Raw genomic sequence first — 57671 nt, forward strand, 5'->3', positions numbered from 1 at the left:
TCGGGCTGGCGGTCGTCTTCATCTGAGGCCGCTCCCGGCCCGCCACGCCCGCAGCCACGCCGGGACCTCGCCAGCGACCCCCGGACCGGGTTGCGCTATCGCCGTCGTGGGGGTCTGCCCGGTGCTACCAGGGTGATTCTCGAATAATGGTGTAAAATGGCCCGAATCTATCAGATAGTTCCCTTTGATGTTGCATTTCGGTTCTATTTCGAAAATAGCCGTGGTAACGATATTCTCCTCCCGGGTGCCGAGGTGGGTCGGTCGGCCCGCTGGACCCGAACCGGTGTCCCGGTACGGACCGTCTCCCGGGAATCGCCGAAACCGTCTTCCCTCCGACCGGAGGAGGCTTCGTGACAGGACAATGAGCCGAGGAACCGTCACCGTCTCGCAGGTCATCGACCGGATTCCGGTCGGCCGGTTCCACCACCGGCTACTGGCCATCTGCGGCAGCGCCTGGGCCTTCGACGGGATGGAGGTCATCATCATCAGCTTCACCCTGCCGGTGCTCATCGGGGCGTGGGGGCTGTCGGGGCTGTCCGCCGGCTTGCTCGGCAGCGCCAGCCTCATGGGGATGATTATCGGCAACTGGGGGTGGGGCTGGTACGCCGACCGGCACGGGCGCAAGCCCGCCTTCCAGTGGACCGTGCTGACGTACTCGGTGTTCGCCGGACTCACCGCCCTCGCCGTCGGCTTCTACTCGGGGTTCGCCCTGCGGTTCCTGACCGGTGTCGGCCTCGGTGGCGCGCTCGCGGTGGACACCTCGTACCTCTCGGAGCACCTCCCGACCGAGCGCCGGGGGCGGTATCTCGTCTACCTCGACGCGTTCTGGCCCATCGGCAACATCATCGCGGTGGTGCTGGCCTGGGTCTGGCTCTCGGCGCTCGCCGGGCCGGGCGGCACCATCGCCCTCCCGGTCGTCGGGGCGGTCGCCGGCTGGCGGCTGCTGTTCCTCTCGGCGGCCTTCCCCGCGCTGCTGGTGTTCGTCATCCGCTCGCAGTTGAGCGAGACGCCGTACTACCTCGCCAGGGAGGGACGCATCGACGAGGCCAACGCCCTCATTCGGGCCATCGCGGCGGAGAACGACGAGGACGCGGAGCTGCTCGACATCGACGATGTCGAGACGACACCGACGCCGCCCGTCTCGCGGCTGTTCGACGACGACATCCGCTCGCAGACGCTGATGATCGGCGCCGCGTGGTTCGCCATCAACTTCGGCTACTACGGCGTGTTCATCTGGCTCCCACAGACCGTCGGGGCAGCCGGCGTGGTCGGGAACATCTACCTGTACTTCCTCCTCATCGGTGTCGTCCAGATTCCGGGCTACCTGAGTGCGGCCTATCTGGTCGAGCGGGTCGGTCGGCGGCCGACGCTCGGCTCGTACCTGCTTCTCTCGGGCGTCTTCACGTTCGTCTTCGCCGCGACGATGCCGGGCGTCGCGCTGTTCGGCGCCGGGCTGTCGGGCTTCTGGCCGTTCCTGCTGGGCCTGCTGGCGGCGAGTTTCTTCGCGCTCGGCGCGTGGGGAGCCATCTACGCGTACACGCCCGAGCTCTTCCCCACCGAGGCACGGGGGACCGGGATGGGATACGCCGGCGGCGTCGGCAAGGTCGCCGCCGTCATCGGGCCCATCCTCGCCGGGACGCTTCTGGAGACCGACCTGGCGGGCGGACTCGTGGCGTCGGGGTACCTCCTCGCACTGACGCCGCTCGCGGTCGCCTTCGCGCTCGGTGGGCTGGTCGTCCTCGCCTTCGGTCGCGAGACGCGAGGTGAACCGCTCTTCTGACCGTTCTCGGCGACGAGGCGTTTGTCGGAAGTGTCCGGTGCGCCGCAGGCAGACACGCCGTCCCTGGTCGGGTCCCGGTTGTCCGGCTCGAATACGCCTACCGGGTTCTCGATGGCCGCCGCCACGTCGTCGCGCAGTTCCTCTCCTGCGCTGTGAGAACACGGGGGGCCTACCCGGGGTCCGCCATCCGAAGTGTGTCGGCTGCCCGACTACACCCGTTCCCTGTCGGATTCGGGCGATGTGCAGCATCTTACCCACAGAGGGCGATTGTCGTCCGTGTGACGCGCCCGTGCTGGCCGCTCCGCCCTGAGTCAGCGGTTTCGTCCCGCTCGCTAGCCCCGGCTTTATAGTCACCAGCGCGCGCCCGGCCTGCATGGGCACGACCCCGGAGCCGGGGACAGGGGCGACGAACAGGGCCGGCGAGGCGCCAGAGCAGGTCGGGCTCTCGACCGAGGCAGAGGGCGAGACGACCGTCACCGAGGAGGGGACGGAGCTCGAACGCTCCATCGGGCTGGTCGGCGGTATCGCCATCGGCGTCGGGACGATGATCGGCGCGGGCATCTTCGTGTTCCCGGGGCTGGCAGCGGGGCGTGCCGGGCCGGCCGCGGCCGGGTCGTTCGCCATCGGGGCCGTCATCGCGCTGCTGGTGGCACTGCCGGCCTCGGAACTCGCCACCGCGATGCCGAAATCCGGCGGCGGCTACTACTTCATCTCTCGCGCGCTCGGGGCGCTCCCGGGCGCGGTCGTCGGTATCAGCATCTGGCTGGGGCTGGTGTTCGCGACGGCGTTCTACCTCGTCGGCTTCGGGAACTACGCTGCCGCGCTGCTCGCGGAGGCGGGGGTGAATCTCGGTGGGGTCCCCATCGTCATCCCGATGGCGCTGGTGTTCGGCGTCCTCCTCACCGCGCTCAACCTGTTCGGGACGGAGAACGCCGCGAAGCTCCAGAACTACGTGGTCGGGCTGCTCCTGACCATCCTCGTGCTGTTTCTGAGCTACGGGGGGCTCGACGCGCTGGGCGTCTTCGGCACCCAGTCGACGCCGGAGACGTTCTTCCGGTTCGGCCCGTTCCCGATGTTCACGACGGCGGCGCTGGTGTTCACGTCGTATCTGGGATTCGCACAGGTCGCGACGGTCGCGGGCGACATCAAGGACCCCGGCCGGAACCTCCCGCTGGCGATGGTCGGGTCGGTCCTCATCGTCGCCGTCCTCTACGTCGCGACCATCTTCGTCGCGACGAGTGCCTTCGGCAGTGCACGACTCGAGACGTTCGGGGAGACGGCCATCGTCGAGGTGGCGCGCAACTTCGTCGGCGGCACCGGCGCGCTGGCGATACTCCTCGCCGGGCTGTTGGCCACCGTCTCGAGTGCGAACGCCTCCATCCTCTCGACCTCGCGGGCGGTGTTCGCGGTGAGCAAGGACGCCATCATCCCGAAGGCCGCCGCGCGGATGAACCTCAAGTACGGCACGCCCCACGTCGCGCTGGCGATGGCGGGCGGGCCGGTCCTGGTGCTGGTCGCACTGGGCGAGGTCGAGGTGCTGGCCGAGGTCGCCTCCTTCCTCCACCTCGTCATGTACGGGCTGATGTGCGTCGCGCTCATCTCGATGCGCCGGGACGAACCGGAGTGGTACGACCCGGATTTCCGGGTGCCGGCACACCGGCTCGTCGCCGGTATCGGCGCCATCGCGAGTTTCGGCCTCATCCTGTTCATGCAGACCACCTCGCAGGTCATCGGGCTCGCCATCATGCTCGCAGCCGCCGGGTGGTACAAGTACTACGCTGCCGACGTGGAACTGAAGGGGGTGCTGTAGATGTCCGACGACGACCCCGCGCCGACTGCCGAATCCATCATGTCCGACAACGACCTCGATATCCGTGAACCGCCGCGCATCCTCGTCCCGGTCGAGGTACTGGAGGGCGAGTCCATCTCCGAGTCGCTCGTCGAGTTCCTCGCACCCGCACGAATCATCCTGCTGGGCTACCACGTCCTCCCCGAGCAGACACCGACCGAGCAGGCCAGCATGCAGTTCGAGGACCGCGCCAGGACCGCCGTCGAGGACATCGCGGACACGTTCCGCGGGGTGGGCCGGGGCGTTGAGACCCGTGTCGCCTTCACCCACGACCGGGACCAGACCGTCGAGCGCGTCGCCGAGGAGGTCGGCGCGACTGCCATCCTCCTCCCGAACCCATCGAGCGACATCGAGGACGTGCTCGTCCCCATCCGTGGCGCGGTCGACGTCGGCCGCCTCGCGGACCTCGTCTCGACGCTGCTGGGTGGCCACGCCGGCACGGTGACGCTCTGGGGACTGGACACCGGTGGCGAGTACGACACGGACGCGGCCGTCGAGCGGGCCCGGGAGACGCTGCTCGACCGGGGCCTCCCGGCGGAGCAGATAACTGCGGAGCACGCCGAGTCGGAGTCGCCGGTCTGGGATATCGTCGACCGCTCCGGCGAGTTCGACATCATCGTGATGGGCGCGGGCGGCCCCTCGCTGCTGTCGTCCCTGTTCGGCGACCCGACCGAACGCGTCGCGGAGGGGGCGGTGGCGCCGGTCATCGTCGTCCGGACCCGCGAGGACTGACGCGCCCCTCGAAATCGGCACACTCCCCGTGCGCCGGACTCTCGCCCGGTCCATCGACCACTGTGACACTCGCTCCCAAACACCTTTGTACGATAACCGGGACCCTGAAACAGGTGAACAGCGATGCGAATCAGCATCCCCTTCCTCCTCCTCGGAGCGCTGGTCGCCCTCGGTGGGGTCGCAGGGGGCACGACGACGCCACCGACGCCGGTGAGCGAGTGCACGACCATCGACACGCCCGGGAGCTACGAACTGGCGGGCGATATCAGTAACAGCGCCACGAGCCCATGCATCGAGGTAACGGCCAGCGACGTGGTCTTCGACGGGGCGGGCCACGAGATCGACGGCGTGGGCAACGGGACCGGCGTTCAGGTCGCCGGCACGGGGACACTCTCGAACGTGACCGTCCGGAACCTGCGGGTGACGGACTGGGAGACCGGCGTCAGATACGCCACCGTGAGCGACGGCGTGGTCGATTCGGTGAACGCCTCGGGGAACGGCGCGACGGGAATCGTCTTCAGCAAGACCACCGCTTCGACCGTTCGCGACGCCACCGTGACCGGTAACGAGGACGGAATCAGACTCGTCGGGAGCGCGGACAACGTCGTCCGTGCCCTCGACAGCGCGGCTAACGCGAACCGTGGGGTCGTCGTCCGGTCGCGGAGTCCCAACAACACCCTGGCCGGAAGCGCCGTCTCGGACAACCGGGTCGGCATCGCTATCGAGACGGCGAGTCCGGACACGACCGTCGTGGACTCGACGGTGACCGGCTCGACGACCGACGGCGTCGCTATCGAGGACGCCGACGGGACGCATCTGGAGAACGTGACCGTGCTCGGCAGCGGCGACTGGGCACTGACACAGGCCGGCGTCGGCACGACCACGACCATCGACCTCGAACTCTCCTCGGCGGTCGTCGAGACGCGCTCGCGGCGGGCATCGCTGCGTGCTGTCCCCACGCCGACACCCCCACCGAGCGGTATGACTGCCGTCGGCGGGGCGGTCGAGGCGACCGACACCGGGAGCGGCGCGTACCTCTCCCTCAACGTGAGCTACGCGAGCGCGTCGGGCGCCGCGGAATCGACGCTTCGCATGTGGCGCCACGACGGCAGCTGGTCGACGGTCCCCGGCACGAACGGGGTCGACACTGCCGCGAACTACGTCTACGCCAACGCCACGGCGTTCCCGGGGTCGGTCACCGAGTTCGCGCCGCTGGGGAACGGCTCCAGCACGCCCACAGCCACGGCAACGCCGACGCCTTCCCCGACGCCGAACGGGACCGCGACCCCGACACCGAACGGGACGGCCACGCCCTCGCCGACGCCGGTCCCGACACCGACGGCGACCGCCGCGCCGACGATGACGCCGATAACGGCGACCCCGACCTCGACGCCGACACCCCCGCCGACGATGACGCCGATAACGGCGACCCCGACGCCAGCACCGACCGCGGTCCCGGTTTCGGACTGTCGCATCATCGACGAGCCCGGGCTGTACGTCCTGACCCAGGACCTCACCGACCGACCCGAGGACGTCTGCATCGACATCCGGGCGAGCAGCGTGACGTTCGACGGGAACAAGCACGCCATCGACAGCGCCGGGCTGCCCTCGACCGCGGGCGTGCTGGCACGGGACCCCAGTGGCGGGCAGTTGGCCGATGTGACCGTCCGGGACCTGGAGGCTACGAACTGGGATGCCGGCGTCCGGTTCCGGAACCTCACGGCCAGCGCGGTGACCGATGTCGAGGTACGGAACAACAGCGTCGGCGTTTCGATCCTGTCCGCGACCGATATCGCGGTCACGGGCATGGACGGCGCCCTGAACGGCGGCCCCGGCTGGGAGGGCGGGACCATCGTCGTCAGGGACACGACCGACAGTACGGTGATGAACGCCACCAGTGCGCCGATCGATGGCGCCCTCATCGGCTACCTGGTCGAGGATAGCACCAACGTCACGGTCGCGGAGGTCAGCTTCGACAGCGAAGCCGGGGCCGGAATCCACGTCCTCGGCGGCTCGGACAACACCGTCAGGGACGCCCGCATCCGGGCGGGAACCTTCACCTGGTACGGGCTGGGGGCGACCGGCTCCCATCGAGTCGAGGTCCGTGATGTTGCCATCAACGGAAGCGCGAACGATGGGGTCCTCGTGACCGACACCGACGACGGGCGCGTCGTGAACGTCACGGCGTGGGACAACGGGGGGGACTCGCTGAGTGCCCAGGGGACGACGACCAACCTGACGGTACGGGAGCTCCAGCTCGGCGCGAGCGACCCGACCGTCGTCGGGGCTACCGGTCGCAACTTCGCTCTCAACCCGACGGGGGCGCCGGCTGGTGACCCGTCCGGCATGCGGAACCTCTCGCAGTACGTCCGGGTGTCTGGGAGCAACCCGGATGTCGTGGTCAACGTGAGCTACGCACCGACCGACCTCGTGGCGGCCAACGTCAGCGAGTCGACGGTCGAGCCGTGGCGCTACGACGGCAGCTGGAGCCAGGCGAGCGGCGCTGCCGGGACCGTCCCGGGGAGCAACTACGTCTACGCCACCGTCGACGTCTCGGGCAGTCCCTCCATCGTGGTCGCGCCGCTCGGTGAGGCCGACAGCGGGCCGCCGACCGTCAGCGGCGGCCCCGGGTTCGGACTGCTCGTCGCGCTGGCTGCCCTGCTGGCGTGGGCGTTCGGCCTCCGCCGAGTGGCGTGACCGGTCGCCCGGAGACGGTCCGCCATCGTCCCGTCCGTCCGTGCCGACCGTTTCCACGGTTCCATCGTGTCTCCCCATCGGCAGCTCCATCGCGACTCGCGCGTGTCTGTCGACCGAGGAGGTCGGTCATCTGGGTCCGACAGCCACTGGCCGCTGTTTCGACGCCGGAGACACGCCGTGTTCACTTTTCACCGTCCCGGACCATCCGACAGGATGTCTTCCAACAATGGATTACCGTGCAGCCTCCAGGAGCGCCGCTCTCACCAGACGCCGAATCCTCGCAGCCGGTGGCGCGGCGATACTGACATCGGTCGCCGGCTGTTCGGCCATCGTGGACGCCATCGGGGACCAGGTGCTCGAGGAGGTCAATATCCTGAACCAACTGAACCGGGCGGTCAGCGGGTCGATCGAGGTCACCAGCCCGGCCGGCGACACTGCTCTCGACGAGACGTTCGCGGTCCCCTCGGAGGACGCCGACGGCGAGAGCAACATCGTGGCGTACGACGACGTCTGGACGGAGACGGGGCAGTATCGGATTCGCATCGAACTCCCGGACACGGAGATCGACGGTGTCTCCCGGGCGAACGAGACAGTACGCATCGACAACACTGACGAGGAGATGGTCGCCGTCGCGCTCGGCTCCACCAGCGACGACGAACCCATCGCGGTCCGCGTCGGCGAGTCGCTCTCCGACTTCGGCCAGACGACCGAGAGCGGGTAGGCACCGTTCCGGGGACGCCGATACTTCTCGACGAGCGACTGCGAGGTGGTCGCGGGCGACGGCATCCAGGACGAGATGCTGGGGCTGGACGTGTTCTGAGCGACGGACTCTCTCTCGAAGTACTCAGCAACTGACCGGAGGCGTATCCACCGAAGCCCGGAGCCAGTCCGTACCGCGGTGGTTCGAGTCGGGCGTCCGTCTCGCGTGCTCGTGATCGAGATATCCTGTCGAGGGTGCTATCGACGAGGCCGTCGAACGTCGGTCAGGCAGGCGAGGCTCACTCCGGCTCCGCGACGGTCATGACGGGGACCGGGGCGGAGCGGACGGTCTTCTCCGCCACACTGCCGAGCAGGATACGGTCTGTTCCACGTCTTCCCGTGGTCCCCATCCCGACGGCGTGTATGTCGTTCGCCTCGATACAGCCGAGGATTCCTTCCGCGGGTCGCCCGTGTTCGATGTGCCGGACGACATCCGTGACCCCGTACCTCTCGGCGGCCGAGACGACGGTCTCGACGGCCTTCTCCGCGGCCTGCTCGCTCTCCTCCCCGGCGATCGTCGACCGGATATCCGGCCCCAGTGCGGAGTCGTCCACGACCGAGAGCACGTGGACGGTCGCGTCGAGTGCCGCCGCGAACGCGAGAAGGTGGTCGGCGGCGTGTGCTGCGGCGTCACTGCCGTCGGTCGGGACGAGGACGGTCTCGTACGGGAACGTGAGCAGTTCGTCGGCCTGCATCCGGACGGAGAGGACGGGCACCGAGGAGAGCCGGACGACCTTCTCGGCGACGCTCCCGACGACGTACCGGGAGAGTCCCTCGCGCCCGTGGGTCGGCATCACGACCAGGTCCTGGTCGTACTCCTCGGCGTACTCGGCGATTGTGGGGGCAGGGTTCCCCTGCACGACATCGGTTCGGCACGAGACACCGAGCGTCTCCAGCGTCTTCTCGGCTTCTTCGACGATATCCCGTCCCTCGCGTTCGAGGACGTCGACGGTGTGTCCCTCGACGACGGTGACGCTGTCACGGTTCGTGTCCGCCACGTACAGGACGCGGATGGTCGCGTCGGCCCAGTTCGCGATCTCGGCGGCGTGATGGAGCACCTCGGTGGCGCCATCACTGCCGTCGAACGGGAGGAGGATGGTCTCGTACATGAGCTAATGCGCCGGGATACGTCTCCCGGCCGTCTAACGTTTTCCCCAGGCGGTCGCTCGGTCACCGACGGCTGCCCGGTCACCGGCGGTCACTCGGGGTCGCCCTCCTCGACCGACGTGCGCTCGTCGACGGCTCGGTCGACCGGCCGGTCGACGGTCACCCGCACCTTCTGGATGCGGGTGTCCTCCACCTGTTCGGCCCGTAGCGTCACGTTCTGGTACTCGAACGTCTCGCCCTGCTCGACGAGCCGACCGGCACGGTTGAAGATGAAGCCGGCGATGGTCTCGAACTCCTCGCCCTCGGGCAGGTCGATGCCCAGCGCCTCGTTGACCTCGTCGATGTTGACTCCTCCACGGACCAGCACCTCCGTCTCGTCGATGAACTCGATCGGGTGTTCCTCGTCGCCGACCAGTATCTCGCCGACGATCTCCTCGAGGACGTCCTCCATCGTGATGAGGCCCCCGGTCGCGCCGAACTCGTCGATGACGATGACCATGTGGAGTCGCTTCTCGCGCATCTCCGTGAGCAGTTCGTCGACGTTCTTCGACTCGGGAACCTGGAGTGTCGGCGTGACGACATCGCTCACCTCGAGGTCGGTCGCGTCGTCGTAGTCGATGTCCTCCAGATTGCGGATATCGAAGATACCGACGATGTTGTCCAGCGATCCCTCGTAGGCCGGCAGGCGGGCGTGGCCCGACTGGATACACTGCTCGACCGCCTCCCGGACGGTCGCGTCCCCGGAGATGCCTTCCATGTCGAGCCGCGGGGTCATCACTTCCTTGGCAGACGCATCCGTGAACCGGAGGGCGCGCTGGAGGAGCTGGCGTTCCTCCTCGTCGAGCACGCCCTCGCGCTCACCCGTCTTGATGATGTTCCGGATCTCGTCACGGGTGACGTACGTCGACTCGATCGACGGGTTGCCGCCGGTGATCCTGTTGACGAGGCCGGTCAGGTAGTAGAACAGGGTGATGAGGGGCCACAGTACCTTCTCGACGACCTTCAGCCCCCGGGCGACGCGCCGGGCGTGGACCTCGGTGTTCTCGACGGCGTAGGACTTCGGCGCACTCTCGCCGAATATCAGCACCATCGAGGTGATACCGAGCGACGAGACGACGACTGCCGTGCCGGCGTCGAAGTAGAAGCCGACGATGGTCGTCGAGACCGAGGACATCGTGATGTTGACCATGTTGTTCCCGACGAGGATGGTCACGAGCAGGCGATGGGGGTCCTCCTTGAGTGCCTTGACCGCCCGTGCGCCGGGCAGGCCCTGGTCGACCATCGCGTCGATCTGGTGGGCCGGCAGGGAGAACATCGCGATCTCCGACGAGGAGAAGAACCCCGACCCCAGGAGGAGTAGCAATATCAGACCGACGCCGATCGCGGTGACTGTCGTCTGCCCCAGTTCGACCCCGGCGACCGGCACAGTGTACTGGAGGAGACCGGCCGCAGATGCTGCTGTGGGCAGGAATGACCACATACCACCACCGAACACCCGAACGGAAAAGTAACTCCTGATACGCCCCCTGTATCCAGCAGCGTCGTCGAACCCGCTCTCCGGCTGGGGATTCGACGAGGACGGGAGCGCCGGGGCCAGAATCCGAATCTCCTGCACCCCGGATATTAAACCCCCGCTCATCTGCCGAACAATGCCCTTGTCGGGTGGGCGTCACGGGTGGTACCGCATGACGGACGACCAGGAGTTCGACACCATCCGCCTCGAATCGCCCGCCGACTACCTCGCCGAGATACGGCTCGACCGGCCGGACAGCCTCAACACGGTCAACGAGCAGATGCTCGAGGACCTCGACGAGGCCATCGACCTGCTGGAGGCCAACGAGGGCGTCGACACGGACGTACGGGCCATCCTCATCCGGGGTGAGGGCGAGAAGGCGTTCTCCGCGGGCGCGGACGTGCAGTCCTCGGGCGCGATGAGCAACCGCGAGGGGGTCGAGCACTCCCGGAAGGGCCAGCGGGTCTTCGGCAAACTCCGCGAGAGCGACCTCCCGGTCGTGGCGGCCATCCAGGGGTACGCACTCGGAGGCGGCCTCGAACTGTCGATGTGTGCGGACCTCCGGGTCGCCAGCGCGGACTCGGAGTACGGCCTCCCGGAGCACAATCTCGGCCTCCTCCCCGGGTGGGGCGGCACCCAGCGGCTCCAGCGGCTCATCGGCGAGAGCGCCGCGAAGCAGGTCGTCTTCACCGCCGACCGGTTCGACCCCGAACGGATGCACGAACTCGGCTTCCTCTGTGAGGTGTACGACGACGAGGAGTTCGACGAGCGGGCCGTCGAGTTCGCCGCCAGCATCGCTGGCGGGCCGCCCATCGCCCAGCGCTACACGAAGCGCGCGATGCGCGAGGGCTGGGACAGCATGGACGCCGGCCTCGAGATCGAGGCGACGGCGTTCGGCCACCTGCTCGATACCGACGACCTCGCCGCCGGCGTGACGGCGTTCGTGACCGATCAGGAGCCGGAGTTCGAGGGCGAGTAACCGGCCGCCAGCGACGGTCGGTCGCCGCCTCCGTGCCGCCCGGTGACCGGCTTACCGTCGGTCGGCCAGCGCCACGGCCGTCGTCAGGACGAGCGCCCAGAGCCACTCGAACGTGCCGAGGAGCGACGTCCAGCCGGCCGCTGCGAAGCTGTTCGAACCGCCGCTCGTCGAGGTGGCTGTCGTGGTCGCCGTCGAGGTCGGTGTCGTCGTCGAAGTGGGCGTCGCCGTCGGGGTTGGCGTCGGGGTGGTGGTCCCCGTCGCTGTCGCCGTCCGGGTGGGCGTCGGCGTGCCGGTGGTCTGTGTGGCCGTCGCCGTGGGGGTGGGTGAAGGTGTCGGAGTCGGTGTCGAGTCGTCCCCGCCGAAGTCGAAGATACCATCGTCGTCATCGCCACCATCGGTCGTCTGGGTGGGTGTCGGCGTGGGCGTCGTGGTCGAGGTGTTCCCGCCGCCGGTGTTGTTCCCGGCTGTCGAGGTCCGGTTCGGCGTCGCGGTGGCGTTGTTCCCGCCGCTCCAGCTGAAGTTGCCACCGCCGCCGGATGTCGTCGTGGCCGTCCCGGTCGGCGCGGGGGTCGACCCGCCGTTACCGCCACCACCGGCGGTGGGCGTTCCGGCGCCCTGCTGTGCGGATTCGGTGGTGCTCGTCGCGCCACCTCCCGTCCCTGCCGAGGTGGGTGTCTCGTCCCCGCCCACCGACGGCGCGTCCGGCGCGACCGAGCCGCCACCCCCCATCCCGATGACGACGGCGACCCCGGCGACGAACAGGAGCGTCCCAGCGAGGAACAGCAGGAGCTGTCCCGGCGCACTGGCCGAGGCACTGCCGCTCGGGTCGGTGTCGGCTGTCGAACCCTGCTCCCTCCCGCTGGGGGTGCCGCTCTGGTGCCCCCCCCTGTGTCCTGCAGTCGCGTCCATCCTTCCCGGCTGTAGGATGTCCCCTCCAATTGTTACCGGGCCAGTAATCTTGCTTCTCGCGTCCTCGACCCGGTCCTCGGCTGCCGTTCCGCGGGTTGGGTGGTGCGTAACTAAGCCTGTCGCTGCCCACCCGCGAGCTAGACACCTGCCTATGACCGTCTCCTCTCCAGCAGCGTCGCCAGATGACGAGTCAGACGCGCCCCGGCTGTTCGTCGGGGGCGATTTCGTGCTTCCGGAACCGGGCGGCCGGGAGGTACTTGCCCCGGGACTCCACGAGCGCGTCGAGGGGGCCGACCTCGCCATGGTGAACCTCGAGGCACCCATCGACCCGGACTGTGACCCCATCGAGAAGTCCGGGCCGGCCAAGGCGTCCGCGGCGGGGACGGCGGACGTCCTCGCCGACTTCGGCGTGGATGCCGTCACGCTCGCGAACAACCACGCCATGGACTACGGAGCGGCGGGGCTTCGGCGGACGCAGCGTCGGTGTCGTCGCCGGGGCGTCGCGACCTGTGGCGCCGGCGAGGACCGCGATGCGGCCATGGAGCCACACCGGGCCGACCTCGACGGCACCTCCGTCGCCGTCTTCAGTTTCTGCGAGCAGGAGTTCGGCATCGCCGACGCGGGCTCGGCCGGGACGGCGTGGGTTTCACACCCCGACGCCCGACGACGGGTCGCCGCCGAGGCCGAGCGCTCGGATATGACCATCGTCGTGGCCCACGGGGGCGTGGAGTACGTCCCCTTCCCACCGCTGTCACGGCAGACCCAGCTCCGCGGGTTCGTCGAGGCCGGCGCCGACATCGTGGTCGGCCACCATCCGCACGTCCCGCAGGGATGGGAGGTCCACCAGGGGACACCCATCTTCTACAGCCTCGGGAACTTCCGCTTCGAGCAGCCCAGCCGGGAGAAGACGGACTGGGGGCTCGCGCTCGACCTCACTATCGAGGACGGCGAGCCGACCAGCGTCGACCTCGTCCCGACCGAGCAGCGTGACGGCACCGTCCACGAGATCGACCGTGACCGTGCGCTCGACGAGCAGCTCCAGTACCTCTACCGGGTGACCGAGCGGACCGCGCAGCGCGAGCAGCTCCGGGCCCACTGGCAGGAGACCGCCGCCCGGCTGTTCGAGCAGCGCTACACCGGCTGGCTCCGCCAGGGGACTGGTGCCCGCCTCCGGGACCAGATTCGCGACCCCGGCCAGCACGTCAGCCGGGACGCCGCGTGGGACGGCGACCGGCAGGACGAGATGCTCGTCCTCCTGAACGTCCTCCGCAACGAGTCCCACCGGGCGGTCATCGAGACGGCGCTCGGCCTCAAGACCGGTGAGTGCGAGGACGTGCGCACCGAGGAGGTCCGTGGGACCGTCCGCGAACTCGTCCAGTGGACCGAGGACCGACAGCTCTACGACCGCCCCTCGCCCGCCCGGGCGAACCTCGGGATGCTCGCGACACGCGTCTCGGAGTGGCTCCCCACGCTCTCCGACGACACCGGCTCCCGGGCCAGCGGCGACAGCGAGAGCGTCTGAGTGTCCGCATGCCCCTCTCGACCCCGGTCGTGTTCGGTCTCGCGCTCGTCGGATACTGGGTCGTTCTGTACTGTATCGCCAAACTATCCATTCTGTTCTATTCGTATGTTCAAAATGGCCCCGGTTGACCAGCGACGCTCGGAAAATCACGGGTTTCGATACCTGCTGACGTTGGTTCCGGGGATGCCTCCCGTGTCGAACGGGCGCGGCGTCGGTCGGTGTCCGAATCGCGTGCGCGGGAGACCGACTGTCTAGCGCCGCCACACGAGCAGTGCGCCCGCCACGGTCGTCAGCACGCCCGTCAGCTCCCGCAGGAGGCCGACGAGCCACCAGAGTCCCGGAGTCGGTGTCGGCGACGAGGCCGAGGTCGGCGTCGCAGTGGCGGTCGGCGTCGCGGTCGCCGTAGCCGTGGTGGTCGGGGTGGGTGTCGCGGTGGCTGTCGGCGACGAGGCCGAGGTCGGGGTGGCGGTCGACGTAGCCGTAGTGGTCGGGGTGGCGGTCGGCGTCGCGGTCGACGTAGCCGTGGTGGTCGGGGTGGCGGTCGGGGTGGCTGTGGGCGTCTGCGTGGCCGTCGGCGTTGAGCCACCCCCATCGCCGCTGGTTGGTGTGGTCGTCGGCGTCGACCCGCCGCCGTTCGTGGGCGTTTGTGTTGCTGTGGGCGTCTGCGTGGCCGTGGGTGTCGAGCTGCCGCCGCCGCTGGTCGGCGTCGATGGGGGTGTCGGACCGCTGCCACTGGTCGGCGTGGGCGTCGGTGTCGCACCGCTGTCGCTTGTGTGGGTCGGGTCGTCCCCGTCCGTCGGCGAGCCGGTGGCTGTCGGTGAGTCCGTCGGGCCGCCGGTCGGCTCACCACCGTCGGTCGGTGACGGCGACGACTGGCCGCCGCGGGCGGTGTCCGTGGGAGTCGGAGTCGCGGTCGGGTCGCCACCGCTGCCGCTACCGCCGCCCCCCGGTGCCGGCTCCGGGGGCTCGGTCGGCGTCGAGCGGACGGTCGGCTCCGAGCCGAGGTTCGGGTCGTGGATGCCGGCGGCGACCGCGATGCCGGCGACGAACGCCACGAGCCCCACGAGGAGGAGGAACCGGGTGAACAGCCATCGGCCGCGGCTCCGCGTGAACGGTGACACCGAGCCCGACGGACGCTCCAGCCGGGTGCGGAGCGACCGGGCTCTCGGCCCGATGGGGGCCGGCAGCGCCACCAGGACCGAGAGGACCTCCTCCGTGTCGATGGCGCCGGTCAGGAGCGCGACGGTCGCGTACAGCAGGAAGCCGACGGGCGGGACGACCAGCAGGGCGAGCCACCCGCGCTCGAAGGTGAGTGCGAGCGCGACCGTCGGGACGCCCGCGACGAGGCCCGTGAGCGCGATACGCGAGAGCCGCGCGTCGGCGAACGGCTCGTAGCCGATCTGCCGGGCGCCCCAGTAGTGGAAGACCGGGAGCGACCCGTAGCCGACACTGGTCGCGATGGCGGCGCCGATCATCCCGTACTGCGGGATGAGCAGCGCGTTCAGCGCGAGGTTGATGACCGCCGCCGCACCCGTCGCGGCGATGACGACCTTCAGTTCACCCTTCGCGTGGCTGATGGCGAAGATGGGCCGTGCGACGGCGAAGCCGAGCGTCCCCGGGAGCAACAGCAGCACCGGGAGGGCGGCGGACGCGTAGTCCTCGCCCAGGTAGATGGGGACGAAGTCAGCGGCGAGCGCGCCCAGTCCGATAGCCAGCAGGAGCGTGAACAGCAGGGTGTAGCGGGTCGCCTTCGAGGCCATCTCGTTGACCCGCTCGATGTCGTTGTCGGCCCACAGCCCGGACGTCGACTGGATAAGCACCGACTGGACGGAGCGGGGCACCAGCCAGAGGAACTGGACGATGACGAGCGCGCCCTTGTAGACGCCGGCGGTCTGGCTGTTCACGAATTCGTTGACCATCAGCACGTCGACGTGGTACATCGACGTCAGCAGGAAGATGTAGACGACCGTGAGGTAGTTGAAGTTGAACAGCTCGCGCCGCGGGAAGGCGGGTGTGGTCCCGGTGAGTGCCTCCCTGATGGAGATCTTCTGGACGATGAAGTAGAACGCGACCACGAACGCGAGCGAACTCGCGATTATCTCGCCGGCGAGGACGCCCTTGACGCCGAAGCCGAGCGCCGCCAGCGCCACCGCCGCGACCCCGAACGCCACCTTGTGGAGGACCTTGATGGGCTCGGAGATGTGCTCGAGTTCGAGCCCCATCAGCGCCCGGCGGACGTACTCGCGAAACTGCGCGGCGAGTGTGAGCACCGCCAGCAGGTAGAAGTACGGCTCGAACTTCGGGCCCATGAACCGGCCGATGATGCCGGTGTAGGCAGCGAGGGCCAGCAGCACTGCCGGGATGACCGCCAGCGCCAGCGCCACGCGGAAGTAGAAGCCGAACACCTCGCTGGCCCAGTCCTCGTGCCCGTCGCGCTCCTCCGCGAGGAACTTCCGGACACCGCTGTTGATGCCGGAGCTGACGAGGATCATCAGCATCCCGAACACCGCCATCACGACCCCGTAGGCCCCGTACTCCGCCTGACTCAGGAAGTAGACGAGGGCGGGCGTGATGAGGAAGGAGACCATGATGACCGCGATACGGCCCCCCGCGATGGAGAAGAACGCGGTGACGGTGTTGCGTTTCATGGAGGATGCGTGCAGTCGGGAGCCGGGCGCACTGTCACCGGTCGCGTGCGACCGTCTCGCCGGCCCCGGTCGTCGCCCCGACCGAGAGGGTGACGCCCGGTTCGAGGCTGGCGTTGATGCCGGTCTTGCTCTCGTGGCCGCAGACGACGCCGAACTTCCGGCGGCCGGTCGAGACGCGCTCGCCCTTCACCGTCAGCTCGACGTCGGCCCCGTCGTGGCGCAGGTTCGCCACCTGGGTCCCGGCCCCGAAGTTCACGTCACGGCCGAGGATGCTGTCGCCGACGTACGAGAGGTGTGCGACCGTCGCCCCGCGCATGAGGAGGCTGTTCTTCACCTCGACCGAGTGGCCGACCGTCGCGTCGGGGCCGACGACGGTCGACCCGCGGATGTACGCGTTCGGACCGACCGAGGCCCCCGACTGGACGAGCGCTGGCCCCTCGACGACGACGCCCGCATCGACCGTGGCGCCGTCCTCGACGACGACCGGGCCGCGAAGCTCGGCGTCCTCGTGGACCTCGCCCGCGACGGCGCCCTCGGCGTCCGCCAGGTAGCGCTCGTTGGCCTCCAGTAGCTCCCACGGCCGCCCGACGTCCATCCACCGCTCCATCTCGACCGGCCTGACGGTGTGGGTGTCCGTGACATCGGCCAGTACGTCCGTGAGTTCGCGCTCGCCGCGCTCGCTCGTGGACACCTCGAGCCGCTCCTTCGCCTCGGCCGGGAACCGGTAGGCGCCCGTGTTGACGAGGTCCGACGGCGGGTCGTCGGGCTTCTCCTCGATGCCCGTCACGACGCCGTCGTCGAGCGTGAGCACCCCGTAGTTCGTGGGGTCGTCGACGTGCTGTGCGCCGACGGCCGGGCCGCCCTCGAAGAACGCCGAGAGCGGTTCGGGGTCGTAGCAGTTGTCGCCGTTCAGGACGACGAACGGGCCGTCGATGTGTTCGCGCGCGGCGTGGACGGCGTCGGCAGTGCCGCGCTGTTCGTCCTGTTCGGCGTAGTGGACCGGGACGCCCCCGTGACTGTCGCCGAAGTGCTCGCGGACGGCCTCGCCGCGGTAGCCCACGACGAAGACCAGTTCGTCCGCGCCCGCCGCGACCGCGGCGTCGGCGACGTGGGCCGCCAGCGGCTGGCCGGCGACCGGAAGCATCGGTTTCGGGACCCCCCGCGAGAGCGGCCGGATCCGTGTGCCCTCGCCGGCCGCAAGGATGACTGCCAACATGGAGTTATCACCCCTTGCAGGGTCAGGGGGTTTATTATCGCGCGGCTAAGCGACACGACGGATTCCCCCGTGGCTATTGCGTGGTCCCGGCCGCCCCAGCTGCCGGTAGCGAGCGTCCTTCTCCGGCCCGTTCCCCGGAACTTCGGGTTACGGTGCCGATAATAATGCCCGATTCCCCGCGTGTGAGAGACGAGTGACTGTAGTCTCGCGACGCTCGACGGAGGTGCACCGCGATGAACCGGGATAGCTACCTCGCCCTGCTGCTCGCCGTCTGCTGTATCGGCGCGGCGGGGGTCTCGGCGACGACACTGAGCTCCACGCTCGAGCAGGAGCCCGACGACGTCGTCGACATCGACTTCTCGAAGCTCCCCATCGGCGAGGAAGGGGGCGAGGCCGCCAAGGGCGCGCTCGACGAGGAGAGCACGGAGAAGGCGAAGGTGGCGAAAGAGGGCTCGGAGGACGACTCGGACCTGCAGACACGCGGGTCCTCGAACGAGGAGGGCCAGAACGCCCCGAGTTCCGAGTCCGACGACGAGGGGAAGGAAGGTCCCGCCAAGAACTCCGGGCAGGAGGGCGAGTCCCAGGCCGCCCAGTCGGGAGACAGCGGTCGGCAGTTCGGGGCGGGCGACGGCAAGGGGATGGGCACCGGCGGGGAGCCGAGCCTCCTCCAGCGGCTGCTGAACCTGCTGATGGATCTCCTGCCGCTGCTCCTCCTCGTCCTCGCGCTCGCGCTGGCGTACCGGTACCGCTACCACCTGCTCGCACTGGCGCTCGCGATGAAGGGCGTCCTCGTCGGTGACGAGGTGGCATCGTCCTCGAGCGCGACGGCGTGGCCGAAGGGGACCCCATCCAACGAGGTCCATCGGGCGTGGCTGTCGATGGTCTCCGAGACGGGTATCGACGAACCCCAGCGGCGGACACCCTCGGAGTGCGCGACGGCCGCCATCGAGGAGGGCCACGACCCGGGTGCCGTCCGGACGCTGACCGAGACGTTCGAGGAGGTCCGCTACGGCGGGAAACCCGTGACCGACGAGCGGCGTGAACGGGCCCGGCAGGGGCTCGACCGCATCGGCGGAGGTGGGACCGTATGAGCCGGGCCCGGACGCTGCTCGGCACGCTGGGCCTCGTGGCCTTCGTGGTGGGTGTGTTCACCGTGTTCACCCCGGCGTTCGCGGCCGCTATCCCCGTCCAGGGTGTCGCCGAGTCCATCGGCGGGCCGTGGGTGTTCGTGGCCGCGTTCGGCGTCCTCGCGGTCGCCGTCGTGGTCGCGGTACTGCTCGCACGCGGTGTCGAGGGCATCGACGAGTCCCGGCCTCCGGACCCGGAGGACGTCTACCGCGTTCCACACCCGGGCCAGGAGTTCGACGACTTCGTCGAGGACGGCGTGGGCGTCCGCGAGCGACTGTTCGGCGACCGCCACCAGCAGACTCGCGAGCGGGTCGCAGCGGCGGCGCTCACGACGCTCGAGCGCACGCGGGGGCTGAGCCGTGACGAGGCGCGCGACGCCATCGCCCGGGGGACCTGGACCGAGGATGCCGCCGCGGCGTCGTTCCTCTCCAGCCGCCGGACGCCCGGCCTGAGCGAGCGCCTCGTCGCCGTCTTCCGTGGCGAGTCGACCTTCCAGCACGGCGCCCGACGCGCCGCCCGGGAGGTCTCGCGACTCCAGGGGGGAGACCGATGACGACCACTCGCAAGACGCGCCGCTGGCGTGGTGTCATCGCGGTCGCGCTGTTCGCCGGCGCCGCCGGCCTGCTGTTCAAGCGCCCCTCGGTCCTGCTGCTGTCGGTGGTCGGCGTCGCCTACGCCGCCTACCCGCAGCTCCCGACCGAACCGACCGTCTCGCTCGACCTCGAGCGGCGGCTCTCCGACGAGGACCCGAGCGACGGCGACGAGGTGACCGTCCGGGTCACGGTCCGCAACACCGGGACCGGCATCCTCCCCGACCTGCGCCTCGTCGACGGCGTGCCGCCGATGCTGTCGGTGACCGGCGGCACGCCGCGCCACGCCGCGACGCTCCGCCCGGGCGAGTCGACCAGCTTCTCGTACACGGTGACGGCGACGCAGGGGACCCACCGGTTCGAGCCCGCGACGGTCATCGCCCGCGATATCGCCGGCGCCGCCGAGGTGGAGACGGAGGTCGCCGCCGAGACCACCATCGAGTGCGTCGCGGAGGTGCCGGAGGTGCCGCTGCGCGACCAGACGAGCCAGCTCGTCGGTCGCATCGTCACCGACCAGGGTGGCAGCGGTGTCGAGTTCCACCGCACGCGCGAGTACGAGCGCGGCGACGACATGAGCCGTATCGACTGGCGCCGGTTCGCCCGGACCGGCGACCTCACGACGACGGAGTACCGAGAGGAGCGGGCGGCCTCGGTCGTCCTCTGTCTGGACGTCCGGGCGTCGGCCTACCGCTCACCCGGCGAGGAGGAGCCACACGCCGTCGCGCACTCGCTCGCGGCGGCCGAACAGCTCCTCTCGTCGCTGGCCGAGACGACCGACTCCGTCGGGCTGGCGTCGCTGGGCGGTTCCGAGGCGTGCTGGCTCCCGCCGGGGACCGGTCGCGACCAGGTGACGCGGGCCCGGAAGCTACTCGCGACGCATCCGTCGCTCTCGCCGTACCCGCCGGACGAACCCGCGGCGGCCGACCATAGCAGCGCGCTGACGGACCTCCGGCGGCGCCTCAGCAACGAGACGCAGGTCGTCCTGTTCTCGCCGCTCCTCGACGCGTTCGCCGTCGAGGCGGCGATGCAACTGGAGGCGACCGACCACGCCACGACGGTCGTCAGTCCGGACGTGACCAGCCCGGAGACGCCGGGTGGCCGGCTGGCCACGACCGAGCGGGCCAATCGCATCACCACGCTGCGCGAGTCGGGCATCCGGACCGTGGACTGGGACCCGTCGGAGCCGCTGGGAACCGCACTCATCCACGCACAGGAGCGGTGGTCGCGATGACCGACCGCAACCCCCTCGCGCTCAGTGGCGTGGCCTCGGTGCTGGCGGGGCTGCTGGCCATCTGGTTCGTCGCCACGTCGAGCCTCCAGCGGAACGCGCTGCTGGTCGCCGCGCTGGGGCTCGCCGGCGTCGGCATCGGCATCCGGCTCGCCCGCTACGACCACCGCCTTGTCGGTGCCATCCTCGGCGCCGGGGGGCTGGGTGGGCTCGCGGTCGCGTTCTCGCGACTCGGGCGTGGCTCGCTGGCCCAGCAACTGGAGTTCTATCCCGGGGTCATCGGGCTGCTCGTGCTGACGGCCGGGCTCGCGCCCGTCTACCGCAAGTACGAGCGCCCGTACGTCACCGTCGGCACCGCGCTGGTCTTCGTGAGCGTCGTCACCGCCGGGGTCGTCCAGAGCGCGACCATCTGGAACCTCCTCGCCGGGGGCGTCGCCACGGTCGTCGCGTGGGACCTCGGCGAGCAGGCCATCAACCTGCGCAACCACGTCGGCGGCGACGCCCGGACGTGGCCCGTCGAACTCACGCACGCCAGCGCGGCGGCCGCGGTCGGCGGCGGGGCGATGTTCCTCGCCATCTTCGTCGAGAACGCGAACGTGACGGGCGTGCCGCTGGCCGGCCTCGGCGTCATGCTCGGCGCCGCGGTCGTACTGACGACGGCGCTGTACAACTGACTGGCCTCCCCCCGTCGGTCGGGGCCGCCCGACACGGCTCGGGCCGCCCTGCTCGCCTGCCCGGGCGTCGGCCGGGCGTGTCGGCCGGAGACGACCGGCGTACGGGGCCCCTCGGAATCGCGCCGGCAGCTATCCGCTCCCGACGCTCGGAACGGTGTTTCTGTGCTATCGAATGCTTCTGGTCATTGTAGCTCGGTATCGGAAAATATGGGGGTGGTTATCGTTCTGTGTGGGTGTTTCTCCCATTCCGGGGCCACTGTGACGGCCGGCCCCCCGTCCACTCAGAACTCGTAGTTCTCGAACTGCGTCGGCTCCTCGCCCTGGTCCTCGGTCGTGAGGTTACCGTCCTCCAGATCGGCGAGGATGACCTGCCCGCCGTAGCCGAACTCCGTGTCGTGGCCACGGACGACGACCTTCGAGCTGTCCGGGTCCACGGTCCGGGCGGTCATGAAGCGGTCGGTGGTCCGGGGCTCGTCGAACGATTCGCGGACGATGCGTTCGCCGTCGAGCGTCTCCAGTTGCCACCAGTCCGCGCCGCCGGCATCGGCCGGTGGGCTCAGGGTGACCGACAACTCGTAGCCGCCCCCGGTCTCGTCGAGGGACAGTCCGACCACGTCCGTCTCGGGCGTCGGCGTCCTGGTGGCAGTCCCGGACGGGGTCGCCTCCTCGCCCGTCCCCCCCTCCGAACCCCCGGAGCCCCCGAAGCTGCCGTCCCCGAACTCACTGCCGCCGAGGCTCTTGACCTGCTCCGGGACGAGGCCGGAACAGCCCGCGAGGAGGGTCGCGGCGACGCCGCCACTCGCGGTCAGGAGGCGTCTGCGGGTGGCCGACCGCGGCGCTGTGCGGTCGGATTCGGCGTCGGCGTTCACGTGCGAGTCGGCGCCGGTACCGGTGGAATCAGGCATCGTCGAGGATGAGATGGACAGCCGGTTTGTTATGCGGAAGATAACGGCGCTCCGGTCGCGAGGCCGCCTCAGGCGGATGCGCGGGCGGTCTCGTAGTCGACCGTCGGAACCGGGAGGTCGTTCAGCAGGTCGCGGACGACCTCGTCCTTCCCGACGTTGTTGACGCGGGCGTCGGCCGTGAGGACCAGCCGGTGCGAGAGGACGGACGGGGCGATGGTCGTCACGTCGTCGGGCGTCGCGTAGCCGCGACCACGGATGGCCGCCAGGGACCGGGCCGCCTCGAACAGCCGCTGGGTGCCACGCGGGGAGACGCCGGCCTTCACGCGCTCGTCCTCGCGGGTCGCTCGCGAGAGGTCCGCGACGTACCGCCGGAGGTCACGCTCCATGTGGACCTGTTCGGGGCTCTGCTGGAGCTTCTCGGGCGCGCCCTCCGAGCAGACCCGCGACACCGTCGGGGACTGGTTCGTCCGGTCGGCCCGGCGGTCCAGCAGCTCGAGCTCGCCATCGTCGTCGGGGTAGCCCAGGCTCGTCTTGATGACGAAGCGGTCCTTCTGTGCTTCGGGCAGCGGGAAGGTCCCCTCCTGCTCGACGGGGTTCTGGGTGGCGATGACGAAGAACGGGTCCGGGAGGTCGTGAGTCTCCCCGTCGATGGTGACCTGTCCCTCCTCCATCGCTTCGAGCAGGGCCGCCTGTGTCTTCGGCGAGGCGCGGTTGATCTCGTCGGCCAGCACGATGTTCGCGAAGATGGGGCCGGGATTGAACTCGAACTCGCGGGTCTGCTCGTTGAACACGTGCGTCCCGGTGACGTCGTTCGGGAGCAGGTCGGGTGTGAACTGGATGCGCGAGAACGAGAGACCGAGTGCTTTCGCGAAGCTCCGCGCCGTCAGGGTCTTGCCCGTCCCCGGGACATCCTCGAGCAGCACGTGCCCCCGCGAGACGAACCCCGTGAGGACGGTCTCGAGGACCTGCTCGTCCACGATGACCGCGTTGGATATCTCGTCGAGAATCCGGTCGCACTCCTGCTGGACCTTGTCCATGGCTGGACGAGGCCGTCAGTCTAGGTTATTATCGGTCACGTAACCGGAACTCCTCCGTTCCACCTCGAACCTGCCCCCGACGACCGATACTCCGGGTGACTGTATCGGGACGGCGAATATCCCTCTGCGCCGGCGCTGTGGATACCGGGGTGAAAGGGACGGGGATACTGACGGCGGCGGGGATACTGACGGCGGCGGCGGGGATACTGACGACGGGTCCCGAGTCCGACCGAACGGTGACGACGAGCTAACCAACTGCGGGTCGGGCGGCCCTCGGCGGCGGTACGCCAGCGGGCTATAACCGGTCTCCCGGTCACCCCCGGGGATTTATGCCAACTACTCCGGCTGCCCGGAATGCTTTATACAGGGCGTTAGACGCCCGTTTTCGGCATTACCTTGCCCATAACTACCCCTGTGTCTCTTCCACGTACGGGACGCGATTACACACAAATGACACGAACGATAAACAGCATCGCGATGGCGACCGCCCTGGTCCTCTCGGCAGCCCTCGTGGGTGTCTTCGCGACGGCACCCCCGGCAGTCGGGACCGCCGACGCGACGACCAGTAGCACGTCGCCGCACGGTGCGGATGCGAACTTCACGACCCGTCTGGACAACAACGCCCCCGGAGTCACGACGGCGAACGAGTACTACGCCTCGGGGCTCCGCAAGGACATGCAGGCGATGCACACCATCGTGCTCACGTCCGAAGCGTTCCAGTTCGACAGCTGTAGTTCCTCCCAGGTTCGGGCCTTCGGTATCGACCGGGGCAACGACGACCCCGGCACACAGACCGACGAGAGTCTGCTCTCGGCGTACAAGAGCATCTCCTTCGAGAAACACCAGATAACGGTGAAGTTCTACAAGGAGGACCAGCTCGCCGGCGGGCCGGTCGGCGTGAAGTCCGCCGACCAGATCGTCGCCCGCGGGGACAACTGTATCCAGAACCCCAGCGAGCCCGGCTGGTACCAGATCAACGGCAAGATCAACGGCAGCACGAACGGCGACACCACGACGGACTTCTCGCAGGACACCACCAGTCACTACATCCCTGTCTGCGACTGTGAGAACCGACAGGAGGCCGAGGAGAAACTCGGCCCGCCGCCGAGCAGTGACGGCGGCGGTGAGTCGACGGCGACTCCGACCGAGAGCGGTGACGGCGGTGAATCGACGGCGACTCCGACCGAGAGCGGCGGCGGCGAGTCGACGGCGACTCCGACCGAGAGCGGTGACGGCGGCGAGTCGACGGCGACTCCGACCGAGAGCGGTGACGGCGGCGAGTCGACGGCGACTCCGACCGAGAGCGGTGACGGCGGTGAATCGACGGCGACTCCGACCGACAGCAACAGGCAAGGTCAGGGAACGACCACCGGCACGAGTACGTCCACGGGCAACACCACCGGGACGGCGAACGCGACCTCGACCGGGAACACCACCGGGACGGCGAACGCGACCTCGACCGGGAACACCACCGGGACGGCGAACGCGACCTCGACCGGAAACGGCGGTGGCTTCACAGATGGCGGCTCGCAGAACGACACGCCATCACCCACCAACTCCGGCGGTCAGCCCGGCTTCGGCCTCGCGGCGGCGTTCGGTGCGCTCGCCCTCGCCGGTCTGCTCGCTCGCCGGCAGCGTAACTGACTCCTGACCCACACGCTGAGCGACGCTCCCTTCTTTTCGCGTCACGTCGCTGAGCCACGCGGTCGGTGGTCGGATCCTCACACGGGCCGGTCTCGTCCTGCCCGGCGACGTCATGTCGACACCCACCGCGATATCGTCCCGCTGGGGTGGTTTACCCTCCGAATAACTACACACGTGGCCGGTGTACCGACGGATGGCGCTCGGCAGCGAGCGTCACTGGCTGTCTGCGCCCGACGCGACCGCGTCTCCGCGTTCGCCCGGGTGCACCGACCCCCCCCACCCCACACCACCACACCGCCACCACCACCACCACAGCACGGTGTGGTTCCCCCGGCAGTGCCCCCCCGCTGCCGGGTTCTACTTCGACGCCCGACGGGCCTACCCACCGACCGGGTGTCGCGTGTCCTGCGACGCCACAGAACGCTCGTTCTGCCGGTTACGACGGCCATAACTACCAGTCCCGACCGGATAGTCCGGTCCAGATACAGATGACCCGAGGCCACGCCGTCGGCATCGACTTCGGGACGACCAACAGCGTCGTCGCACACGGGACCGTCGCCACGGCCGGAGTGCTCTCCGGTCCGTCCGGGGACCCGCTCCTGCCGTCGGTCGTCTCGCTCACCGACGACGGGGCGCTGGTCGGCCGCGAGGCGACAGAACGGGCGGCAGAGCGCCCGGCCGAGACGGTGGCGGGCATCAAGCGCCACCTCGGCGAGGAACACACCGGCGTGACCGCCCCGGACGGGACCGAGTACACGCCCGAACAGATCGCCGCACTCGTCTTCTCGCGGCTCCGGGGGCGCGCGGAGGCCGCCCTCGAGGGACCGGTCACCGACGCCGTCGTGACGGTGCCGGCGTACTTCGGCCACCGCCAGCGCACGGCCGTCCGCCGGGCCGCCGAGATTGCCGGGCTGGACGTCCGTCGTCTCCTCAGCGAGCCGACCGCCGCCTGTCTCGCCTACGGGGTCGGCGCCGCCGACGGGAGCGAGGCCGAACTGGTCCTCGTCTACGACCTCGGCGGCGGGACGTTCGACGTCTCGCTGGTCGACGTCAGCGGCGGCGTCTACGACGTGCTCGCCTCGAAGGGCGACACGCGGCTCGGGGGCAACGACTGGGACGACCGCATCATCGAGTGGTATCGCTCGCAGCTCGATTCGTCGGCGACCGAGACGCCCCGGACCAGCGCGCGCCTGCGCAAACTCGCGAAGCGGGCCCGCCACGACCTGACTCACCACGAGTCGACGACGGTCGAACTCCCGGCGCTCGGGATGAACGACCCGGCCGAGGCGACGCTCACGCGCGAGACCCTCGACGACCTGACCGGCGACCTCGTCGAGCGGACGCTCGACATCTGCGACGACGTGCTGGCCTCGGCCGGCCGGAACCCGTGGTCCATCGACCGACTCCTCCTGGTCGGCGGCGCGACCCGGATGCCACAGATTCGCGAGGCCGTCTACGACTTCTTCGGCGACGTCCCCTCCGAGGACGTCGACCCCGACCAGGTGGTCGCGACCGGCGCCGCCATCCAGGCCAGCATCATCCACGACGGGCCCGAGACGAACGACGAGCAGGACGCCGTGATGGTCGACGTGGCGCCGCGGCCGCTCGGGGTCGAGACGATGGTCGACGACGAGGCGGGCTACTTCTCGCCAGTCATCGAGGCCCAGACCTCCATCCCGGCCTCGCGGACACGCCACTACCGGACCGTGCGTGACGACCAGCGCTCGGTCTCCGTCCGCGTCTACAGCGGCGAGGCCGAGCGCGTCGCGGACAACGAGTACCTCGGCTCGTTCGTGCTCCGGGGGCTGCCGAAGGCCCCGGCGGGCGAGGTCGGTGTCGACGTGACGTTCACGGTCACCGAGAACGGCCTGCTGGAGGTGGAAGCCGCCGAGAACGAGACGGGCCGGGCCGTCGACGTGACCATCGAGTCGCCGTTCGACGGGCCCGACGGCGAGGTCCGAAAGGCCCGCGAACAGCTGCCGGCCCTCGAGCACGCCGATGCGTGAGGATGCGACGTTCTACGAGGTTCTGGGCGTCGACGCCGACGCCAGTACCGGGACCATCGAGGACGCCTACCGCGAGAAGGCCAGGGAGTACCATCCGGACGTGAGCGACCGGCCGAACGCCCGCGAGGAGTTCCAGCGTATCAACCGGGCTCGCGAGGTCCTCACCGACTCGACCGAGCGCGCGCGTTACGACCGCCTCGGGCACGAGACGTACCTCGACCGCCAGCGCCGCGGACAGCCCACGGCCGACGACACGGACGCCGGTGACCCCCCGCCCCAGCGGCGCGAGTCGGCCGCGAGCGGGGCAACCGAGGCCAGCCACCGGACCCGCCGGACCAGAACGGGGGGTGGGGCGGCCGACGGCCGCTCGGAACGACCGGGCGCAGCCGGGTCTGCCCGGTCGGGGGCGGACACGGTGGACGAGCGCCGCGCGCGCGGCGCCTCGGGCGGGACGACACCGGGGTGGTTCGCGCTCCACGAGGTGCTCTCGGCGGCGGCACTGCTGGCGGCCGCTGGCGGTGTCGTGGTGGGTGCGGCCCTCCTCGGCGGGACGCTGTCCGGACCGACGAACGTGCGACTGTTCCTCGTCGGGTGCTGGACGGTGGTCGCGGTCCTCGCGGGAACGCTCGCCGCGCGGAGCGGCCCGGCGCTCCCGGACGACGTCGTTCGGGTCCACGCGCTCCCGCTCGCGCTGTTCGTGAGTGCCTGGTACCTCCGCCGGGTCGACGGGGGGGACCTGCTCGTCGGTGGGCTCCTCGCGTACGGGGCGTTCGCCGCGCTGTTCCGGACCTCGGCGCTGGTTGGGCGGGACAGGGGGTCGACGCTCCGCCCGGCGCTCGTCTGGTTCCTCGGGACGGCGCCGGCCGTGCTGGTACTCTCCGCGTCGCGGGTCCCGGTTCCTGGACGGGTCGCCCCCGTCCCCACCAGGGAACTCGGCAGCGGAGTGGGTGGCCTCGCCCCCACGGTGGCAGTGGCGCTCGCGCTCGGGGCGCCCGTCGCCGTCGCGCTCGGCTACGCGTTCGTGCGACTGGGTCGGGCGCTGGTCTGAGTCTCGGGCGGACCGCGACCCGCCCAGAACGGTACGCTGCAGTCTCGTTCGGGTGCGCAACCATCCACGGCGAGCGGTGAGGTTCCGCCGTGGGACTGTTCGCACGGGTGTGCCCACGGCGGGCGGAGACCGTGTGGACCTGAGGGGCGCCCGGTGGACGGAGTGCGGCGTGCGGGACACCGTCGGTCAGGTCGCAGGCGGGTGGCCGGGAGAATGTGAGTCAGCGTCGGGCCGCGTCTTCAGGCGCGGGAGGAGGTCGATCGACCGCCTCCTAGAGCCCGATGGGGTTCAGGATGGGGTCGAGCGGTGACGTCGGCGCCGGTGTCGGTGTCGAGGTACTCGGTGGTGTCGGCGTCCCGCCGTCGTCCGGCAGGAGCGGCAGCCCACCGTCATCCGGCGGGGTCGGCGTTCCCTCCGGCAGGGTCGGTTCCGGCGTCGGTGTGGGCGTCGGTGTGGGCGTCGGTGTGGGTGTCGGGTTGGGCGTCGGTGTGGGGCTCGAGGTGGGCGTCGGGGTAGATGCCGGGGTCGGGGTTGGAGTCGGCGTCGGTGAGTCGGTCGCCGTCGCAGTCGGCGAGGCCGTCCCCGTCGGGGATGGTGTTCCCGTCGGTGTGGCTGTCGCCGTCCCCGTCGCCGTGGGTGTGTTCGTCGCGGTCGGCGAGGCCGTGCCGGTCGCCGTGCCGTTGGCCGTCGCGTTGGCCGTGCCGTTCGGGGTGGGTGTCGGGGTCGCGGTGGCGTTCGGTGCGGCCGCGCCACCGCCGCTGCCGCCGGTGCCACTACCTGTGCCCGCGCCGTCCGAGAGGGTGAACAGGTTGAACGGGCCGACCCACGGGCCGGCGAGCGCGAGCAGGGCGAAGAACACGACGGCCGCGAGGACGGCGAGGACGGGGAGCAGCGGCCCGTCCCCGTCGAAGAGCCGCTCCTCGACCGCCGCGAGCCCCGCGATGCCGGTCGCTGTGCCGGCTGCACTGCCGGCCGCCCCACCGCCCCCCGAACTGGCTGGTTCGGCCGGCGCCTCCTCCATCAGGTCCGGCTCGGTGGTGTCGCCGCTGGCGAGCCAGCCCTCGAAGTCGAAGCCGTCGACCTCGAACGGCTCCTCGTTGGCGGCGGGCTCCTCGTCCCCGCCGGGAAGCCAGTCCGCCACGGTTACCCCCTCCATCTCCGGCGGGCCGGCTGCCCCGCTGACGGTCGACGAGTGGTTCCCCCGGTGAGGTGTATCAGGTCTCCAATATTTTGCACGCGTACAACCAGTCGCCGGAACCGTTTGCTTATGCTCCGGGTATGGCCTCGAAACGGTTCGGGTAATCGTTCATACCCTTTTTGTACCGGGGGTGTGCCACCGGTCGCCGGTCCCGCCGGCCGACCAGCCTGTCATCCGACTCCGACAGGCCACTTTCTACGGGGTAACTCGACCCGCTTACCTATATGTAAGATAGAGTATATGTCTGGCGACGGTGTTGGTTCGGATACGAGATGCGCGACACACCCACCACCACGGACCCAACCGGCACCGCGGACGCGAGCAGCGAGAACTCCGGCCTCTCCCGCCGGAGCTTCGTGAAGGCGGCCGGCATCGTCGGCCTCGGCACCGCCGCCCTCTCCAGCAGCGCTTCGCCGGCCCGTGCCGCCCCGAGCTCCGACTACACCATCTTCGAGAACACCGTCCACGAGCAGCCCGTTCACGTCTACGAGGCCGCGCGCGACGGCCCGACCACGCTGGTCGTCGGTGGCATCCACGGCGACGAACAGGCCGGCTATCGTGCGGCCGACCAGATCGCCGACTGGACCGTCGACCGCGGGAAGCTCGTGGTCGTCCCCCGGGCGAACCCGCAGGCCATCGCCGCCGACCACCGCCCGTGGAGCAACGACCTCAACCGGCAGTTCCCGCCGACGGACGAGGAGTGTTACTCCCGCCTGGCGCGAGGGCTCTGGGCTACCATCGAGTGGCACGACCCCGACTGGGTGTTCGACCTCCACTCCTCGCGTGGCATCTACAAGTCCGGCGACGGCGGCGTCGGGCAGGCGCTGTTCCCGACGTGGACGGACCCGTCGCGCTCCAGCGGGGAGCAGACGGTCGCGTCGCTCAACGCGGAGTTCGACCTCTCGGGCGACATGGCCTACCGGATGGGCAACACGCTCGACGCCGACCGCGACCTGTTGATGCACCGGGTCGCGGGCGTCCTCGACCGACCGGGGTTCCTCTGTGAGTCGACCGAGAAGGCGTCGCTCGACGAGCAGGTCGCATGGCACCTGTTCACCGTCGAGCACGTGATGGCCCAGTACGGCCAGCACCGCGGTGTCGCCGGGCGCAGCGCCGACGGCCCGGTCGCGGAGCGGCGGACCATCTCCCTCGACGACCCGTGGGACTCGTACTCGCTCTCCGGGAACTACGAGCACCCGGTCGTGCTGGCACCGGCGCTCTCCTACGCCGGCCCGCAGCCGGCCCACAGCCGCGTCCGCAACGTCTCCCCCGACGGCTTCGAGGCGAGGGTCGAGGAGTGGCTCTACCAGAACGACGTTCATTACCCCGAGAGTGCCGGGATGCTGGCCCTCGAGGCGGGCTCGTACACCCTCTCCGACGGCCGCTGTGTCGAGGTCGGCACCACGACGGTCGGCCATCAGTTCGAGAGCGTCTCGTTCGGGTCCGACTTCGGGACGACGCCCGTGGTGCTGACCCAGAGCCAGACCGTCGACAGCGACGGCGACCCCATCGTGACCCGGACCCACGACGTCTCGACGGCCGGGTTCGATGTCTGTGTCCAGGAGGAGGACGGCGAGGAGCACGGCGGCTACCACTCCCCCGAGACGGTCGCCTACGTCGCCATCGAACCGGGGCTCGGCGCCGTCAGTAACTGCGCCTCCGAGGCCGGGCGGACGACGGCCGACGAGAACTGGACCCGCATCGAGTTCGACCAGTCCTACGCGGACCCGGTGTTCCTCGCGTCGGTCGAGTCGTACGCGGGCTGGAACTCGGTCAGCGTCCGCTACCGCAACCTGACCGGCTCCAGCGTGGAGGTCATGCTCGGTGAGGAGCAGAGCGCCGACGAGGAGCAGGGCCACGTCGACGAGTCCGTCGCCTACCTCGTCCTCGAGGGCTGAGCCGCAGCGTCACGACCGTGGTGGGTCGAGGCCGCCTGGGGGCGGCCGCCAGTGCGTTTCGCTGTCGAACTGTTCTCGCTGCCCGTTTCCGTCGCTCTCGCGCCGTGCGAGTACCCGCTACTTCCCTTCAGCCGCCGGCTCGGGACGAGGCGGCGACGCGACGGTACGTGGTGGCCACGCTGACCGCCCCGGCGACCAGCAGGAGTGCAACGGCCAGCAGCGCGGCGGTGTCGGCCATCGACTCGACCCACGCCCGGAAGCCCCGCCAGTAGCCCGTCTCGAACGCGAGCCAGCCGCCGAGGACGACGCCCGCGGCGAGGCCGCTGACCGTGACGACGAGGTGACTCGCGAGCAGGACGGCGCCGTTCGTTACTGTTGAATTGTTCTCTTTCATGGGTTGTCGGTTGGATTGTGTGTTAAATGGCCGTGTTGTTCGGTTATCGGGCGCTACGGCAGCCACCAGCGGAGGTCGTTCGCCCGGAGCTTCTGCCGGGCCGGGAGGGCCCGGACCGCCCGGTCGTCCGGGAAGAACTGCTCGTCGAGGTCGTGTTCCTCGTACAGCGTCTCCCGGTCCGGCCACGCCGGTTCGATAGGCCCCACGAGCGGGAGCTTGCGCCGGGCGAACCGCTCGATCTGGTTGAGCAGCTCGATGCGGTGGGGTCGCCCGGGCGGGCGATGTTCGAGGAGCCGGTCGTCCATCATCGCCAGTGCGTCGGCGACCGTCCCGTAGTGGCGGTGTTCGGGTGGGGTCTCGAGGTGCCACTGGAGCAGTTCGCGGTCGATGGCCACGAACGACTCCAGGTAGTTGTCCGCCAGCTGGGTCCGGAAGTGCATCACCGGCTGGTTCCGCAGCACCAGCAGGTCCATCGCGTTGTGGACGGAGTCGACCCGCGACTGGCCGGCCGCGAGCTCCGCCCGCAGCCGGTCGGCAATGAACGCCCGGGGGTCCTCGAGGTCGAGGTCGAGGTCGGGGAACAGGCCCGCGACGCGGTCGGCCAGCCGGTCGCTCCCCTCGGGCATGAACCCGAGCGTGTCGATGAGCTCGGCCACGGGCTGTGGGTCGTCGACGAGCTGGCGCTGGGGCACCTCCACCCCCAGCACGGACTTCGAGTCCCACTCGAGGAAGTACCCCTTCAGCAGCGTGTCGTACAGGAGGCCGTGGTACATCGTGTCCGCCTCCAGTTCGTCGTCGTAGCCGCCGTGGTGGACGTGGAGCGACTCCCGTAGCCCCTGCGTGTACGGGACCTTGCAGTCGACGTCGCCGAGGTAGCGGGCCGCGGGCGCCAGCACGGTGTGTTCGGCATCGAACTGGTCGGCGATGCGCCGGGCGACCTCGACCTCCTGTGAGTCCGGCGCGCCGACGGTGTAGCACTCGGTGATATCCGGCTCGCCGGCGAGGATGGTCCGGGAGTCCTGCCCGGCCGACAGCAACAGCCCCTTGCGGCCGGGGTAGCCGGCCCGCCGGTCGATGGCGCGGCCGAGGCGGTCGGCGAGTACCGCCGCGTGGTCGCCCGGCTGCGGGTCGTAGACGAAGCGGTCGAACTCGCCGACCGACGCGGCGCGGAGGTAGCCGTCGAACGGGACGCGCTCGAGCGACTCGAACAGCGTCCGCTCGCCCAGCACCGTCCCGAGGTGGAGGAACTCGAGCACCGCGGTGCGGTCCGGGGCGGGGTCGCCCAGCAGCCCCCGGAAGATGGATGCGTCCGTCCCGAAGGCGCGGATACCGGGTGCGTCCGTGTAGAAGCACTCCCACGAGCGCAGGGGGTCGGTCGCGACCAGCGCGTCGCCGTCGACCTCGACCACCGCGAGGTAGGACCCGTTGAGCCGGTCGAGTGCCTCGTCGTTGCCGACGACGTGGTTCTCGAGCAGCCACGCCGCGGGGTCCGCCTCGGCCGTGGTCGGCGTGAACGCCTCGCCCCAGACGACACAGACCCCGCGGTCGGACTCGGCGACGGCCGTCCGGTCGGCCACGCCCAGCGCGGGGTCACGGACGCCGACAGTCACGGACTCGCCCTCGACGACGCTGTGGAACTCCGCCTCGTCACGGAAGTCGGTGAAGGCGTCGCGGTCGCCGAAGACGCCGAACAGTTCCTTGTTCATCCGTCCCCGCTCGGTCTCGGGCGCCGCGCGCCGCGTGGCCTGGCCCCGCATCATCACTGTTTGACCACCGTTCGTCGCTCGCTCGCCTCGTCGTCCGATTCCGTCATCCGGTCGAGGAGCGGGGTCTCGAGGAACGTGAGCAGCGAGTACAGGACCGGCGACTCGTCGTCGCCGGCCATGTGCGCCCGGTAGCTGTCGAGAGCTCCCTCGTAGTCGATGAACGGCAACGCGCGGATGGCCTCCTGATTCTCGACGATGGTCTCGACCGGGAAGTTCCGGGCTCGCACCAGCGCCGCCCGGTCGGGCCACGGGCTGTGGTCGAGGTGGTCCTCCGGTGGCGTCTCGTCGCCGACGTGCTTGCGCCAGAGTCCCTTCAGGTTCCCGCCGACCCAGTCGACGGGGAAGCGGTGCTTGAGGGGCATTCCCGTCCGGGCGTGGGGGAGCTCGGCCAGCTCGGGCGAGAGCTGCTCGACCGCCCGGTCGATGAAGTCACGCCGAAGGAAGTACCGCATCGGAACCTGCTGCTGGAGGTCCAGCAGGCGGTTGTCGAGGAACGGTGTCCGGTAGGGGCGCATGTGCATCAGGCTGCGCGAGAAGGTCGCGTCCGTATCCGCCCCCATCGGGTAGAAGTCGCCGTACAGCACGAGGTCCTGGAGCGAGCCGTACTCGACGCCGTGGCTCACGACGCCGTCGCGGGTCTCCCGGATGTTGTCGGCGATGACCGAGTCGATGGGCGGTCGCTCCGGCAGGTACGACACCGGGTCGACCACTTCCGTCGTCGTGAGCGAGACGTAGTCCTCGACGGACTCGACCGGATTCCGGAACGGGAGCTTCAGGGTCCCGACCGGCCCCAGCGAGAGCGAGCGCGCGTCGAGCTTGCTGCCCTTGAACAGCGAGTCCGCGTACAGTCCGGAGACGAGGACGTCGACCTCCTCGCTGATCTCGTCGTCGAACCCCGTGAAGTACGCCTGGTCGAACCAGCCGCTGAAGTTCGAGATGGCGGGGTTGCGCTCGAGCGCGGCGGCCTCGTGGTCCGGGTCGCGCTGGAGCAGGTGGAACTCGTCGCCGGCGGTGTCGGCGGCCTCGCTGGCGACGTTCGCCTCCCGGCTCATCCAGTCGGCGATGTGGAACGCGGTGACCGGCTGGTCCATCGCGGCCTGCACGAGCCGGGAGTCGCTCCCCCCGCTCAGGAGGATGCCGTAGTCGAGGTCGTCGCGCGTCCACTCCTGCACCACGGTCTGGAACGTGTCGGTGAACCGGTCGAGGTACGTCTCGAAGTCCTCGTCGACCGGCTCGTAGCTGGGTCGCCAGTACGTGTCCACCGAGAGCGAGCCGTCCGCCAGGTCGACCGTCGCGATGGAACCGGGCGGTACCTCGCGCACGCCCGAGAGCGGCGTCTCCACGCCGAGCACCCGGCGGAGCTGGAAGTACTCCTGGAGATGCGGCGCCTCGAACTCCGGATTCACGTCCGGGTGGAGCGGCAGTGCCTGCAGCTGCGAGGAGAAGACCAGCCGCCCACCATCGGGCCGCGCGAGGAAGAACGGGCGCGTCGCCACGCGGTCGGTGACGAGCGACACCGTGCCCGCGGTGCGGTCGTAGACGACGAGCCCGAAGTCCCCGTTCAACTCGCGGACGAAGTCCATCCCGTACTGGTCGTACAGGTCCGCACAGTAGCGGGCGCTCCCGTCCGGCGGGCCGTCCCGGGGGACGTAGCTCTCGTCGGCCCCGAAGCCGTAGACGTCCCCCCAGACCCAGATGAGCGCCTCCCCGTTGCGGGCCCGGACCGGCTGCTCCCCCGACAGCAGCGGGTGGAAGGAGCCGAACACCGACAGCCCGTCGTCGACGAACCGGTGGGCCACCTCGTCGTCGCGCCAGGCGATGGCGTCGACGAACGCGTCGGGCGGCGTTCGGTCGTCGACTGCACCACAGAGTCCTACCATCAGTTGTCCACTCCTGACACGCCAGGGGCTTTGTTATCCGAGCCGTAATCCCGATTCAGGGCTGTCTCGGGGCATGGAGCGGTCGTTTCGGGCCTGCCTGGAGGTGGCCCAGCGTCTGGAGGCGCTCCTCGACCTCGTCGTCGAACGCCATGCCCTGTGTCTCGTCGCCTGTCCCGAGCAGGCCGAACGTCTCGGCGGCGGCGTGCTCGACGCCGTGCCGGTGCGGGAGTTCGCCCGTGAAGATGCTCGTGTGGCTCGGGACGCTCCAGGAACTCGCCGTGCGACAGCCCTCGAACAGGCAGTCCGAGGCCTCGCGCAGCCGGGGGCGTACTCGTCGAAGTAGTCCTTCCAGACGGTGTCGAGGACGACGTTCCGGGTCATGCAGCCGCTCCGGGCTGTGGGTGGCCCGTCGTCGGTGTCGGTCCCGTCCGCCAGAGCCGGTGTCGCTGGACGCGACGGTGCGGAGACATACCCGTATCCAGAACCACTCGTCTCGTTGTTATCGGCGGCGGAAGGGTGTGGAGGCCGAACAGCCGCTCTACCCCGTAGAGCGGACTGCCGGGGTCGTAGATGGCCCCCGTCGGGTCTCTCGGCGGGCGAGTGTCCAGTCCTCCGCCGTCCCCGGTATGCCGTACTCGACTCTGTGGGGGTATTGTTAGTGTCGGCGTTATCCTGATATCCCTGCCCCCTGGCGCGGCCTTCTCCTGCCATCTCCGCCTCCGGACGCGGCGATGGCCCATGGGTCACGCACTCGTTCTGGGGTCCCCCGTGCGCTCTCTCGAGCCGCCTCGCTGGCCCTCCAACTTAACAGCCCGGCTATATCGGGCTAGATGGCGCTAATCGCAAGACGGCGGTGGGGTGTAACGGTGTGAAACAGTCGATTTACGCGGTGGGTAACGGATTGAAACGGTTCGAAATGGGGTCTGATGCCATGCAGAGGCTGTGATAGTGGGGGGTGTATGGCAACCGCTATCATCGATTCACGGAACGGAGCACAACCCACTCCGTAACGGTTCGATTCCACTCCACAACGGTCTGAAAGTCCTAGAACCGAGATTTCCCTTTATCCTCCCGAATCGCATTGGGTTGGGCGACGACAATGAGTGTCCAGACAGAGCGGCCGGCCGACGACGGCGATTCGAGTTCGAGTACAGAGGCGGACGCGAACACGAGTATCGAGAAGGACGACGCGTTCCACATCCTGCAGAACTCCCGGCGCCGCGCGGTCCTGCGGTATCTCGCTGCCCACGACGAGGAGGAGCGGTTCGTGATGCGGGACCTGGCCGAGGAGGTCGCGGCGTGGGAACACGACACGACGGTCCAGCAGCTGGTCTCGGACGAGCGCCAGCGGGTCTACATCGCGCTCTACCAGTCCCATCTCCCGAAGCTCGACGACCACGATATCATCGAGTACAACCAGTCCCGCGGGGTCGTCGAGCCGACCGAACTCGTCGACGCGCTCGCGCCCTATCTCGACGAGGGGCTCCACTCCGACGCCGACCTCACCGTCGAGGAGGAGTCCGAGTCGACCGAGGCACAGGGCGAGAGCATCACCGAGACGGTCTCTGCGTTCTTCTCCCGGTAACTGCTTGACGCCGCGCTCACGGTGTGACCGAGCCCAGGGGTACTGCCGACTTGCTCAGTATATTCTGGAAGATGCCCTGTAGATTGTTTCTGCCGGATATCGTTCCTGAAATCTGCAATTGAAATGGAGATGTGTGGGGTGTATCTATTGGTGCTGATTTCCGCTAGAACGCTCGGGCGGTCGGTGGGGCGCTCGGCGGGCGTGTGGTGTGGGTGTCCTGCACGGCGCACGAGCGGGTCGTCACTCCCTGATTTCGATGCGTCCGGTGTTGAATATCTCCACGTCGTACTCCTCGATGGACAACTGGAACGGCCCCCCCTTGCGCAGGTCCCCGTTCGGTTGCGGCCGGAACATCCGATCGAGCGCGTCCGGGTCGACGTACTCCTGGAACCGCGGAAGGAACTCCGTCGGGGAACTGTCGGCTGCGGCGGCGAGCGCGAGTGAGAGGGTCACCGTCAGCCCGTCCTCCTCGACGTCGTGGTGGGCGATGTACAGCGTGCGCCCGTCCTCTACCTGCGCTACGTCCTCTATCACGTCGCCCGGGTCCGCCCGGTCCAGGCCCGACGCGCCCCCCGGGGTCCTGCTACTTTCGGATGCCATCGTGGATGAGGTCTGGACCTACGTTGCCACCTCGAACGTAAAAAACCTCCAGCTATTATCTGGTTCTGATAACTGTCCTGAACAGCCGATAACCGCCCTCTCACTGCTACTCGCTCTTCGAGACGATACCCCGGCCCGTGTCGAACGACACGATGCCTGCTCTGTCGAGCACGGGCAGGTCGACGAGGTACAGTTCCTCGTGGATGTCGAACCAGGTTCGGCCGCTCGCCGACTCCGTGTGCTCGTGTTCCCACTCGTGTACGGCGTCGGTTACCCGGTCGATGGTCACCTGTCCCTCGAGCCGTCCGAGAAGCGCGATGAGGTAGCTGTAGCGCGTTCCCGGCGGCTGGTCGACAGTGGACTCCTTGCCTCCAGTGACTGCTATCTCCTCCACGGACTCGGTCTCGGGTCGGGTGCAGTTTGACGCGATCATCGGTGAGAGCGGACGGTAGGTGATACAGCGGTATCGGCACGGCCGCCGAGTACGGACCCCTGCGGACATCGTCCTCACCTGCACTCTCGGCGACCGGTTGCTTTGTAATCGGCCGGATAACCCCCCACTCTGGTTTATACCGGGTCGTGATATTGTCTCTCAGTCACAACCATAGAATATCTGATATCAATTGCTACGGCATACTGACGGACCCTCGCTCTGGGGCAGCTTCCGACCGAATTCCAGGGCCGGTGTGGCACTTCCAACTGGACAGAGTGGCTCTGTGGGTGCGCTCTAACCAGTTATCGGCGCTTCGTCGCCCTGACTCGACGGTTGCCGAGAACTGGTTGGTCGCGATGACTGGTACTCCGCTCCGGACTGTTTCATTATGCCGGTTTCTTGTCATTCTTCTACGGAATACATAATCTGCCGTCGCTCCTAGGGAACACTCTTATCCGAGCGTCCCGCCAGCGTTCGTACGACCAATCGTTTCCGCCTCCGATGACTCCCACTCCCCCCGCGCTCCCGCGTTCCCGGCACGCGATTCCTCGCCCACGACGGACGGGGTCGCTCGGTCGTGGGTGTACCACGACTCCGTTACGAGGTCACCAGCGGTCACGCTGTGGCCAGGTGAACCGATAGGATGTCGGCCGACGGCCTCTCGACGCGGACCATCTCCTCGCTCGCGTTCCTCGCACTCTGTGTGGTCCTTTCGGCCGTGGTCTCGCCCCTCGCTCTGGGCGTTGCTGCGGGGGATGGGGCGACCACGCAGCCGAGTGCTGCTACGATGACTGCTCCCGCTACCGCCCCAGCCGCCACGGCCACCGCCGCGTCACGAACCACGCCAACCGCCACCCCGACGTTGAGTTCGACCAGCGGCCAGGAGACCGCCACCGCCGAGGACGACGGCGGCATCACCAGGGTCGAGTACGGCGGTCCCGGCGTGGCCACGCGGGCCCGCGGCCGGACGTACGTCTGGACGGGCGGCGCGACCCTGATGAACGTGAGCGTCCAGCCTGTCGGCGGCCCCGGGCAGCACGAACTCTGCCTGGCGCTGCGTGCCGACAACCGGACGGTCACCGACCACGGCTGCCAGAGCGTCGAGGTCCGGTCCTACGGCGGCGCCGCCACGTTCGACATCCGGAGTCTGGGGGCCAACGGCACCGGCAACCGGACGTTCCTGCTCTGGTTCAAGCGCTCGGGCGAGAGCGGGCGCGTCGACACGGCGACGGTCCCCATCGTCGCCATCGAGCGCGACGGCGACGCCGACGGTGACTCCCTCTCGAACGAGGAGGAGGCCAGCCGCGGGACCAGTCTTACCGACGCCGACACGGACTCCGACGGCCTGCTGGACGGGCCCGAGGTGATGCAGTACAACAGCTCCGCGACGGTCGCGGACACGGACGGCGACGGCGCACGCGATGGTGCGGAGGTCGAGGCCGGAAGCGACCCCGGCGACCCGGATACGGACGGTGACGGGCTTCTCGACGGCGAGGAGATGAACCACTACGGTACCGACCCGACGGCCGCTGACACGGACGGTGACGGCCTCTCGGACTGGGAGGAGGTGAAGCGGTACGGCACCGACCCGACAGAGAAGGACTCGGATAGTGACGGCCTCACCGACCAGCAGGAGGTGGCCCAGTACGGCACCGACCCGACGGTTGCGGACACGGACGGCGACGGCATCGACGACGGGAAGGAGGTCGAACAGGGTACCGACCCGCTCGAGAAGACGACCGACACGTCCGGCGGCGGGCCCCTCGTCGACCGGAACGCGACGATATTCATCGGGCTGGGTATCCTCCTCGCGGTCGGCGGTATCGTCGTGTACGGTCGGCTCGAAGGTGGCTGGCTGGGGACCGGCGGCTTCGACGGTACCGACGCGCCGTCTGCCGGTGGCGGTACCGGTGGCTCGGACGATTCGAGTCACGCCGCCCACGTCGATGCGGACGCCGCCGCGTCGTCGCCAGCCGGCGCCGACACGACAGAGGGCGCAGCGGCCGCTGGCGCCGAGATGCCCGACCCCGACCTCCTCTCGCCGGAGCAGTACATCTGCCGGCTCGTCGAGGTCAACGGCGGCTACATGAAACAGAGCGACATCGTCGACGAGGTCGACTGGTCGAAGGCGACGGTGAGCCGACGGCTCTCCTCGATGGAGGAGGGCGGCGATATCGAGCGGACCCGCATGGGTCGCGGGAAGATCGTCACGCTCCCCGGCGTGGAACTCGACGAGTAGCTCCGGGTCACACCCCGTCTGCACCCGCCGGAGGCTGGCCGTTCAGCCCCGAATCGACGAGAAGAAGCCCGCGATGCGCTCGCGTGCCCCTCCGCTCTCGGCCCCCGACGCCCCCTGTTCGGGGGCGTCGGATGCTGCCTCGCCGCTGCTCGACACCGACGTTCCACCGCTCTCGGGAGTCGCCCCGGTGTCGGAAGCGACCGCCGCTCTCTCGTTTTCGCTCTCGTTCCCGTCCTCGCCGGTCGAGTCGTCTCCTGCGACATCCCGGAGCAGGACCACGCGTTCGTCGGCGTCCTCGGTTTCGTCCTCCTCCGAGGGACTCGAGCGTGCCCGGCAGCTCCGGCACTCCGAGATGTTCCCCTCGTTGTCCCCGAATACGCGCACGTAGTCGTCGGTCACGAACCCGCCACAGCTTGTACATTCGGCCATACGTATCGAACCCTCGTACCAGTTCCATCGGACAGGTACGGATTTACTATGTAGCCGCTAAGACGGCGTGTCGCCGCCTGAAGACACCGTGGTGGATGGGCGGATGGTGCCGGCACGCCGCTCGTCGGGTGGTGCGTCGGGTTCGGGCCGCATGTCAGGTGCAGGCGACGTGTCGGGCTCGGACGGCGTGACCCGGGCGACGATGGCCCCCTCGTTCTCGTAGACGAGCTCGTACCGGTCGGAGGCGGCCAGCGAGTCCCGCATCCCGGGGGCCTGCTGGTGGGTCATCCCGCGGACGGTGTAGTGGCCCTTCGGGACGTAGACGTAGTCGGGCTGGGCGCCGCTCGCCGCGAGCGAGGCGGTGATGCAGGCGGCCCGGTCGCACAGTGACACCCGCCTGAACTGCTCTATCTGCTGGCGGTACCGGGCCGGCTCGGTCCACTCGACCCCCCACTGCCCCACGAGGATGGTCCGGTCGGTGAACAGCGGGAACCACTCCGCCCCGTCGCCCAGTACCACGAAGTCGGCACCGGGCTCGGTCTCGGCGGCGGCCCACGCCATGGCCTCGCGGTCCGCGCCATCGATGAAGGCGGGCTGTGAGCGGTCGCCGTCGTGCGTGTCGAGCGCGCCGGCGGCGAACGCCGAGCCGGTCGCACCGGCCGAGAGGACCAGCAGCGCGACCGCCCCGATTTCGACGGCGCGGCGGTGGTCCCGGCCGAGCTGCGAACTCGCGGCCAGTCGCCGAATGGCCGGGAGGCCGACCTCGAAGAACAGCAGCGCCGTCAGCATCGCGCCGGCGACGAAGATGAACCGGGGTTTGCCCATGAAGTAGCCGCCGGCGAACAGCCACGCCGGGAGCAGGTACCGGTCCGTGGCGAGCGCGTAGGCGGCGCCGAGATAGGCCGCGCCGAAGACGACCACCTCCATCCCGAGGTCGATGGGGTAGACGAACTCCGAGAGCAGGCGCGTGGGGCCGCCGAACAGCCCGCCGTGGGTGCCCGAGGCGTCGAGGAAGATGTCCGCACCGTGGGTCGCGACGACCTGCAGGAGCCACGGCGTCGCGACGACGACACCCCCGCTGGCGACGACCGCGCCGAACAGCAGGCCCCGGAGTGACCGCGAGAGCCCGGCGAACAGGAGGAGGTAGCTCAGGCCGAAGAACACCGCGTACGTCGGGTGCGTGAGGACCGTCAGCCCGAACAGGGCCGTCGCGGGCAGGAGCCAGCGTGGGTCCTCGGTCCGGAACAGCCGGACGCCGACGGCGGCGCCCGTGATGGCCAGGAGGAACGCCAGCCCGCGGACGACGCCGCCCGCCGAGAGGTGCCACTGGAGGACGGCCGGCGTCCCGGCGAACAGGAGCGTCGCGACTCCACCCCGGCGCGGGGAGCCCAGCAGGTCCGTCGCCAGGAAGTAGTACGGGACCAGCGTCGCCGTGACGAACAGCCCCGGCACGAACCGGCTGTACGCGATGGCGCCGACGCCGGTCAGGTCGCGGACGACCGCCGCGAGGTAGAACGCCAGCGGCGGGTACGCGAAGGGGACGCCACCCGCGGTGTAGCCGGGGATGGTGGCCGGGAGGCCGTAGCCGTGGCTGCTGATGGACTCGGCGATCTTGAGGTAGAGCCCGGCGCCGTACGCGGGGTACGGGTGCGTTGCGAGGTACAGCAGGTAGATGCAGAGGCTGGTGGCCACCGCCGAGGTGAGCCAGAACCGGTCGTCGAGCGAGAGCACGACGACCCGGTCGGCGAGGCGGCGCCACCGACGGGTGCTGGTTCCTGTCGACATGTGAGACTCGGGTTGGTGAGGAGAGGGCCCGGAGGAGTTTGCTTATCCGGGGGGTAAGCGCCAGTGGTCGCCGTGGTGGAGCGTTCCGCCCCCGGAACGGTGGCTCACTGCCGCTCCAGCTCGACCGGCCGGTGGAGGTCGACCGTCCACGCAGACCAGTAGGCCTCGGCCGCGCTCCACACCACGAGCGTCACTGCGATGGTGACCAGGGCCGCGAGGTGGATGCGGCTCATCCACGCCGGGAGGACGTACATCACGGCGTTGGCCGTCGGGCCGTCGAAGAGGCCGGCGATGGCGTTCCGGGCGGGCTCGAGCGGCCCGCCGTCGCTCCCGCCGGACTCGGGTTCGCTCGCGCCCCCGGCACTCACGTTCGTCTGCTCGCCGAGGTCGGCCCGCTGTGCGCTGGGCCCGTCGGTGCTCTCGTCGCCCGTCTCGAGGCGCTCGGCCTCGTACGGGAACGCGACATCCATCGACCACGTCACCTCGCCCGCGTCGTTCACCTCGAAGACGCGGTTGCCGTTCGAGTCCGTGACGAGCGTGTCGCCGTCGGGGAGCCGGTCGCCGTCTCGCGGCCACTGGAGCTGCCGGTCGCTCCACGCCCAGCTCTTGGTCCACCCTCCCTCCTCGCGCTGGTACTCGACGAGGCGGTTGTTCTCGGAGTCGGCGACGATGACTGCGGGACCGCCCTGCGCCTCGGGGATGTAGTCGGGGTTGTGCTGCTCGTACAGCCGCGAGTGGTTGCCGTCGCTGCCGAGCGTCCACTCGGCCTGCAGCCCCGTCTCGCGCTCGAGGAAGACGACCTGGTCGTGGTTCCGGAGGCTGACCATGATGCGCCCGTCCTCGAGCACCTCCACGTCGTTGAGGTGGGTCCAGTCCTCGGGGTACGGGCCGCCGCTCGTCGCCGGGTCGTACTCGCTCCGGGCGTCCCACGACCACGTCACCAGTCCGGTCGTGGTGTTGACGACGTAGACGCGGTCGCGCCCGATGTCGGCAACGACGATGTGGTCCTCGTCGAGGCGGTCCACGTCGTGCCAGCGGGTGGAGTGCTTGCCGGGTGTGACACGGCTGTAGACCGAGGTCACCTCCCCGGTCTCCAGGTTCACGCGCTCGACGCCGTTGCGCGTACAGACCGACTCCCCGCCGCACTCCTCGGGCGTGAGGTGGTCGGCGTAGACGTACTCCACCGTCGCCGCCTCGCCCTCGACGGGGTCCACGTCCCAGTACCGCGTGTGCGTGTCGTTGTAGTACGTGACTGTCCCGTTCGGGGCGACGGCGAACAGCTCCGCCGAGGCGCGGGGGCCCTCCCCATCCCGGCCGAGCCACGTGTTCGAGTCCGTCGCGACGACCGTCGTCCCGTCGGTGGGCGGTGCGACCTGCTGGTCCGTGCCGGTGACCTGTCCGGCGCCCCCATCCGAGGATGCGGCGAACCCGGTCACCAGCGTCCCGGCCGCGAGGAGGAGCACCGCCACGGCCAGCAGCCTGCCTGCGAGTCTTCGTCTCGTCACTGTGTGGGGGGTCGGTTCCGGATGGTTTTGCTACCGGGCGGGTAAGGCGCCCACCCCACCGGGGGGAGTCCCGGCCAGCCCACGGCGGCCTCGGGGTCGCTCGCGGTCGTTAGGTACTGCATAGTGATTGGTCGGGGACCGGAACGCCGACCGGATGGGAGCGGGGTCCCGCCTTCGAATCGGGCTGGTGCTGTGTGCGCTCGCCGTGGCTGTGGCGGCGCTGATTCTCGCCAGTCCGACCCTCGTCCGGCCGGCCGAGAGCGACGCCGGGCCCCGGACCCGCGAGGACGTGCGCCTCGTCACGGTCGACGACCACGAGCCGCGGCTCTGGGCGTACACCAGCCGGCAGAAGGACTTCGGGACCGCGACGCTCCCGATGAACGTCGTCGTCGAGGCGGATGCCGCGACGACCCGACGGGTCATCGCAGCCGACGCCGACCGGAACTGGACCGCCGAGGACCCCGAGGGCGAGTCCGTCGTCCTGAACGGGAGCGGCGTCGCGTGGTCCGACACCAGGGGTGCGACGCGCTACACCTACGTCGCGTACGGCGACGACCCCGGCGAGGACGGCCGCTGGATGGACGAGACCGCCCAGCTCCACGACGGGTCGTACCTCGGCGCCCGGATGCACGCCCGCCTCTACGAGGTCCAGAACGGGGACCGACCCCTGACGATGGTCCAGGCCCACCACGAGCACTGGGACTGGTTCCGCCTCCGGCACACGGTCGGCAGCGTCGCACGCGGCCAGTACGCCATCGAACACGAGTTCTACGGCACCGGTGTCGTATCGGACATGCGCCGAGCCCGCTTCGGCAACGGTGGCGCCAGCGACGCCGACGGCTGGGTCACGGTCGTCGAGGTCATGGACTGGCCCGTCCCGGACGACGAGTTCGCCGTGGCCGGGCTCTCGCTCGGACTGCTGCTCGTGGGTGCCCGGCGCGCCACCGTCACCGCGGCGCTCCGCGCGGTCGCCGAGCGCCGGCAGGCCACCACCGCGCACGCGGCGCTGGTCACTATCCCGCTGCTCACGCCGCTCGTAATCCGGGTCGTGGCGGTCGAACTCGAGCGTGCGCTCCCGGCGCTCTCGCCGAAGGTCATCGCGGCACCGTGCTACCTGGTCCTCGCCGTCGGCCTTCCCGTGGCCGTCGGGCTGCTGGGCCGACGGCTCCCCGCCGACGAGGCGTTCACGGCCGCCGTCGGCGGCTTCGGTGTCGGCCTGCTGCTGGATTACGCCTCCCTCGGTCTCTCCGCCCTCACCATCGAGGTGGTTGCCCACCGGGCCGTCCTCCTGGTGGGCCTCGGTCTCATCGCGGCCGGTGGCGTCCGCTGGGCCGAGACACCCGTCCACCGGTACCGCTACCGCGCCCCCGGCATCCTCGTCTGGACCGGCGCGCTGGTCTGGCCGCTCGCGGGGCTCTGAGCCCGACGACCCGTCCGGGACCCGCCTGTTCCGACCGTTCCGTCCCTTCACGACCGTTTATCGGGCTGGTAACAAGGAGCCCTGCCCGTATCGTTTCCAGAACGACCAGCCGGTGTGGACCGCTGCGTGCCCTCTCCCCCGGCTCCTCGATAGCAGCCCACGGAGTACGATGGATTCGACCCACCCACAGTCCAAGAGCGGTTCCGAGTCGACAGTCAGCCGCCGCCGCGTCCTCGGCGCGCTCGGCGGTGGCACCCTCGCAGCCAGCGCCGGCTGTGTCCGGCAGGTCGGTGCACTGATGAACCGCGAGGCGCCCGAACAGCTCTCGTTCACCATCAAGACCGCCCCCGCCGACGCCGACCCGCGGGCCATCCGCATCGCCCGTTTCCTCGCGAAGCGCCTGCAGGCCGTCGGCATCGAGGCGAGCATCACCCCGATGTCGAACGAGGTGCTGTTGCGCGATGTCCTGCTGAACCACGCGTTCGATATCTTCATCGCGCCGATGCGGGGCCGGCCGGACCCTGACTTCCTCCGGCCGCTCCTCCACTCCCGGTTCGGTGCCGAGCCGGGTACGCAGAACCCGTACGGGTACGCCAATCTCGACGTCGACGCGCTGCTGGAGCGCCAGCGGGCCCAGACCGGGAAGCGTCGCCGGAAGACGCTCGCCCGCCTCCAGCGCTCGGTCGTCCGCGACCAGCCGTTCTCGGTAGTGGCGTTCCCCGACGAGATTCGTGTCACCCGCGCGGACGGCTACGCGGGCTGGGAGCAACGGCCCATCCACACGCCGCTGGGCTACCTCGGCCTCGACCGCGACGCCGCCGGTACCGCCGACCGGCTGTCGGGTGACACCAGCGAGGACGAACGCGCCCTCCGGATGACGCTCACCGATTCGCGCCCGACGGAGAGCCTCAACCCGCTCGCCCCGGAGTTCCGTGCCAGCGGCACCATCACCGACCTCCTGTACGACCCGCTGGGGCGGTGGGTCGACGGGCAGGTCCGGCCGTGGCTCGCGTCGTCGTGGACGTGGAGTCGGCCACCGGACGCGCCGGGGCCGGTGGCGACGGTCGAACTCCGCGAGGACCTCACCTGGCACGACGGGACCGACCTCACCGCGTCGGACGTGGCGTTCACCTACCGCCTGCTCGCGGACACCTCGCTCGGGCGACTCGAGAGCCCGGTGCCGGCGCCCCGGTTCCGCGGGCTCGGCTCGCTCGTCACCGACGCCGAGGCCGTCGACGAGCGGACCGTCCGGCTGTCGCTCGTCCCGAGTTCGCGGCCGGTCGCGACCCGGAGCCTGACGGCACCGGTCCTCCCGGAGCACGTCTGGGAGGCGAAGGCGCAGCAGGCGACGGTGGCGGGACTGGACCCGAACGGCGCGGTGACGCAGGCGCTGGTCTGGTCGAACCCGGACCCGGTCGGGAGCGGCCCGCTGCGTCTCGAGCGCCGCCGCCCCCGGGAGTTGCTGGTGTTCGCGCGCAACGAGGACCACTTCCTCACCCGCGACGGGCTGGCCGACCACCTCGCGCCGTTCGCCGGCGGGTTCACCCCGGACCAGCTCGCCTTCACGGTCGTGCCGTCGGGCGGTGCGGCGGTGGAACTGGTCCGGGCCGGCGACGCCGACGCCACTGCCTCGGGCGTGATGCCGGCCGACGTCCCCGAAGTCGGGCGCTCGGACGAGCTGAACCTCCACGTCACCCGGCCGCGGACCTGCTACCAGGTCGGCTACAACGTCCGCCGCGGGGCGCTGAGCAGCCCCCGATTCCGCCGCGCGGTCGGGCGCCTGCTCGACAAGCAGTTCCTCGCCCGCGAGGTGTTCGAGCGCTACGGCCAGCCGGCGGCGAGTCCGCTGGCCCGACACCGGTCGGTGGCGCCCAGCCTCGTCTGGAACGGCGAGGACCCGGAGCTCCCGTTCCCGGGTGAGGCCGGCCAACTCGACGTCGAGCGGGCTCGCGAGGCGTTCCGGGATGCGGGGTATCGGTACTCGAGCGACGGCGACCTGCTCGGAACCTGACCCGTGAGCCTGGCCGAGTCGCTCGCCGTCGTCCTCGGTGGGGTGGTGCTGCTGAACGCCGGTGTCGCCGCCCTGGTCCTCCGCCGGGAGCGCCCCGGTGACCTCCGGACACGGCTCCGCGAGGCAGCGCCGTACCTCGCCTTCCTCGGCGGGGTCCTCGCCGTCAACAAGGTCGCTCGCGAGTACGGCCCGGAGCTGTCGTGGGTCGTCGGCTGGAACATCACGCACCGCATCTACAGCATCGAGGGGACACTCGTCGCCCACGTCCAGTCGGTCGCCACCCCGTGGCTGACGACCTACTTCTCGGCGGTCTACCTGTTCGGCTACACCATCCTGCTCACGTTCCCGTTCCTCGCGTACCTGCTCCATCCGCAGCTCCGGCATCTGAAGCGGGCGGCGGTCGCCTTCGGGCTGAACTACGGGCTCGGGGTGGTCTGCTACACGCTGTTCGTCTCCTACGGCCCCCGGAACCGGATTCCCGACGCGGTCGAGCCGCTCCTCTACGCGGCGTACCCGCGGGCACAGATCGTCACGAGCCAGGTGAACGCCAACACGAACGTCTTCCCCTCGCTCCACGCCTCGCTGTCGGTGACGGTGGCCCTGCTCGCGTGGCGGACCCGGGAGCGCTATCCCCGCTGGACCGCCATCGCCGTCCCGCTGGCGGCCAGCGTCGTCGTCTCGACGATGTACCTCGGCATCCACTGGGCGACCGACGTGGTCGCCGGCATCGCCCTCGGCGTTGGGAGTGTCCTGGTCGCGGAGTGGCTGGTCGAGTAGCTGCGGCGTCGCTGGTGGGTCGGTGCGGCTCGCTCGCCGGGCCGTCAGGTCTCGGTCGCGTCCTGCTCGGCGGCCTCGATGACCGAGGCGGTATCCGATGGGCCGACCGCTATCCGGAGACAGGTCTTGCAGGGCGAGTGGCTCCGCTCGCGTGCCTCGCGCCGGGTCAGCGTCAGCCAGTCCTCGTCGTCGAGTGCGCCGCCGCCCCCACACGCCGGGAGTCCGTCCGCGTCGGCCTCGTGGTAGGCGTACGACCCATCGACCGTCCGACTCGGCAGGAGGAGTACGTCGTCGTCGTCGTCGCGCGGGTCGGCCTCGGCACTCCGGACCCGCTCTTCCCGGGTCGGGGACCGGGTGGTAGGACCGTCACAGCGGTGGGTACTCAGCTTCACGCGGTACTTCCCACAGTCGGGGCACTGCTCGAACACCGTATCCGGGTCTCTCATATCCGGCGTCTGTCCGCCGAGCCTGATTATTACGCGCCGGGTAGCCACACAGGGCCACGACGGACGCGGGGGGCGGGGCTGACCGATAGCCACGACGGACGCGGGAGCCGGCGGGCCGTCCCTGGACGGCGCTGTCGTGCGGCGCTCTCGAAGGGGTTCTGGTGGCCCGGGCCTGTCACTGCGCGTCCTTGATATCCACGTAGGACTCGCGAGTGGCGGATATCCAGGCGTCGTCGTCCCCGTTGGAGGGGTCGAAGACGACCAGTTCGTCGGGGTCGAACGACACCGGGGCGTCGAGCTCCTCGGGGTTGAACGTGTACCGGAGGGTGAACCTGGGCCAGTTGGCCGAGGTGTCCGTCTCGAGTGGCTCCTGACTACTCACGCTGCTCACCACCGGCGGCGTCGCAGGCGTGTCGGTCGGCCGTGGCGGGGACGGTTCGATGGCCTGCTCGGTCGTCGAGGCGGACGGCGGTCGGGGATGGGGGGCGCTCGTCGGTCACGTCTACACGACCCCACCGCAGAGACATATACTCTCGGCGAAACGTTGGTAACCGGAACCGCTTACCGACTGGTAGGGAGATGGCCAACAACAACTAAAGGCTCTGGAACGAACGGGGAGCGAACCCGCTCGGTCGCGAGCCGCGACAGAATTACCGCCTAATTGATATGTCAATTGGAACTGATGCAGTCCACGTCTTCTACGTCGGCCCCCGTCCATCGACGGTCGTCTCGCTCCCGGATTCGAAGGTCGGTGACGCGACCTTCCTGACCAGCGTCGCGGCCGAGACGGACGTGGCGGTCTCGCAGCTGCTGCGCTCACCGGTCGACTGTGTCGTCTGTGACGAGCGGTTGCTCGACCCGAAGACGTGGGCGTTCCTCCACCGGCTCGACGACCGCTCCCTCGACATCCCGGTCGTCCTCCAGACCGACGGCACCGGAACCAACGTCCCCGAAGCGCTGTACGACGCGGTGAGTCCCGGCGAGGAGCCCGAGGCGCTGGCGGCGGTCATCCTCGACCTCGTCGGGGCCGACGAGGAGGGGGCGCCCTTCGCGGGCGACGCGGTCGCCGACCTGCTGGACCGGGCCGACGAGTACGTCGCGCACGTCGAGCGGGACGGCACCGTCCGGATGGTGAACGCCTCGGCCGCCACCCAGCTCGACCTCCCCCGCGAGGAGATCGTGGGGCAACAGCTCGGTGACCTCGTCGACGACGAGACCGATATCATGGCTGCCGGCCGGGCGGTCCTCGAGATGGATGAGAGTCGGAAGCTCCACGACGAGCAGGACGGCCGGCACTTCACCGCGACCTTCGAGCCGGTTGCCGCCGACATGTTCGAGGTGGTCGTGCGCGATGTCACCACCACCAGGCGGGCCGAGCGAGCGTTCCGCGAGGAGCGGGCGTTCCTCGAGTCGGTCATCGACAGCCTCAGCGAGGTGTTCTTCGTGCTGGACCTCGACTTCCGCTTCGTCCGGTGGAACGACCGGGTCAACGAGGTGACCGGCCGGAGGGACGAGGCACTCCAGGGCGCGAGCGCGCTGGAGTTCTTCAGTACGGCGGGGGCCGAGCGCGCCGCCGAACGCCTCCAGGAGGTCGTCTCGGAGGGCCAGGCGACCGCCGAACTCGAGGTCGTCGGCGACACGGATGCCGACCCCATCCCGTTCGAGTTCACCTCCTCGCTGGTCCGCGACGAGACGGGCGAGCCCCGCTACATCTGCGGTATCGGGCGCGACATCTCGGAGCGGAAGGCCACGCAGGCAGAGCTGGACGAGGCCATCGCGGAGCTGGAGCGTTCGAACGCCGAACTGGAGCAGTTCGCCTACGTCGCCTCTCACGACCTGAAGGAACCGCTCCGGATGGTGTCGAGCTACCTCCAGTTGCTGGACCGCCGGTACAAGGACGACCTCGACGAGGACGCCCAGGAGTTCGTCGAGTTCGCCGTCGACGGCGCCGAGCGGATGCAGGATATGATCCGTGACCTGCTGGAGTACTCGCGCGTGGGCCGGCGCGAGAAGGAGTTCGAGGAGGTCGAGATGGAGCGGATCCTCGAGACCGCCCAGCAGAACCTCGAGGTCGCCATCGACGGGAGCGACGCCACCGTCGAGGTCGGGGACCTCCCCACCATCGAGGGTGAGCGGAGCCAGCTGGTCGAACTGTTCCAGAATCTGCTCAGCAACGCCATCAGGTACAGCGGCGACGCGACCCCCCACGTCGAGGTGGACGCGACCCGCGAGGACGACCACTGGCTGTTCACGGTCGCAGACAACGGCCGTGGTATCCCCGAGGACCGCATCGACCGGGTGTTCGACCTGTTCTACCGGTCGGACATCCACGATTCGACGGGCATCGGCCTCGCCCTGGTGAAGAAGATCGCCGAGAGTCACGGCGGCGACATCGACGTCGAGTCCACACCCGGCGAGGGAACGACCTTCTCCATCAGGTTGCCGGAGGAAGAGTGACGACCCGCGTCAGGCCGTGTGCCAGAGCCTCCCGCGAGCCGTCGCCCCGTGGCCTCGACCGTGCGACAGCCGCTCGGGTGGGGCGTGTGTACGATTCGGCTACGTACCCTTCGTTATCTTCCGCGTAGCGGGTGTTTAGACGCCTGATAAGAGCAGATACGACACGTTCCGGTTCGTCGATGTAACGGTTTCGTGTTCCGTGTGGGTCCTTAGCGAGGGGGTAAAGAATTCGACGGTCTCGTGGATATATACGGCAGAACAGTCATTTCTCGACCGCTGCAACCCATGATGCACGACCTGACTGGATTCCAACGTGACCTGCTGTTCATCGTCGCGGGCCTCGACGGTCCGAACGGTGTCACGGTGAAGGACGAACTCGAACAGTACTACGGCCAGGAGGTCCGCCACGGCCGTCTCTACCCCAACCTCGACACGCTCGTCGAGAAGGGCCTCGTCGAGAAGGGACAGAAGGACCGCCGGACCAACGAGTACCTCCTGAAGGAGAGTGGCCGGCAGGAGATCGAATCCCGACTGGCGTGGCAGACCCAGCACTGCCCGCGCCCCATCCTCGAGCAGACCAGGGAGCTGCCCGTCGACGCCGACTGACCCGAAGACACCACTCGTGTGTTCCTGTCGCGGGCGCCCCCCGGTCAGGCCCGCACACTCGACTGCGCGGCAGCTGGGGGGCTCCCTCGTGTTCCTGTCGGGGGTCGGTCACCGGCCAGCCACACGCTCCCGGCGGGGGCCTGCTGCGTCGTCGAGCGCCACTCCGTGACGCCGGGCGCTGTCCGGGTCCCTCGTTCCGTTCGGCCGCTCACACGGCGTTCACACGCCGCTCGCAACGCGGACGGCCCCACCTGCCTGTCACGTCCGTCGTGTCACGACGCGGGCTGACGGGCCGGCTCCGACGAAGTTCTCTGTCTATGGCGACGATTTTCGAGAAAATACCGCTAATATAGGATTTAAAATACGAATAACGGCTCTTAACCGATATTCAAAAGAAATACTCGCGACTACTGTCGTGTGGACGACCGGAACGGCGGTCCGTGTGTCCGTGTCGTTCGCGGGGGCGTGGTCACTCCAGGTAGCCCAGGTCGGCCAGGCGGTCCTGCACGTCGGCGTCCTCGGCCGAGACGGACGCCTCCTCGACCTCGTACGGCGGGTAGTTCCACGCCTCGGTCTCCTCGACGTGGGGCAGGACGCGGCCGTCCATCCGGTCGCTGACCGGGAGGCCGAGGGCGGCGAGGATGGTCGGGGCCACGTCGAACAGGTGGGCATCGTCGGTCACGGAGTCGCCGTCGATGCCCTCACCGGCGGCCGCGAAGACGCCGGGGAGCTTGTGGTTCCACGGCTCGGTCGGGTCGTCGAACTGCTCGCCCAGCAGCTGGGCCGAGAGGAAGTGCTGGAAGTCGTTCGGGACGGTGACGATGTCGACCGATTTCTCGGTGTACGGCCCGGAGAAGTACTTCTCGCTGGGGCCGACCTCCTCGAAGACCGGCTCGCCGTCCGGTGCCTCGATGTCGCGCAGGTCCTCGATGAGGTCGTCACGGACGGCCTCGTACTCCGACTGGGGAACCACGCCCTCCGGGTCCCGGCCCTGCAGGTTGATACGGACGCCCAGTTCCGTCCGGGCGCGCATGTAGGCCGTCGACTCGGGGAAGTCGACCTGCGTGCTGGCCGTGCGGACCACGCCGTCGGGGGCGTATCGGCGGGCGACATCCTGCAGGCCGAGCTTGTCCAGCCCGGAGCCGATGCGCTTGGTGGTGACACCGAACTTCGCGGCGGTGGCGGCGACCTTCTCCGTGAAGCTCGGCTCCCACGTGTCGTCGTCGTTGCCCTCGCGGAGCTGGGTGCGGATGGGGTTCCACGACGGCATCCCCTTGCCGCCCTGTGTCGCCTCGACGTAGCCCTCTTCACGGAGGTACTCGTTGACGCGGAACTCCTCCTTCTCGTAGGGACCCATGCCGTGGTCGCTGGCGACGAAGACGCGTTTCGGGTCGTGGTTCTCCAGAATCCGGCCGACCTGCTCGTCCATCGCCTCGTAGACGCGACGGATCTTCTCCCAGTCGCCGCCGAACTCGTGGAAGACGGTGTCGGTCTTCTGGAACTGGAGGAAGCCGAAGTCCGGCTCGTGCTGCTCGGCGAGGTAGTCGAACGCCTCACCGCGCATCCGCGTGAGCGTCTCGTACTCGTCCATCCGCTCGGCGTCGGTCCACTCCTGGTCGTCACGGGCGTACGCGGGGTAGACCCGGTACTCGCCGATGGCGTCGCGGACCTCCTCGAGGACGCCCTCCGGGTGACACGGCGGGTCCTCCGGCGCGATGAAGCCGGGGATGACCGCACCGTCGATGTCGTCGGGCGGATGCGTGACGGGCACGTTGACGACGACGCTGGACATCCCGTGGTGGTCGAGCAGCGTCCACAGCGAGTGCTCCTTCACGCTGTCGCCGGTGACGACGCGCCAGTCGTAGCCGTCGTAGTCGACGAAGCCGAAGACGCCGTGCTTGCCGGGGTTGACCCCCGTGTACATCGACGGCCACGCGCTGGGCGTCCACGGCGGAATCTGCGATTCGAGCGGCTCACAGACCCCGTCCTTGCACACCGCCTCGAGGTTCTCCAGCCGACCCTCGTTCCAGAGCTTCTCCAGAACGGGGAGACAGCCGGCATCGATTCCGATGAGTAGCGCCTCCATCCGGTCGTCCTGCTCGGCGCTCATCCGTCGACCCTCCCGGGCCACGCTGTCCGGCCGGTCGAGGTGCCCCCGTGTTCGGTCGAGACGACTGCGTCTGCGAACGACATTCTGTCCGATTCCATGAGGTGTACGCAGTTTATTATGAGACGACTAAGCGCCCGGCTCCGGGGCGGTGCGTCGGCCATCGCCGACAGTGTGCCGCGTCTGGGCGGAGTCGATGTCGTTCGCCCCCCGAGCGTGCGGGCACACAGCTCGGCTGGAGGGGTGCTTACCTCGCCCATAACAATCCCCGTCCGGACGGGATGTCCGGGAAATGGGAGTGTGTGAACCGTGACGGGGGACGACAGCGTGGCGACCGTCGTCGAGACGGTCGACCTCATCTCCAAGAAGTGGCATCCCGCCATCATCCAGACGCTCCTGCAGAGCGGCCCGCTCAGGTTCAGTGAGCTCAAGACCAGCCTCGACGGGGTCTCGGGGAAGGTCCTGACCGACAGCCTGAACGACCTGGTGGAGTCCGGGCTCGTGAGGCGAACGGTCGTCAGCGAGTCGCCCAAACGCGTCGAGTACGAACTGACCGCGCACGGCCGGGACCTGCAGGAGGCCATCGAGGCGCTCGCCAACTGGGGGGACACCCACCTCGGCGGGGGTGGGCCACCGCGCGTGCTCGTGGTGGACGACGACCCGCGGCTGGCCGAGATGCACGCCGGCTGGCTGGCCGACCGCTACGACGTCGAGACGGCCTACGGCGGGGAGGCCGCGCTCCGCCGGCTCGACGACGACGTCGACGTGCTGGTGCTGGACCGCCGGATGCCCGGGATGTCCGGGGAGACGGTGCTGGAGCGACTCGGCATCCTCGGGCTCGACCCGGGCGTCGTGATGCTGACCGCCGTCGAGCCCGAGACCGAGGTGGCGGGGATGGACATCGACGACTACGTCGTCAAGCCAGCGCTGCAGAAGGACGTGCTCGAGGCGGTGGCGGCGGTCCTCGAACGGCAGGGGCTCGAGGACCCAGTGCGTGAGTACCTCGCGCTGTCGGCCCGACAGGCGCTGCTCGAGGCCGAGACCACGCCCAGCGAACGCGAACACAGCGAGGAGTACCAGGCGTTGCTCGACCGCATCGAACAGCTCGAGGACCTCCTCGACGACCCCATCGAGGGCGTCGAGAACGAATCCATCAGGGGGTTGCTCGCCGATGGCCGCTGACCGTTCCGCCGACAGGATGCCCGAGCGGGACGTGGCTCCCGTCGAGGTGCTGATGGTCGAGGACAACCCCGGCGACGCGCGGCTGGCCGAGGAAGCGTTCGACGCCCTCGACCGGCTCGTGGAGCTGACGGTGGTCGCCGACGGGACGGCCGCGCTCGACCGACTCCTCTCGACCGATTCGGTGCCCCCTGCGCTCGTCCTGCTCGACCTGGACCTGCCCGACATCACCGGGCGCAACGTCCTCGAACGGCTCAAGTCCGAACCGGCCGTGCGCCACATCCCGGTCGTCGTCTTCTCCAGCTCGGACGACCCGGCCGATATCAGGGAGACGTACGACCACCACGCGAACGCCTACATGACGAAGCCCCGCGATGCCGACGAGTTCTTCCGGACCATCCGGCGACTGGACGCGTTCTGGTTCTCGGCCGCCGCCCTCCCCCGAGGTGGTGACGCGTGAGCGACGGGCTCGACGTCCTGCTCGTCGAGGACAACCCCGGCGACGCGCGGCTCATCCGGGAGCTGCTCGACGAGGCCAGCACCGAGGTCCTCGATGGCCGGCCGGTCGCGGTCGAGCACGCCACCGAACTGGCCGACGGGCTGGAGCGCGCCGAGTCGTCCCGTTCCGACCTCGTCCTGCTGGACCTGGGGCTCCCCGACAGCGTCGGGATGTCGACGCTGGAGCGGATGCTCGACGCCACCGACGACGTCCCGGTCATCGTCCTCACCGGGCGCCCGGAGTCCGACCTCGGGGTCGAGGCGGTCAGCCGGGGTGCACAGGACTACCTCGTCAAGGGCGAGATACAGGTCGAGGAACTGGGCCACGCCGTCCAGTACGCCATCGAGCGGGCGCGGACCCAGCGTGAACTCCGCCACCGCACGCAGGAGCTGGCCATCCTCAACCAGCTGATGCGCCACGACATCAAGAACGACATCAGCCTCGTCGTCGGGCGCGGGCACGAACTCACCGAGTACGTCGACCCGCGCGGCGAGGAGCTGCTCGCCGAACTCATCACGGCCGCCAACCACGTCCTCCAGCTGACCCGGACCGTCGGCGACACCGTCGAGGCCGTCGCCCACGACGAGCAGGCCGACCTGGAGGCCGTCGACGTCGGGCGCGTGGTCGAACAGCAGGTGGGGAAGGCCCGCAAGCTCTACGGCGAGGACGCCGTCGCCGTCGAGGGCGAACTCCCGGGCGCGGAGGTCGCGGCCGACGACCTCCTCTCGGCGGTCGTGGGGAACCTCCTCAGTAACGCGCTGCTGTACACCAGCGACGACCCTGACGTCCGGGTGTCCGTGGTGGCTGCCGAGGAGACGGTGACCATCCGGGTCGCCGACAACGGCCCCGGGGTCCCCGACGAGCAGAAGGAGCTCATCTTCGGGCAGGGGACCCAGGGGGTCGAGAGCCAGGGGACCGGCATCGGGCTCTACCTCGTCGACCAGCTCGTCCGGGGCTACGAGGGCGATGTCTGGGTCGAGGACAACGAACCGACGGGCGCGGTGTTCGTGGTCGAACTCGACCGCGTGTAGGCGCGTCCTCCGCGCGTTCGCGGGTTAGCCTCCCCCTCGTGACGACTTATCCGGTGCATAGCAAACCGGGCAGCCCCGATACTCCGGGCCAGTGATAGACTCGTATGGAGACCACGTCCTCGGGGATTAAGTTCGACCGGGCGGCCGCCATCCTCGGGCTGGTGGTGGCCGTCGCGCTGCTGCCCGTGCAGCTGGTCCTCACCCACATCTACGCCCAGACGCTGCCGCCGGTGCTGGCGCTGGCCTGCCTCATCTACCTGGCCGCGACCGGCGAGGAGACCGAGGAGGACTCGCTGCGACTGCCGACCTCGATGGCGCATCTGCTGCCGAGCGTCGTCGTCTTCGGTGCCGCGGGGCTGTTCCTCCTCGCGAACGTGCAGGGCGGCCGGACGGACACGTTCTACGTCGCGGCGGCGCTCATCGGGACGCTGCTGCTGGGCCAGATTCTGTTCGCCCGTGACCGCGACCTCCACACGGGGGTCCTGCTCACGCAGATCGTCGCGCTCGGGGCCACCATCCGGTACGCGGCGGTCCTGAACACGCCCGGCTACATCGGCATCGACGTCTGGACGCACATGACCGACTTCACCCGGGGGATGATGGAAGCGAACTCCATCGCCGGGATGGGGTCGACGAAGTACGTCATGGCGCCGCTGTACCACCTGCTCGTGGGGGCGACGTCGCTGTTCTCGGGGCTCCCGCTCCGGGAGTCGCTGTTCGTCTCGCTCGGACTCGTGATGCCCGTCGGCGCCGTCCTCGTCTTCGGTGGGGCGCGCTACCTCGTCGAGGACCGGTGGGCGCTGTTCGCGGCCGGCCTGTTCGCGCTGAGTGGCTCGGCCATCCGCTGGGGCATCCACCTCATCCCGACGAGCATGGGGCTGTTGCTGTTCCTCGCGGTGCTGGCAATCGTCATCCGGCTGTTCCGGGCGCCGACCAGCCCCCGCGACGGCCTCCTGCTCATCACGCTGTTCATGGCGATGGCGCTGACCCACCAGGTGTCCTCGTTCATCCTGCTCGTCTTCCTCATCGCCGCGATGGTCGTCCAGTACGCCCTGAAGACGGGTATCATGGACCCGCCGCGGTCCTCGGCACACGGGCTCGGGGTCGACGACGTCGAGCCCATCAGCTTCGGGGGGTACTTCGTGTTCAACGCCGGCTTCCTCACGCTCACGTGGAGTCTCACGCCGTACTACGGGCGGTCGTTCATCGCGACGGTGTTCATCTTCCTGCAGGACTCGTTCGGTGGCGGGTCCCTCATCGGCGGAAGCAGCGGTGGCGGCGGTGGTGGCGGTGGCGGCGCCAGCCAGTCCCAGCCGCTCGTCGAGTTCGTCGTGGTGAACTTCGACGTCCTCGGGTTCCTGCTGTTGCTGTTCGGGACGACCGTCGGCTGCCTGTACGCGCTCCGGCGGAGCCGGACGAACCAGGCGACGCTGACGCTCGTCGCCGCCGCGGTCG

Annotated in this window: 48 protein-coding genes (2 of these 48 running past the window's edge); 28 read left to right on the plus strand and 20 right to left on the minus strand. The window is 69.4% G+C overall.

Annotated features, from left to right (window positions below; translation table 11 throughout):
• From NL115_RS10550 to NL115_RS10575, 6 genes are all read left to right on the plus strand, one after another.
• Positions 1–26, plus strand: partial view of an MgtC/SapB family protein gene (locus tag NL115_RS10550; RefSeq protein WP_350355240.1) — the end only. 1249 nt of this gene lie to the left of the window's left edge; the window shows 26 of its 1275 coding nt (coding positions 1250–1275); its start codon lies off the left edge, out of view; it ends in the stop codon at positions 24–26.
• A 335-nt stretch (positions 27–361) separates the two neighbouring features.
• Positions 362–1780, plus strand: coding sequence for an MFS transporter (locus NL115_RS10555; RefSeq protein ID WP_254829329.1), 1419 nt, complete (start codon positions 362–364; stop codon positions 1778–1780).
• A gap of 373 nt (positions 1781–2153) precedes the next feature.
• Positions 2154–3590, plus strand: a complete 1437-nt coding sequence (locus NL115_RS10560; RefSeq protein ID WP_254829330.1) for an APC family permease — start codon at positions 2154–2156, stop codon at positions 3588–3590.
• The gene (locus NL115_RS10565; protein WP_254829331.1) at positions 3591–4361 is read left to right on the plus strand and encodes a universal stress protein; all 771 of its coding nucleotides are present in this window, start codon (positions 3591–3593) and stop codon (positions 4359–4361) included. It abuts the gene before it with no gap.
• 123 nt (positions 4362–4484) lie between these two features.
• Positions 4485–7058, plus strand: a complete 2574-nt coding sequence (locus tag NL115_RS10570; protein WP_254829332.1) for a right-handed parallel beta-helix repeat-containing protein — start codon at positions 4485–4487, stop codon at positions 7056–7058.
• 226 nt (positions 7059–7284) lie between these two features.
• Positions 7285–7779: a hypothetical protein gene (locus NL115_RS10575; protein WP_254829333.1), complete on the plus strand. Its 495-nt coding sequence runs from the start codon at positions 7285–7287 to the stop codon at positions 7777–7779.
• 277 nt (positions 7780–8056) lie between these two features.
• Here the strand turns inward: NL115_RS10575 and NL115_RS10580 are convergent, their stop codons facing one another.
• Together NL115_RS10580 and NL115_RS10585 are read right to left on the minus strand one after the other, a co-directional pair.
• Positions 8057–8926, minus strand: a complete 870-nt coding sequence (locus NL115_RS10580) for a universal stress protein (RefSeq protein ID WP_254829334.1) — start codon at positions 8924–8926, stop codon at positions 8057–8059.
• An 89-nt stretch (positions 8927–9015) separates the two neighbouring features.
• Positions 9016–10404 carry a hemolysin family protein gene (locus NL115_RS10585; RefSeq protein ID WP_254829335.1) on the minus strand — a complete coding sequence of 463 codons (1389 nt, stop codon included), beginning with the start codon at positions 10402–10404 and terminating at the stop codon, positions 9016–9018.
• A gap of 205 nt (positions 10405–10609) precedes the next feature.
• Between NL115_RS10585 and NL115_RS10590 the strand changes: the two genes are divergently transcribed.
• Positions 10610–11416: an enoyl-CoA hydratase/isomerase family protein gene (locus tag NL115_RS10590; protein ID WP_254829336.1), complete on the plus strand. Its 807-nt coding sequence runs from the start codon at positions 10610–10612 to the stop codon at positions 11414–11416.
• A 51-nt stretch (positions 11417–11467) separates the two neighbouring features.
• Here NL115_RS10590 and NL115_RS10595 read toward each other — a convergent pair whose 3' ends face one another.
• Positions 11468–12325, minus strand: a complete 858-nt coding sequence (locus tag NL115_RS10595) for a hypothetical protein (protein ID WP_254829337.1) — start codon at positions 12323–12325, stop codon at positions 11468–11470.
• A 151-nt stretch (positions 12326–12476) separates the two neighbouring features.
• Between NL115_RS10595 and NL115_RS10600 the strand changes: the two genes are divergently transcribed.
• Positions 12477–13847 (plus strand): CapA family protein, encoded by a 1371-nt coding sequence (locus tag NL115_RS10600; RefSeq protein ID WP_254829338.1) that lies wholly within the window; start codon positions 12477–12479, stop codon positions 13845–13847.
• 251 nt (positions 13848–14098) lie between these two features.
• On the opposite strand, the gene NL115_RS10605 is transcribed toward NL115_RS10600, so the two are convergent.
• The gene (locus NL115_RS10605) at positions 14099–16495 is read right to left on the minus strand and encodes an oligosaccharide flippase family protein (RefSeq protein ID WP_254829339.1); all 2397 of its coding nucleotides are present in this window, start codon (positions 16493–16495) and stop codon (positions 14099–14101) included.
• A gap of 34 nt (positions 16496–16529) precedes the next feature.
• Entirely contained in the window at positions 16530–17711 is a 1182-nt protein-coding gene (gene glmU / locus NL115_RS10610) for a bifunctional sugar-1-phosphate nucleotidylyltransferase/acetyltransferase (RefSeq protein ID WP_254829340.1), read from the minus strand.
• A 233-nt stretch (positions 17712–17944) separates the two neighbouring features.
• On the opposite strand from glmU, the gene NL115_RS10615 reads away from it, so the two are divergent.
• The 4 genes from NL115_RS10615 to NL115_RS10630 are packed head-to-tail and all read left to right on the plus strand — an operon-like array spanning position 17945 to position 21331.
• Positions 17945–18802 carry a DUF4129 domain-containing protein gene (locus NL115_RS10615; RefSeq protein WP_254829341.1) on the plus strand — a complete coding sequence of 286 codons (858 nt, stop codon included), beginning with the start codon at positions 17945–17947 and terminating at the stop codon, positions 18800–18802.
• Positions 18799–19392, plus strand: a complete 594-nt coding sequence (locus NL115_RS10620) for a DUF7269 family protein (RefSeq protein ID WP_254829342.1) — start codon at positions 18799–18801, stop codon at positions 19390–19392. Before NL115_RS10615 ends, NL115_RS10620 begins: the two co-directional genes overlap by 4 nt.
• Entirely contained in the window at positions 19389–20660 is a 1272-nt protein-coding gene (locus tag NL115_RS10625) for a DUF58 domain-containing protein (RefSeq protein ID WP_254829343.1), read from the plus strand. Before NL115_RS10620 ends, NL115_RS10625 begins: the two co-directional genes overlap by 4 nt.
• Positions 20657–21331 (plus strand): DUF7519 family protein, encoded by a 675-nt coding sequence (locus NL115_RS10630; protein WP_254829344.1) that lies wholly within the window; start codon positions 20657–20659, stop codon positions 21329–21331. The genes NL115_RS10625 and NL115_RS10630 overlap by 4 nt, the downstream gene beginning before the upstream one ends.
• A gap of 281 nt (positions 21332–21612) precedes the next feature.
• Here NL115_RS10630 and NL115_RS10635 read toward each other — a convergent pair whose 3' ends face one another.
• Entirely contained in the window at positions 21613–22236 is a 624-nt protein-coding gene (locus NL115_RS10635; RefSeq protein WP_254829345.1) for a hypothetical protein, read from the minus strand.
• 68 nt (positions 22237–22304) lie between these two features.
• Positions 22305–23273: an AAA family ATPase gene (locus NL115_RS10640; RefSeq protein ID WP_254820911.1), complete on the minus strand. Its 969-nt coding sequence runs from the start codon at positions 23271–23273 to the stop codon at positions 22305–22307.
• 477 nt (positions 23274–23750) lie between these two features.
• Here NL115_RS10640 and NL115_RS10645 point away from each other — a divergent pair, with 477 nt between their 5' ends.
• From NL115_RS10645 to NL115_RS10655, 3 genes are all read left to right on the plus strand, one after another.
• Complete coding sequence (locus tag NL115_RS10645) at positions 23751–24917, plus strand: hypothetical protein (RefSeq protein ID WP_254829346.1); 1167 nt, start codon at positions 23751–23753, stop codon at positions 24915–24917.
• Positions 24918–25405: 488 nt separating this feature from the next.
• Entirely contained in the window at positions 25406–26923 is a 1518-nt protein-coding gene (locus tag NL115_RS10650) for an Hsp70 family protein (RefSeq protein ID WP_254829347.1), read from the plus strand.
• Complete coding sequence (locus NL115_RS10655) at positions 26916–27971, plus strand: J domain-containing protein (RefSeq protein WP_254829348.1); 1056 nt, start codon at positions 26916–26918, stop codon at positions 27969–27971. Before NL115_RS10650 ends, NL115_RS10655 begins: the two co-directional genes overlap by 8 nt.
• Before the next feature lie 271 nt (positions 27972–28242).
• Here the strand turns inward: NL115_RS10655 and NL115_RS10660 are convergent, their stop codons facing one another.
• The gene (locus NL115_RS10660; RefSeq protein WP_254829349.1) at positions 28243–29127 is read right to left on the minus strand and encodes a hypothetical protein; all 885 of its coding nucleotides are present in this window, start codon (positions 29125–29127) and stop codon (positions 28243–28245) included.
• 314 nt (positions 29128–29441) lie between these two features.
• Between NL115_RS10660 and NL115_RS10665 the strand changes: the two genes are divergently transcribed.
• A complete protein-coding gene (locus NL115_RS10665) occupies positions 29442–31067 on the plus strand; it encodes a M99 family carboxypeptidase catalytic domain-containing protein (RefSeq protein ID WP_254829350.1) in 1626 nt (541 codons plus the stop codon).
• Positions 31068–31194: 127 nt separating this feature from the next.
• On the opposite strand, the gene NL115_RS10670 is transcribed toward NL115_RS10665, so the two are convergent.
• From NL115_RS10670 to NL115_RS10680, 3 genes are read right to left on the minus strand one after another with little or no spacing between them, the layout of a single operon-like run.
• The gene (locus tag NL115_RS10670; RefSeq protein ID WP_254829351.1) at positions 31195–31461 is read right to left on the minus strand and encodes a hypothetical protein; all 267 of its coding nucleotides are present in this window, start codon (positions 31459–31461) and stop codon (positions 31195–31197) included.
• A 53-nt stretch (positions 31462–31514) separates the two neighbouring features.
• Entirely contained in the window at positions 31515–33221 is a 1707-nt protein-coding gene (locus NL115_RS10675) for an asparagine synthetase B family protein (RefSeq protein ID WP_254829352.1), read from the minus strand.
• Positions 33221–35107 (minus strand): asparagine synthase-related protein, encoded by a 1887-nt coding sequence (locus tag NL115_RS10680; protein ID WP_254829353.1) that lies wholly within the window; start codon positions 35105–35107, stop codon positions 33221–33223. Before NL115_RS10680 ends, NL115_RS10675 begins: the two co-directional genes overlap by 1 nt.
• A 73-nt stretch (positions 35108–35180) precedes the next feature.
• On the opposite strand from NL115_RS10680, the gene NL115_RS10685 reads away from it, so the two are divergent.
• Both NL115_RS10685 and NL115_RS10690 read left to right on the plus strand, forming a co-directional pair.
• Positions 35181–35450: a hypothetical protein gene (locus tag NL115_RS10685; RefSeq protein WP_254829354.1), complete on the plus strand. Its 270-nt coding sequence runs from the start codon at positions 35181–35183 to the stop codon at positions 35448–35450.
• Positions 35451–36206: 756 nt separating this feature from the next.
• The gene (locus NL115_RS10690) at positions 36207–36692 is read left to right on the plus strand and encodes a DUF7344 domain-containing protein (RefSeq protein WP_254829355.1); all 486 of its coding nucleotides are present in this window, start codon (positions 36207–36209) and stop codon (positions 36690–36692) included.
• A gap of 240 nt (positions 36693–36932) precedes the next feature.
• Here the strand turns inward: NL115_RS10690 and NL115_RS10695 are convergent, their stop codons facing one another.
• Entirely contained in the window at positions 36933–37292 is a 360-nt protein-coding gene (locus NL115_RS10695) for a HalOD1 output domain-containing protein (protein WP_254829356.1), read from the minus strand.
• Between the two features lie 106 nt (positions 37293–37398).
• Entirely contained in the window at positions 37399–37725 is a 327-nt protein-coding gene (locus NL115_RS10700) for a DUF7344 domain-containing protein (protein ID WP_254829357.1), read from the minus strand.
• Between the two features lie 643 nt (positions 37726–38368).
• On the opposite strand from NL115_RS10700, the gene NL115_RS10705 reads away from it, so the two are divergent.
• Positions 38369–39964, plus strand: a complete 1596-nt coding sequence (locus NL115_RS10705; RefSeq protein WP_254829358.1) for a helix-turn-helix transcriptional regulator — start codon at positions 38369–38371, stop codon at positions 39962–39964.
• Positions 39965–40006: 42 nt separating this feature from the next.
• On the opposite strand, the gene NL115_RS10710 is transcribed toward NL115_RS10705, so the two are convergent.
• From NL115_RS10710 to NL115_RS10720, 3 genes are all read right to left on the minus strand, one after another.
• Complete coding sequence (locus NL115_RS10710) at positions 40007–40393, minus strand: DUF7563 family protein (protein ID WP_254829359.1); 387 nt, start codon at positions 40391–40393, stop codon at positions 40007–40009.
• A gap of 57 nt (positions 40394–40450) precedes the next feature.
• A complete protein-coding gene (locus NL115_RS10715) occupies positions 40451–42178 on the minus strand; it encodes a glycosyltransferase family protein (RefSeq protein WP_254829360.1) in 1728 nt (575 codons plus the stop codon).
• 104 nt (positions 42179–42282) lie between these two features.
• The gene (locus NL115_RS10720) at positions 42283–43647 is read right to left on the minus strand and encodes an aryl-sulfate sulfotransferase (protein WP_254829361.1); all 1365 of its coding nucleotides are present in this window, start codon (positions 43645–43647) and stop codon (positions 42283–42285) included.
• A 190-nt stretch (positions 43648–43837) separates the two neighbouring features.
• On the opposite strand from NL115_RS10720, the gene NL115_RS10725 reads away from it, so the two are divergent.
• From NL115_RS10725 to NL115_RS10735, 3 genes are all read left to right on the plus strand, one after another.
• Positions 43838–45103 (plus strand): hypothetical protein, encoded by a 1266-nt coding sequence (locus NL115_RS10725; RefSeq protein ID WP_254829362.1) that lies wholly within the window; start codon positions 43838–43840, stop codon positions 45101–45103.
• A gap of 169 nt (positions 45104–45272) precedes the next feature.
• Positions 45273–47114 (plus strand): ABC transporter substrate-binding protein, encoded by a 1842-nt coding sequence (locus tag NL115_RS10730; RefSeq protein ID WP_254829363.1) that lies wholly within the window; start codon positions 45273–45275, stop codon positions 47112–47114.
• Between the two features lie 3 nt (positions 47115–47117).
• Complete coding sequence (locus NL115_RS10735) at positions 47118–47891, plus strand: phosphatase PAP2 family protein (protein WP_254829364.1); 774 nt, start codon at positions 47118–47120, stop codon at positions 47889–47891.
• Between the two features lie 44 nt (positions 47892–47935).
• Here NL115_RS10735 and NL115_RS10740 read toward each other — a convergent pair whose 3' ends face one another.
• The 3 genes from NL115_RS10740 to NL115_RS20610 form a co-directional block, all read right to left on the minus strand.
• Positions 47936–48337 carry a hypothetical protein gene (locus tag NL115_RS10740; RefSeq protein WP_254829365.1) on the minus strand — a complete coding sequence of 134 codons (402 nt, stop codon included), beginning with the start codon at positions 48335–48337 and terminating at the stop codon, positions 47936–47938.
• Positions 48338–48512: 175 nt separating this feature from the next.
• Complete coding sequence (locus tag NL115_RS10745; protein ID WP_254829366.1) at positions 48513–48719, minus strand: hypothetical protein; 207 nt, start codon at positions 48717–48719, stop codon at positions 48513–48515.
• Entirely contained in the window at positions 48712–48837 is a 126-nt protein-coding gene (locus tag NL115_RS20610; RefSeq protein ID WP_286666345.1) for a hypothetical protein, read from the minus strand. Before NL115_RS20610 ends, NL115_RS10745 begins: the two co-directional genes overlap by 8 nt.
• A 166-nt stretch (positions 48838–49003) precedes the next feature.
• On the opposite strand from NL115_RS20610, the gene NL115_RS10750 reads away from it, so the two are divergent.
• Both NL115_RS10750 and NL115_RS10755 read left to right on the plus strand, forming a co-directional pair.
• The gene (locus tag NL115_RS10750) at positions 49004–50794 is read left to right on the plus strand and encodes a sensor histidine kinase (RefSeq protein WP_254829367.1); all 1791 of its coding nucleotides are present in this window, start codon (positions 49004–49006) and stop codon (positions 50792–50794) included.
• Positions 50795–51082: 288 nt separating this feature from the next.
• On the plus strand, positions 51083–51400 hold the full coding sequence (locus tag NL115_RS10755; protein ID WP_254833082.1) for a helix-turn-helix transcriptional regulator: 318 nt from the start codon (positions 51083–51085) through the stop codon (positions 51398–51400).
• A gap of 469 nt (positions 51401–51869) precedes the next feature.
• On the opposite strand, the gene NL115_RS10760 is transcribed toward NL115_RS10755, so the two are convergent.
• The gene (locus tag NL115_RS10760; RefSeq protein ID WP_254829368.1) at positions 51870–53510 is read right to left on the minus strand and encodes an alkaline phosphatase family protein; all 1641 of its coding nucleotides are present in this window, start codon (positions 53508–53510) and stop codon (positions 51870–51872) included.
• 306 nt (positions 53511–53816) lie between these two features.
• Here NL115_RS10760 and NL115_RS10765 point away from each other — a divergent pair, with 306 nt between their 5' ends.
• The 4 genes from NL115_RS10765 to NL115_RS10780 form a co-directional block, all read left to right on the plus strand.
• The gene (locus NL115_RS10765; protein ID WP_254829369.1) at positions 53817–54689 is read left to right on the plus strand and encodes a winged helix-turn-helix transcriptional regulator; all 873 of its coding nucleotides are present in this window, start codon (positions 53817–53819) and stop codon (positions 54687–54689) included.
• Positions 54679–55146: a response regulator gene (locus tag NL115_RS10770; protein ID WP_254829370.1), complete on the plus strand. Its 468-nt coding sequence runs from the start codon at positions 54679–54681 to the stop codon at positions 55144–55146. Before NL115_RS10765 ends, NL115_RS10770 begins: the two co-directional genes overlap by 11 nt.
• Positions 55143–56216 (plus strand): hybrid sensor histidine kinase/response regulator, encoded by a 1074-nt coding sequence (locus tag NL115_RS10775; RefSeq protein ID WP_254829371.1) that lies wholly within the window; start codon positions 55143–55145, stop codon positions 56214–56216. Before NL115_RS10770 ends, NL115_RS10775 begins: the two co-directional genes overlap by 4 nt.
• A 104-nt stretch (positions 56217–56320) precedes the next feature.
• Positions 56321–57671, plus strand: partial view of a hypothetical protein gene (locus NL115_RS10780; RefSeq protein WP_254829373.1) — the 5' portion only. 584 nt of this gene lie beyond the right edge of the window; only the first 1351 of its 1935 coding nucleotides appear in the window; its start codon is at positions 56321–56323; the stop codon falls past the right edge of the window.

Origin of the sequence: Haloglomus salinum (assembly GCF_024298825.1) — an archaeon.
GTDB lineage: Archaea > Halobacteriota > Halobacteria > Halobacteriales > Haloarculaceae > Haloglomus > Haloglomus salinum.

Excerpts from the sequence above, each read along its gene's own strand:
- NL115_RS10555 (WP_254829329.1), top strand. The coding sequence starts at position 362 with ATGAGCCGAGGAACCGTCACCGTCTCGCAGGTCATCGACCGGATTCCG.
- NL115_RS10750 (WP_254829367.1), top strand. The coding sequence starts at position 49,004 with ATGTCAATTGGAACTGATGCAGTCCACGTCTTCTACGTCGGCCCCCGT.
- NL115_RS10670 (WP_254829351.1), bottom strand. The coding sequence starts at position 31,461 with ATGAAAGAGAACAATTCAACAGTAACGAACGGCGCCGTCCTGCTCGCG.
- NL115_RS10625 (WP_254829343.1), top strand. The coding sequence starts at position 19,389 with ATGACGACCACTCGCAAGACGCGCCGCTGGCGTGGTGTCATCGCGGTC.
- NL115_RS10705 (WP_254829358.1), top strand. The coding sequence starts at position 38,369 with ATGTCGGCCGACGGCCTCTCGACGCGGACCATCTCCTCGCTCGCGTTC.
- NL115_RS10640 (WP_254820911.1), bottom strand. The coding sequence starts at position 23,273 with ATGGACAAGGTCCAGCAGGAGTGCGACCGGATTCTCGACGAGATATCC.
- NL115_RS10580 (WP_254829334.1), bottom strand. The coding sequence starts at position 8,926 with ATGTACGAGACCATCCTCCTCCCGTTCGACGGCAGTGATGGCGCCACC.
- NL115_RS10645 (WP_254829346.1), top strand. The coding sequence starts at position 23,751 with ATGGCGACCGCCCTGGTCCTCTCGGCAGCCCTCGTGGGTGTCTTCGCG.
- NL115_RS10695 (WP_254829356.1), bottom strand. The coding sequence starts at position 37,292 with ATGGCATCCGAAAGTAGCAGGACCCCGGGGGGCGCGTCGGGCCTGGAC.
- NL115_RS10755 (WP_254833082.1), top strand. The coding sequence starts at position 51,083 with ATGCACGACCTGACTGGATTCCAACGTGACCTGCTGTTCATCGTCGCG.
- NL115_RS10685 (WP_254829354.1), top strand. The coding sequence starts at position 35,181 with ATGGAGCGGTCGTTTCGGGCCTGCCTGGAGGTGGCCCAGCGTCTGGAG.
- NL115_RS10605 (WP_254829339.1), bottom strand. The coding sequence starts at position 16,495 with ATGAAACGCAACACCGTCACCGCGTTCTTCTCCATCGCGGGGGGCCGT.
- NL115_RS10585 (WP_254829335.1), bottom strand. The coding sequence starts at position 10,404 with ATGTGGTCATTCCTGCCCACAGCAGCATCTGCGGCCGGTCTCCTCCAG.
- NL115_RS10630 (WP_254829344.1), top strand. The coding sequence starts at position 20,657 with ATGACCGACCGCAACCCCCTCGCGCTCAGTGGCGTGGCCTCGGTGCTG.
- NL115_RS10595 (WP_254829337.1), bottom strand. The coding sequence starts at position 12,325 with ATGGACGCGACTGCAGGACACAGGGGGGGGCACCAGAGCGGCACCCCC.
- NL115_RS10575 (WP_254829333.1), top strand. The coding sequence starts at position 7,285 with ATGGATTACCGTGCAGCCTCCAGGAGCGCCGCTCTCACCAGACGCCGA.
- NL115_RS10730 (WP_254829363.1), top strand. The coding sequence starts at position 45,273 with ATGGATTCGACCCACCCACAGTCCAAGAGCGGTTCCGAGTCGACAGTC.
- NL115_RS10565 (WP_254829331.1), top strand. The coding sequence starts at position 3,591 with ATGTCCGACGACGACCCCGCGCCGACTGCCGAATCCATCATGTCCGAC.
- NL115_RS10715 (WP_254829360.1), bottom strand. The coding sequence starts at position 42,178 with ATGTCGACAGGAACCAGCACCCGTCGGTGGCGCCGCCTCGCCGACCGG.
- NL115_RS10680 (WP_254829353.1), bottom strand. The coding sequence starts at position 35,107 with ATGGTAGGACTCTGTGGTGCAGTCGACGACCGAACGCCGCCCGACGCG.
- NL115_RS10590 (WP_254829336.1), top strand. The coding sequence starts at position 10,610 with ATGACGGACGACCAGGAGTTCGACACCATCCGCCTCGAATCGCCCGCC.
- NL115_RS10620 (WP_254829342.1), top strand. The coding sequence starts at position 18,799 with ATGAGCCGGGCCCGGACGCTGCTCGGCACGCTGGGCCTCGTGGCCTTC.
- NL115_RS10635 (WP_254829345.1), bottom strand. The coding sequence starts at position 22,236 with ATGCCTGATTCCACCGGTACCGGCGCCGACTCGCACGTGAACGCCGAC.
- glmU (WP_254829340.1), bottom strand. The coding sequence starts at position 17,711 with ATGTTGGCAGTCATCCTTGCGGCCGGCGAGGGCACACGGATCCGGCCG.
- NL115_RS10655 (WP_254829348.1), top strand. The coding sequence starts at position 26,916 with ATGCGTGAGGATGCGACGTTCTACGAGGTTCTGGGCGTCGACGCCGAC.
- NL115_RS10665 (WP_254829350.1), top strand. The coding sequence starts at position 29,442 with ATGCGCGACACACCCACCACCACGGACCCAACCGGCACCGCGGACGCG.
- NL115_RS10760 (WP_254829368.1), bottom strand. The coding sequence starts at position 53,510 with ATGAGCGCCGAGCAGGACGACCGGATGGAGGCGCTACTCATCGGAATC.
- NL115_RS10615 (WP_254829341.1), top strand. The coding sequence starts at position 17,945 with ATGAACCGGGATAGCTACCTCGCCCTGCTGCTCGCCGTCTGCTGTATC.
- NL115_RS10560 (WP_254829330.1), top strand. The coding sequence starts at position 2,154 with ATGGGCACGACCCCGGAGCCGGGGACAGGGGCGACGAACAGGGCCGGC.
- NL115_RS10660 (WP_254829349.1), bottom strand. The coding sequence starts at position 29,127 with ATGGAGGGGGTAACCGTGGCGGACTGGCTTCCCGGCGGGGACGAGGAG.
- NL115_RS10725 (WP_254829362.1), top strand. The coding sequence starts at position 43,838 with ATGGGAGCGGGGTCCCGCCTTCGAATCGGGCTGGTGCTGTGTGCGCTC.
- NL115_RS10770 (WP_254829370.1), top strand. The coding sequence starts at position 54,679 with ATGGCCGCTGACCGTTCCGCCGACAGGATGCCCGAGCGGGACGTGGCT.
- NL115_RS10600 (WP_254829338.1), top strand. The coding sequence starts at position 12,477 with ATGACCGTCTCCTCTCCAGCAGCGTCGCCAGATGACGAGTCAGACGCG.
- NL115_RS10710 (WP_254829359.1), bottom strand. The coding sequence starts at position 40,393 with ATGGCCGAATGTACAAGCTGTGGCGGGTTCGTGACCGACGACTACGTG.
- NL115_RS10675 (WP_254829352.1), bottom strand. The coding sequence starts at position 33,221 with ATGATGCGGGGCCAGGCCACGCGGCGCGCGGCGCCCGAGACCGAGCGG.
- NL115_RS10570 (WP_254829332.1), top strand. The coding sequence starts at position 4,485 with ATGCGAATCAGCATCCCCTTCCTCCTCCTCGGAGCGCTGGTCGCCCTC.
- NL115_RS10740 (WP_254829365.1), bottom strand. The coding sequence starts at position 48,337 with ATGAGAGACCCGGATACGGTGTTCGAGCAGTGCCCCGACTGTGGGAAG.
- NL115_RS10650 (WP_254829347.1), top strand. The coding sequence starts at position 25,406 with ATGACCCGAGGCCACGCCGTCGGCATCGACTTCGGGACGACCAACAGC.
- NL115_RS10690 (WP_254829355.1), top strand. The coding sequence starts at position 36,207 with ATGAGTGTCCAGACAGAGCGGCCGGCCGACGACGGCGATTCGAGTTCG.
- NL115_RS10700 (WP_254829357.1), bottom strand. The coding sequence starts at position 37,725 with ATGATCGCGTCAAACTGCACCCGACCCGAGACCGAGTCCGTGGAGGAG.